The sequence below is a fragment of the Curtobacterium sp. 1544 genome, assembly GCF_040544915.1.
In the GTDB taxonomy this organism is placed as follows: Bacteria; Actinomycetota; Actinomycetes; order Actinomycetales; family Microbacteriaceae; genus Curtobacterium; species Curtobacterium pusillum_C.
This window is the reverse complement of sequence record NZ_JBEPKX010000028.1, coordinates 1-53,114: the sequence shown is the minus strand read 5'-3', so window position 1 is coordinate 53,114 and position 53,114 is coordinate 1. Positions and strand designations below refer to the sequence as shown.

The window sequence follows — 53,114 nt, the reverse complement described above, 5'->3', positions numbered from 1 at the left end:
TTCCTCCCGGGTTAGGGGGGTGGCGCCCCCACCCCTGAACCGCGCGGGGGCCCCCCCCCCCGTGGGGGGGGGGCCCCCGTTTCCCCCCCCGGCGGGGGGGGGGGGGGCCCCGGGGCCCCCCCGCCTCCAGTCGATCCGCCGTCACGTCTCGAGCACGTGGGCCGGCCTGCTCAGTCCTGACGGTTGATCTGGCCGAGCCAGCGTCCGAAGGACGGCTTGCGGTCGTCGTGCAGGACCGAGACGGTGCTCGTCGGCAGGCAGGTGCGCTCGTCGTCGAGGCCGGTGCTCTTGTGGAGGTCGTGGGCCATGGTGTACTCCTTCGCGTTCGGTGATGAGTTCGACACCGGCGGGCCGCCGGGCATTCCCAGGGGTCAGGGCGTGACCATGCCGCCGTTGACGTTGAGCGTCTCGCCGACGACGTAGCTCGACTCCTGCGACGCGAGGAACACGTAGGCGGGGGCGAGTTCGGCGGGCTGCGCCGCGCGTCCCATCGGCGACTCGCTCGACCCGAAGTCCGGCAGGGACTCGGGGTCGACGCCGCCGCTCGGCTGCAGAACGGTCCAGGTCGGCCCCGGTGCCACGACGTTCACCCGGATGCCGCGTTCGACGAGAGCCTGCGAGAGCCCCTTCGACAGGTTGTTGATCGCACCCTTGGACGCGGCGTAGTCGAGCCGGTCGGGTGCGGGCTGGTACGCCTCCATCGACGCGGTCGTCGTGATCGTCGACCCGGGGTGCAGGTGGGGGAGCGCGGCGCGCACGAGCCGGAAGAGCCCGAAGACGTTGACGTCGAAGGTCGCCTCGAACTGCTCGTCGGTGAGGTCCTCGACGTTCGGCTGCCAGCGCTGCTTCCCGGCGACGCTGACGAGGGTGTCGAGGCCGCCGAGCCCCTCAACGGCCTGGTCGACGAGGGTCTTCGCGTACGCACGGTCGCGGAGGTCGCCCGGGATCGGCACCGCGGTGCGACCAGCGGCCCGGATCTGCTCGATCACGTGGTCGGCGTCGGACTGCTCCTCGGGCAGGTAGGCGAGCACGACGTCCGCGCCCTCGCGTGCGAAGGCGATCGCGACGGCGGCGCCGATGCCGGAGTCCGCGCCGGTGATCAGGGCCTTCCGGCCGGCCAGCCGACCGGTTCCGCGGTAGGTCTCCTCGCCGAGGTCGGGGATCGGTCGCATCTCGGACTGGAGGCCCGGCTCGGCCTGCGTCTGCGGCTCCGGTCGGACGTCGGGGTAGCGGGTGCGCGGGTTGGTGGCTTCGTACTGGTCGCGGGGTGCGCTCATCGGGTGCTCCTGTGGTGCGTTCGTGGTCCCTCCCACCGAACAGGGTGCGGTCTGGGATCACCTGCAGGAGTGCGGAGTTCGGTCAGTGGCATGAGCGACGACGAACAGCAGACCCGCGAGGACTTCGACGACGCGGTGAACATGACCGCCTCGGAGCTCCGCGCCTGGCTCGACACGGACGAGTCGAAGCAGGTGGGACAGAAGCCGTCGGGCGGCGGCGAGTCGACCGGGCACGAGAGCGGACGCCACATCATCCGGATCCTCGACAAGAAGCAGGCCGACTACACCGACGACGACTACGCCCACATGCGCAAGGTCGTGGGGTACGTCGCCCGGCACGCGAAGCAGCGGCCGGGCGGCGACGTGCACGACACCCCGTGGCGGTGGTCCCTCATGAACTGGGGCAACGACCCCGAGAAGCGCTGACGGCGCCGCGCGTACCCTGCGGGCCATGCCGAACCAACTCAAGAAGCCGGACATGTACGACGAACTCCGCAAGGAGGGCAACTCGAAGGAGAAGGCCGCCCGCATCAGCAACGCCGCCGCGGCCCGTGGCAAGGAGGCCGTGGGCCGGAAGGGCGGCGAGTCCGGGTCGTACGACGACTGGACCGTCGCGGACCTCCGGAAGCGCGCGAAGGAGCTCGGTCTGACCGGCTACTCGTCGAAGCGGAAGTCCGAGCTCATCGAAGCGCTCCGGGACCACTGACCGCATCGGGCAGAATGGTGTCCGTGAACGAGACGGGCATGCCGCGCTTCCGACGGATCTGGTCGACGGTGCAGGTCGGTGTGCTCGCCGTGGCCGTCGTGTTCTGCATCGTGATGCTCGTGATCGGCCAGGGCAAGCTCGACCGGGTCTACGCCGTCGCGGCGGTCTTCTTCGGGCTCGCGCTCGTCGGGCACAGCACGTACCTGTGGCTCGTCGCCCGGAACGCCCGCGGCCGCCCCTGACGACCAGGCCGCCCCGGACGCCCCGTGTCAGCCGAACCGCACGGCGATCGGGACGAGCAGCCCCGCCACCCACACGAGCACCAAGAGCAGCGCGCCGACCGCGATGAAGCGTCTGCGTCGGCGGAGCTTCGGACTCCGCTCCTCGCCCCACATCTGTGCGTGGACGAGCACGCGGTTCGCCTGCTCGACGACCTTCCGGACCTCGGGATCCTCGAGTTCCAGCACGCCGTCGCGGGCGTGCTGGGCGATCACGGTCGCCTCGTCGACGGTGAGGTCGTCCTTGCGCATGTCCCCATCGTGACACCCGGCGGGCGTCGGCGCACCCCGCGGCGCGGGACCCGGACCCCGGGGTACGCCCGCCTGTGCCGGCCACGAGCACCGACCGCGTAGCAACGAGGACATGGCACATCGGTTCCGCGGGAAGATCGTCGTCGTCACCGGAGCATCGAGCGGCATCGGGAGGGCCGCTGCGCACGAGTTCGCTCGACAGGGCGCGACCCTGGTGCTCGCCGCGCGCAGCCACGACAGTCTCGAGGCCGCCGCGGCGGAGTGCCGGAAGCTCGGCGCCGAGGCGATCGCGATCCCCACCGACGTCGCCGACGAGCACCAGGTCGCGGACCTGATCGGGACGGTGACGAGCCGCTTCGGCCGCATCGACGTGTTCGTCGGCAACGCAGCCCTCTTCGTCTACGGCCTGTTCGAGCAGACGCCGACGGAGGCGTTCAAGCGCGTCGTCGACACGAACCTCTACGGGCACCTCAACGCCGTCACGCACCTGCTCCCGCACTGGAAGCAGCGCGGGAGGGGCACCTACGTGCTCGTCGGGTCGATCCAGTCCCTGCTCTCGGCGCCGTACCAGTCGGCGTACGTGACGAGCAAGCACGCGGCACTCGGGCTGGTCGACGTGCTCGGCGACGAGTTCGCCCACACCGGGATCCGGTTCACGACGCTGCTGCCGTCGACGATCGACACCCCGATCTACCAGAACGGCGCCAACTACACCGGGAAGAAGTCCCACCCGCTGCCGCCGACGGTGTCGGTCGGACGGGCCGGGCGTGCCGTGGTCCGAGCGGCGCTGCACCCGAAGCGCTACCGCTACGTCGGCCGTGTCCAGGCGTCCCTCGTGCCGTTGCAGTACGTGTTCCCCGGGCTGTTCCACAAGCTCACGAAGCCGATGGTGGAGACGTTCGCGCTCCGCGGCACCGGCGCTCCGACCGACGGCAACCTCTACAGTCCCGCCGACGCGGGCAACGCCACCGACGGCGGCTGGGTCGCGAAGCGACGGCGCGTCACGCGCCCGCTCCTGGTCATCGGGGCGGTCGCCGCGGTGGCGGGCGTCGCCCTGGGCCGACGCCGCTGACGGACTGGAGGCGCGTGGCGGCCGGGCACCGTGCCTCCAGTCCGCAGTGTGCGGGGTTCCGCACTCCGCGAGAATGGGTCCGCCATGCCACGACCCACCACACGCATCCCGCTCAACACCCTCGCAGTGCCGTTCGGCCTCGCCGGGTTCGCCGAGACCTGGTCGTACTCGGCCCCCGTGCTGCACCTGCCGGCGTTCCTGCCGCAGGTCTTCTGGGTGATCGCCGCCGTCGCCTGGCTCTGGATGCTCGGCGCACACGTCGTCCGAGGCATCCGGGTGCGCGCGCACGAACGGCTCGTCGACCAGCTCCGGCACCCGGCGCAGGGTCCGCTCGCGGCACTCGTCCCGGCGACGGCGATGCTGCTCGGTGTCGACCTCGCGCACGTCTGGCCCGTCGGTGGGCAGGTCCTCGTGCTCCTCGCCGTGGCGGTGGCGGCCGGGTTCGCCGCGTGGCTGCTGAGCACGTGGTTCGAGGGGCGGCTCGCGCTCGAGTCGGTGCACGGCGGCTACCTGTTGCCGACGGTGGCCGCGGCGCTGGTCGGCTCGGTGGCGACGCACGAGGTCGGCGCGACCTGGCTGTCCTGGGCCTGCTTCGGCGTCGGCGTGTTCTTCTGGGGCGTGATGACCGGTCTGCTGCTGCTCCGGCTGTGCTTCCGGCCCGAGCTGCCCGGTCCGCTGGTGCCGACGATGGCGATCCTCGTCGCACCGCCGGCCGTGGCCACGGTGTCGGTGTTCGCGTTGACGGACGACGTGGTGACGCTGCCGGTGCAGGCGATCGCGGGGCTCGGTGCCCTGCTGTTCCTCGTGCAGCTCGCGCTGCTGCCGCGGTACGTGCGCCTGTCGTTCTCGCTCGGGTTCTGGTCGTTCGTGTTCCCGGCCGCGGCGGTCGCGACGGCCGCGATCGAGTGGCTGCGGGTGCTCGACCCGTCGTGGGCGTGGATCCCGGTCGTCGCGGTGCTCGCGCTGCTGTGCGCGCTCGTCGCGGTCGTCGGGGCGCGGTCGATCGGGTTGGCGGCGCACCACCTGCTCCGACAGGCCGAGGACGTCCTGCAGGCCGCCGACGACCAGGACGCGGAGCCCGGCCCCGTGACGGGGGCGACGCGGGTGGTCTGAACGCGACGACGGACGGGAGGCACGGTGCGCGTCGGACGCGCACCGTGCCTCCCGTCCGTTGGTCGCCTGCAGGGCCCCACTCAGGGCGCCGTGCAGGGCGCGGTGGTCAGGCCGAGACGGCCTGCTCGGCCGTCAGCACCGGCGCGATCGTGCCGGTGCGTGCACCCTCGTAGGCCGCCAGGATCATGCCGAGCACCGCGATGCCCTCGCGCTCGGTGTGGATGGGCCGCGTGCCGTCCCGGAGGCAGACGCCGAAGGCCTCGATCTCGGCGGCGAAGGTGTCGACCTCGTCGAAGGTGACCGTCTCGCTCGTGCCGTCGCGCAGGTCCCACCGCAGGGTCGTGCCGTCGCTCGTGAGGGCGCCGAGCTCTCCCACCGCACTGAAGCGCTCGGTGCCGGCGGCCGGCTCGTAGGCCCAGCTGGTGACGAGCTGCCCGACCGCACCGTTGTCGAAGCGGAACAGCGCCTGCGCGGAGTCCTCGCCCTCCATGAACTTCAGGCGGTGGGTGGAGAGCAATGCCGTGGCCTGCGTCGGCACACCGCCGGCGAGGTGCATGAGCAGGTAGCTCGGGTGGTAGCCGGTGTCGATGAGCTCGCCGCCACCGCTCTGCGACGCGTGGGCGCGCCAACCCATGTTCGACGGGTCGAACTCGTTGCGGAACGAGTCCGTGGTGCGGACCTCGTACACGGTGCCGAGCGCGCCCTCGTCGAGGAGCTGCTTGGCCTTCGCGACCGCCGGCATGAACAGCTGGTTGTGGGCGCACATGAGGGTGACGCCGGCCTCGGACACGGCGGCCTGCACGTCACGGGCCTCGTCCGGGCTCAGGCAGAGCGGCTTCTCGCAGAGGACGTGCTTGCCGGCGCGTGCCGCGGCCACGATCGCGTCGCGGTGCAGGTGGTGCGGCAGGCAGATGTCGACGGCGTCGACGTCGGCGCGTTCGAGCATCTCGACGTAGTCCGTGAAGAACGGCACACCGAGCTCGGCGCCGCGACCCTCGGCGGTCGCGGGGACGGCGTCGGCCACCGCGGCGATGCGGATGAGGTCCGGGTGCTGGGCGTAGCCGGCGATGTGGGCGGAGGCGATGCCGCCGCCGCCGATGAGGCCGACGCGGATGGGGGCAGTGGGCATGGTTGGTACTCCTGGCTCTGGTCGTGCTGGTGTTCGTGGTGCTGCTGGTGTCCGTGGTCCCGCCGGTCAGGCGGGGACCGGCACCCGGGCGGCATGGCGGGCGGCCTGGTTGGCGGCCACGACGAGTCGGGTGAGTTCGACGGCGCGGGCGAGGTTGTCGTCCGCGCGCGTCCCGGTGGTGATGTGGTCCACCCACTGGCCGAACGCGTCCTGGGCGTCCTCCGGGACCGGGAGGCTGACCGGCCTGTCGCCGTAGGCCGCGCCACCGGCGGTGAGGACCCCCTGCTGGTCGGAGTAGGCGAGCCAGCCGGCGGTCCCGGCGACGTCGATGGTGAACGGGGTGCCGGCGACGAAGCCGGCCTCGATCACGCCGATGGCCTGCGAGGGGTAGCCGACGGTGACGACGGCGTGGTCCTCCACGGCGCGGCCGGTGACCGAGCGGTAGACGGCGTCCACGGTGTCCGGGCGGGCGCCGAGGAACAGCTGCGTCAGGTACACGGGGTGGCAGCCGAGGTCGGTGAGTGCCCCGCCGATCGCGGTCTGCGGGTCGAAGAAGCGCTCGGGTAGCCACGGTGCGATCGCGCCGTCGTGGGACAACCGGACGCGGGCGTAGTCGACGTCGCCGAGGCGCCCCTCGTCGATCTCGCGGCGGATCGCGGCCGTGTAGCCGTGGTACAGCCGGGGGAGCGAGACGATGAGCTTGACGCCGGCGGCGTCGCACGCGGCGATGATCTCCTCGCACTCCTCGACGGTGGGGGCGAGGAGCTTCTCGGTGAAGACGTGCTTGCCGGCGCGCGCTGCACGCGTGATGACGTCGCGGTGCACGTCGGTGGAGGTGGTGATCGTGACCGCGTCGACGTCGTCGCGGGCGAGGAGCGCGTCGAGGTCGTCGGTGAACTCGACGCCGAAGCGCTCGGCGCCCTCGCGGCCGCGTTCGACGTCGTCGTCCCAGACGGCGACGAGCTCGGTGCCGGGGTGCTCCACGGCCTGGCGGGCGTAGTCACCGGCGTGGACGTGCCAGAAGCCGAGGACGGCAACGCGGATGGGGGTGGCGGGCACGGTGGTGGTCCTTTCGTCGTGGCCCGGATCAGATCCGGACCTTGTCGTAGTCCTTGGGGAGCTTGAACGGGGAGTAGGTCTGCATCATCGGGTCGACACGGTTCTGCGCCCGTTCGACGGCCTCCTGCGGGCTCGCCGTGCCGAGCAGCACGCTCGACCGGGCGTCTGCGAGGGAGTCCCACCACGCGCCGCCGACGGGCAGCGGGGGACGGCAGGTGGATGCGCCGATCGACTCGACGAAGAACCGGATCGACTTCGCGGAGCCCTTCGGGTCCTCGAGTGCGGAGAGGTTCGTGGGCACGCTCGTGGCGGGCACCATGTAGGTCTCCTGGCCACGCTTGCTCGTGAAGTACTTCATGAGCTCCCACACGGCCTTGTTCTTCTTCGACCCCTTCGGCAGGCAGAGCGCGAACCCGCCGGACCACGTGTACTTGTCGTCGCCGGCCTGCTGCGTCGGTAGGTAGGCGGTGCCCCAGTCGAGGTCCTTCGGGCCGTAGTTGTCGAACGTCTGGATCGTCGACGGCACGCTCACCATGAACGCCATCCGGTCGGCCATGAACGCGGTCTGCCCCGGCGGGTGCCCCGTCGGCTCGTACGTGGCGATGAAGGTGTCGGCGTCCTTGTAGCCGTACCGCTTCGCCCAGTCCTCGTAGAAGTCGAAGATCCCGCGGACGCTCTTCGAGTCCATCGTCATCCGGGAGTCCTGCTGGTCGAAGTACGACGCCCCGAGACCCAGCCCCCAGGTGAACGGCCACCCCTCGCCGTACCAGGGGAGGAGCCCCATGTGGGTGTAGTTCCCACCGGACTTCTTCGTGATGCGCTCGCTGACCTCCCACACCCGGTCGAACGTCGCCGGGCCGTTGTGCTCCCAGTCGAACTCGTCCGGGTCGACCCCGGCGCCCTTGAGCATCTTCCGGTTCACGAACATCCCGCGGCAGTCGGTGTCGTGCGGGAGCCCGTACGTCTTGCCCTCGTACGTCACCTCGCCGACGGCGAACCCGAGCCACTGCGCCAGGAACTCGTCCTTCGGCTGGTCCTCGAACTCCTCGATGAGGTCGTCGATCGGCTCGATCAACCCGATCGCCGCGTACTGCGCCGCACTGAACCGGTCGAGCAGCCACAGGTCAGGGGCCGTCCCGCCGCGCACTGCCGTGATGATGCTCGTCGCGTCACCGGTGCCCTGCGACGGCACCACGTTCACCTTGACGTCGATGTCCGGGTGGAGCGCCTTGAACTGGTTGATGACCTTCGTCTGGAACGGTACGAACGTGCCCGTGACGCCCCAGATCGTGACCTGGTTCGGGTTGCTCCGGGCGCTGGACCCCGTGGCGCACGAGGCCGCGAGGAGTGCGAGCGCACCCGCGCCACCGGTCGCGGCGGCACCGCGCAGGAACGTCCGTCGGTCGAATGCGCTGCTCATTTGAAGCTCCCGATCTGGACGCCCTTGATGAACGTCCGCTGGAACACGAAGAACAGGACCACGAGCGGCAGGATGATGAGCACCGAAGCCGCCATCAGCTGGTTGAACTGGAAGTCCTGCGAGTTGTTCAGGCGGAACACCTGCAGACCGATCGACAGGGTCTGCACGTTCTGGTCCTGCAGGTAGATGAGCGGGCCGAGGAAGTCGTTCCAGGCCCCGACCGCCGCGAAGATCCCGACCGTGACGAGCGCCGCCCGCGCCTGCGGGAACACGATCCGCCACAGGATGCCCCACTCCGACGCACCGTCCATCCGCGCCGCGTTCAGCAGGTCCTTCGGGATCTGCAGCAGGAACTGCCGCAGCAGGAAGACGTAGAACGCCGACCCGAACAGACTCGGCACGATCAGCGGCAGGAACGTGTTGATCCACCCGAGCCGTGCGTACAGGTCGAACATCGGGATCAGGGTCACCGGGAACGGGATGAACAGCGTCGCCAGGACGACGTAGAACAGGCGGTCTCGTCCGCGCCACTCCAGGCACGCGAACCCGTACGCGATCACGAGGTTCGACACCATCGAGAACACCGTCACGCAGACCGTGATGATGAGCGTGTTCCGGAAGAACGTGAAGAACGGCATCGCGTTCACGGCGTCGGCGAAGTTCGACCAGTCCAGCCACTGCGGGAACCAGGTGGGCGGGAAGGCGCCGAGCTCGGAGTTGCCCTTCAGCGCGGAGATGACCATCCAGTAGATGGGCACCAGGAACAGCAGGCTCATCACGATGAGCACCACGCGGGCGAGGACCGACGACCACGGCGAACGGATCGAGCCGTCGGCGTTGCGGGAGCGCTCGCCGCGGCGGCCCTTCGGGTTGACCGTCTCGACGCTCGCGGTGACGGTGGGCGAGGACTTGGTGTGCAGGCTCATCGGGTCACTCTCCGGTCACGTCGTAGTTCACGAACCGCTTCGACAGCCAGTACACGAGCCCCGAGAGGAGCATGCCGGCCAGGAACAGCAGGACGGCCATCGCGCTCGCGAACCCGAGCTGCGCGTAGCTGAACGCGTTCTTGTAGAGGTAGAGCATGTAGAACAACGTCCCGTTGTCCGGACTGCCGAGGCCGCCCGTGCCGGACGAGATCACGTACGCCTCGGTGAAGACCTGCAGGCCGTTGCTGATGCCCGTGATCAGGTTGAACAGGATGACCGGGGACAGCAGCGGAAGAGTCAGGGCGAAGAACTGCCGCACCGGGCCGGCACCGTCGACGCGGGCAGCCTCGTACAGGGTCTTCGGGATCCCGCGGAGTCCGGCGAGGAAGATCAGCGCCGCGTTGCCGGCACCCATCTGCGCCAGCGCGACGATGACGAGCTTCGCGGTCGTCGGGTCGCCGAGCAGGTTCGTCGCCGGGATGCCGACGAGCTTCATGACCTGGTTCACGATGCCGGTCTGCGGGTTGACGAGCACCACGAAGATGAACGCCAGCGCGAACGTCGGGATGAGCGACGGGATGTACAGCGCCGTGCGGTACCAGCCGATCTCGCGGACGTCCTGGTTCATCGCCATCGCGATCACGATGGCGACGACGATCCCGACCGGGACCGCGATCACCGCGAAGAACAGGGTGTTGCCGACCGCGGTGTGGACCAGGGGGTCGATGAACGCCGCGACGTAGTTGCCGAACCCGACCCACGTCGCACCGTTCATGCCCGAGTACCGCGTCAGGCTGATCGCGAACGAGTACACCAGCGGGTAGCCGATGAACACGAGGACGCCGATGATCCACGGGGAGATGAACGCGAGACCGACCCGGAGCCGACGCTTCTCGGCGACCGTCCACGGGTGTTTCTCACGGGGGCGTCGACGGGGTCTCGGGACCGCGGCGTCGCGTTCCCGGACGGGCGGTGGAGCTGCGGTACCGGATCGTGTCGTCGTCGTCACGAGCGTCCCTTCGTCGTGGTCACACCGGTGTGGCCGTACGATTCAATCAAATTGATTGATGAAACCGAGGTGATGCGATGCTAGGGACCATGGACGATCCGCGTCAACCACCAGCGCACCCCGTGTTGCACCGCGGAACGAACAGCGCGCGAGTCGGCACCCTCAACCGGGCCCTCGTCCTCGACGTCGTCCGCAGGCAGGGCCCGGCCACCCGGACCGCGATCGCCGCGACCACCGGACTCACCGCGCAGACCGTGTCGAACATCGCCGCCCGGCTCCTCCGCGAAGGACTCCTCCGCCATGAAGCCCCCACCGCACCCGAGGGACCCCGCGCGCTCGGCATCGCCCCCGACGCCCGGTACGCCATCGGCCTCCACCTCGACCCCGCTCGCGTCACCGCGGTCCTGGTCGACCTCGCCGGCACCGTCCTCGCCACCGAACACCGTGACACCGGCCGCGTGGACGACCCCACGGCGACCCTCGACTCCATGGCCGCGATGACGGAACGCCTGCTCGCCGGACGGACCCGGCAGCACCGCACCACCCGGGAACGCCTCGTCGGCATCGGCGTCGCGGCACCCGGGCCGCTCGACCCGGCACGGGCGGCGCTCGCCGCACCGGTCCAGCTCCCCGGTTGGGCCGGCGTGCCCGTCGCCGAGGAGCTCGGCCGTCGCACCGGCCTGCCCGTCCTGCTCGAGAAGGACGGCGTCGCGGGCGGGCTCGGCGAGGCCTGGACCACCACGAGCACCGCGGGCCTCGTCACGGTCACGCTCGGGCACGGGATCAGTGCGGCTGTGGTCGCCGGGGGCGAGGTCGTCCGCGGGGCGACCGGCAACGCCGGCGAGTTCGGCGGAATGCCCGTGCACGCCCACGGCCGGTGGACCGCCGTCTGGGAGGCCTGCCAGCCGCTCCAGCAGGTCCGGCGCGCGATCGACGCCGGACTCCTGCCCGCCGACACCGGCACCGACTGCCCCGCCGCGGTCCGCGCCGCCTACGAGTCCCTCTGCGCCGATCCCGATGGTGCACCCCTGGTCGCGGCCGGCGGAGCGGCCCTCGGCTCAGCGCTGGCCCACGTCGTCGAACTCCTCGACGTCACCGACGTCGTGATCGGCGGCAGTGCGGCCATCGCGGGCGGCGAGGTGTTCCTCGACGCGGTCCGCACGAGCCTGGCGGGCCGCCTGCCGGACGCGCCGCGGATCGCCGTCGAGCCGACCACGCACGGCGAACAGGCCGTCGCCCGCGGTGCGGCGTGCGCGGTCCTCGCGACGGCGCTCGACGCGCGCGCGCCGGAGGAGACCGCCTCGCGTGTCGCGACGGCCCGCGGGCCGCGGGCCCGCAGCATCGCGCACCCCTGGTGAGCCGGCGCGGTCCGGTGGGTGCGGCCCTGGTCCGGCACCGGTCGGGAGGCGCGGTGCGCGTCCCGACCTGCACCGCACCTCCCGGCCTGGTCGCCGTCACCGCCCCGTCCACGTTCGCGGACCGCGTGACGTCCCGAGACGGCGACCGTCGCGACGCGACCCGCGGAGGACGTAGCGTCGTCCCATGACCACGACGACGCCGACCGCACCCGACTTCCAGGCCGCGTGGAGCGCCTGGCACGAGGCTCACGAGCGTTCCCGTGCGAGCGAGCACGGGTTCCTGGCGATCACGAGCATCCGTTGGCTGACCAGCACGCCGGAGCGGTTCGATGACGCTCCCGGGACGTGGTCCACTTCGGACGACGGGCCCGTGGTGGTGCTCGCCGAGGGGGAGTCGATCGAGGTCGACGGCGTCCGGGTCACCGGGACGCACCGCTTCGGACCACTGCCGGAACGGTCGAGCACGTCCGTCGTGTGGCAGGACGGGGACGAGACCGTGGTCGTCGAGGTCGCCCGCCGCGGTGGCAGTGACGTCATCCGGCCGCGCCACCCCTCGAACGCGACGCGGGTGTCGTACCCGGGAACGCCGTCGTACGAGCCGGACACCGCCTTCGTCGTCGACGCGCGCTTCGAGCCGTTCGAGACGCCGCGCTCGGTGACGGTGGGGTCCGTCGTTGACGGGCTGCAGCACGTGTACGAGGCGCCGGGCGTGCTGACGTTCGACCTCGACGGGCCGCGGTCGCTCCTGGCGTTCAACGGGCACGGGGACGGGTTGCACGTGCTGTTCACCGACCGGACGAGCGGGGTGACGACCTACGCGGCCAACCGGAGCCTGGACATCGCGGCGCCGGACGCCTCCGGTGCGACGACGATCGACTTCAACCGGGCGACGAACCTGCCGTGCGCGTACACCGAGCACGCGACGTGCCCGCTGCCGCCGGCGGAGAACCGGCTCGACGTGGCCGTGGAGGCGGGGGAGCGGCTGCCGGTGTGAGGCGGGCGGGCGCCGGGTGCGGGTGACGGGCCCGGGCGGTGCGGACTCGAAACGACACTGTCGATGTCGTACGACGTCGGCGGTGTCGTTGCTTGCGTGCGCGGGCTGTTGCGCGCGCTCGGTTGCGACGAGTCCGATGTCGTACGACGTCGGAGTCGTCGTACGGCAGCGGCGCCCTCCCGCCCGCCCGGCAGCCCGCGCGAGCGCTCAGGGCACCCGGACGCGGGACCACCCGCTCGCCGCCCGCCACGCCTGCGGGTCGAACGTGAACACGCTGCCCATGCCCGGCTGGTCGAGCGCGCGGGAGATCGGCACGCCGCGCAGGTCGGCGAGCAGCAGCGCCCCGACGGCACCGTGCGAGACGATCGTGACGTCGCCGTCGGTGGTCAGCGCCCGGACCGCCCTGACGATGCGCGCCTGGGCGTCGACCGCCCGCTCCCACCCGCGCACCGAGCCTTCCGGTGCGGCGAAGAAGGCGTCGACGACCACGTCGAACTCGTCGAGCGGCAGGTAGCCCGTCGCACTGCGGTCGATCTCACCGAGTGCGGCGTCCGTCGAGGGGACGAGCCCGACCGCCTCCGCGACGACCGCAGCGGTGTCGATCGCCTTCCGCTCGGTGCTCGACACGATGCGCCGGACCCCGGGGCACCAGGCGACGGCAGCGGCCCCCGCGGCGCGGGCACGGCCGTCGGTGGAGAGCCCCCACGACTCGATCGGCCGCGCGGGGTCCACGACGACCTCGGCGTGGGTCAGGAAGAACGAGGGCACGGCGTCACTCCAGGTCGTCGGCGGCCGACGGGTCCACGATCCGCACGCCGTCGACCTCGCCGATCCGGGCGATGAGCAGGGACCCCTCGGCCCGGCCGGCGACGTCGATCCGGACCGCGGTGGCGTCGGCCCGGTCGGTGTCCTGCTGCACGAGTCGGGCGACCCGCCACCCGCCGGCCGTGACGAGGGCGAGCACGGCCGGGAGCACCCCGCGCCCGGCGTCGTAGACCACGTCGAGCGTCATCGACTGCTCGGCGGAGCGGGACAGCGCCCGGACGATCGCGGTGTAGCCGAACACCACGACGAAGTGCAGGGCGGTGACGACCAGTGCGAGCAGCCAGAGTCCGGCTCCCGCGGCCATGCCGATCGCCGCCGTCTCCCACACCGCGGCCGCCGTGGTCAGCCCGCGGACCGCTCCGCGTCGGGTGAGGATGAGCCCGGCGCCGAGGAACCCGACCCCGGAGACGATCTGCGCGGCGACACGGGACGGGTCGAGCACGACGTGGTCCGGCACGAGGACGTCGCTGAACCCGTACTTGCTCACGAGCAGCATGAGGGCGGACGCGGTCCCGACGATCGCCTGCGTGCGGATGCCGGCGCTCTTCGACCGGAGCTGGCGCTCGAGGCCGATGAGCGACGCGAGGGCGAACGCGAGCAGGACCTCGCCGATCTGCACCCACCCCTGTCCGGCGAGCGGTTCGGTGAGGTGTTCGATCGTCACGCCGACCGACGGTACTCCCACCGCCACGCGGGGTAACACGCCGTCGTCGTTCGCAACAGACGATCGGGGCCGGTGCAGTGCTGCCTAGGGTCGCACCAGACGGACTCCGGGAGGAACGATGACCACAGCCCCGTTCGCGATCGCGATCGAACTCGACGGCGACGGCGCACACCCCGCAGCGTGGCGGGCGGTCGACCACGCGCCGACCGACCTGCTCAGCGGGAGGCGCATCGCCGCCACCGTGCGGGCTGCCGAGCGAGCGGGGTTCACCGTCGTGACGTTCGAGGACGCCGCGGTCCCGCCGGGCACGTCGACCGGCAGTGGTGTCGCCGGCCGGATCGACGCGGTCCAGCGTGCGGCCTTCGCGGCCCCGCTGACGTCGGCGATCGGTCTCGTCCCGGTCGCCCCCGCGGTGTACACCGAGCCCTTCCACGTCTCGACGCAGCTCGCCACCGCCGACCTGGCCTCCGACGGCCGTGTCGGGTGGATCGCGGACACCGACCCCGACCCGCGCTCCGCAGCGGTGTACGGACGCGCACCGGTCGACGCCGCCGAGGCCGTCGCGACCGCCACCGACGCGATCGAGGTCGTCCGTCAGCTCTGGGACAGCTGGGAGGACGACGCCGTCATCCGGGACACCACGACCTGGCGGTACGTCGACCGGGACCGCCTGCACCGGGTGACCGCCGAGTCGCCCCGGTTCTCCGTCGCCGGACCGAGCATCATCCCGCGGCCGCCGCAGGGGCAGCTGCCCGTGTTCGCCCCGTTGGCCGGCGGACTGCCCGCCGGCACCGACGTCGCCCTCGTCACCTCGAGTGCGCAGGCCACCCGTCTGGTCGCGACCGAGGCCGGCGCCGCGCAGGTGTGGCTCGAGCTCGAGGTCGCCCTCGACCGTGCCGGTGTCCCCGCCGCCCGCCGGGTCGCCGACCTCGACGCGCACGAGCCGTGGGCACCAGGAACCGTCGGGCGGTACGTCGGCGACGCCGCCGGCCTCGTCGACCTGCTCACCGACCTCGCCGGCCAGGTCGACGGCGTGCGGCTCCACCCCGCGGTCCTGGACGACGACCTCGACGAGATCGGTCGCGCCGTGCTGCCCGCCCTCCGCGAGGCCGGGCTCTTCCGGTCGCCCCGTCCCGGTGACCGGCTGCGGGACGTCCTCGGGCTCCCGGCCGCGGTCAACCGCCACACCGCCGCCCGCACCGCCGCCCTCGAGGAGGTCACCGCATGAGCACCACGACCCCGCGCAACCAGATCCAGTTCGGCGTCTTCTTCCAGGGCGTCAACTCGACGACGATCTGGACCGAGCCGGAGTCCGGCTCGCAGACGGCGTTCGAGTCCTTCCGCCGCATCGCGCAGACCGCCGAGCGTGGACTCTTCTCGGCGTTCTTCCTCGGCGAGGGGCTGCGTCTCCGCGAACACCTCGGGCAGGTGCACGACCTCGACGTCGTCGGCCGTCCGGACGCCCAGACGCAGCTCGCCGCCCTCGCCGCGATCACCGACAGGATCGGCCTCGTCGCCACCCAGAACACCACCTACAACGACCCGGTCGACCTCGCGCACCGGCTGCAGAGCCTCGACCTGCTGTCCGGCGGGCGGGCGGCCTGGAACGTGGTCACGACCGACAACGCCTGGACCGGCGCGAACTTCCGCCGTGGCGGCTACCTCGACCACGCCGACCGGTACACCCACGCCGAGCGGGTCGTCGAGACGGTCCGCGCCGTCTGGGACTCGTGGGACGACGACGTCGTCGCCTCCGGCCGTGACGCGGCGAACTGGGCGGACCGTTCGGGCGTCCACGTCGTCGAGCGCGACCTCGGGCACTACGCCGTCCGCGCCGAGGGACGGCTCCCGCGCAGCGCCCAGGGACACCCGGTGCTCTTCCAGGCGGGCGACTCCGACGAGGGGCGCGACTTCGCCACCAGGGCCGCCGACGTCATCTTCAGCGCGCACCCCGAGTTCGAGGACGCCAAGGCCTTCGCCGCGGACATCCGCCGTCGCACCCTCGCGGCAGGCCGCCCCGAGGACGACGTGAAGATCTTCCCCGGTCAGCAGTTCGTCCTCGCGGACACCGACGCCGAGGCCGAGGAGAAAGCGCGCTGGGTCGCCGAGCACCAGATAACACCGGCCACGGCGATCGCCTACCTCGAGAACATCTGGGGCACGTCGCTGCAGACCTACGACCCGGACGGCCCGCTGCCGGACATCGACCCCGTCGTCGAGGTCACCGGTTCGACGCGCGGCTCCGGCTTCCAGTTCCAGAAGTCGCAGGAGCTCGCGACGCAGTGGCGGGCACTGTCCGAGGCCGAGGGGCTCTCGATCCGCCAGCTCGTCACCCGCGTCGGCGTCCGTCGCGGCGGCATCGTCGGCGGCTACTCGAGCGTCGCGGACCGGCTCGCCGAGTACGCCGACGCCGGGGCCGTGCACGGGTTCAACGTCTCGCCGTGGCTCGTCCCGTCCGGCCTCGACGACATCGTCGACCGCCTCGTGCCACTCCTGCAGGACCGTGGCGTCTACCCGACGGAGTACCGCGGCGACACGCTGCGCGAGCACCTCGGCCTGCGCGGTCCGCTGACGCGACGCGCGGTCGCCTGACGCGGGCCGGTCCCGGAGAGCGGCGCACGGCCGTCGCGGCGACCGACCGCCGGCCTGGAGGCGCGGTGCGGGCCCGCCCCGTGCCTCCCGACCGTCAGGGGTTCGCCGTAGGGTGAGCGCGTGGAGTTCCCGGGGGAGGCGGCCGGCGCGCGTGACGCGTCGACCTCTCCGGGGTCACCCCGGGGCACGCAGGACCAGCAGGACGACACGCCCCGAGCGGGACGGCGCGCTCCGCGCGCGACGCCGCACGGAGGCACCGACGGGTCCCCCGGGAACCCCACGCCCCTGTCCGTCGTCGCCGGCGCCCTCGCGGACGCGTTCCTGACCGCGGAGCACTGGGGACCGGACGACCTGACCGCTGCCGGCTGGGCGGTGGTGGGCGTCGAGCGTGCCTACGTCGGGCTCGCGGTCGCGGCGGCCCTCGCCGCGTACCCACGGCCACCCGTGGACGCACCGCGACAGCTCGCGGCGGTGCTCGCAGCGGCACCGCGGCTCGCCGAACTGCACCGGGCACGCGAGGCCCGCCGGCCGGTCCGGATCACCGCGCGCCGGGCGACCGCGGTCCGGGCACGACCGGAGACCGCGTCCCGACTGCTCGTCGACACGCTGCCGGAACTCGCGCGCGAACTCGACCTGACCGTCGGCCGGCTGCTCTGGCTCGCAGACACCCGTGCGTGGAACCGACGACCGGGTCCGTCCAGCCCGCTCCACCACTACCGCGCGGAGTGGATCCGTCGGCCCGGGCGGACGCCGCGGTTGCTCGAGAAGCCGATGGACCTGCTCCGCCGGACGCAGCGGACCATCCTCGACGAGCTCCTCACCGCGCTGCCGGTGCACGACGCGGCGCACGGCTTCGTCGGTGGTCGGAGCGTCGTGACCGGAGCCGCAGTGCACACCGGGCAGCAGGTCGTCGTCACGGCCGACCTGACGTCGTTCTTCGCGAGCGTCACCGCGCCCACCGTGTACGGGGTCTTCCGTTCGGCGGGCTTCGCGGAGCCGCTCGCGCACGTCCTCACCGGCGTCTGCACGCACCGGGTGCCGGTGCACGTCCTCAGCGCGATGCCGGACGGCGGCAGCCCGGAGGAACGGCAGACCCTGCGCGGGATGCTCCGGGAAGCACACCTGCCGCAGGGCGCACCGACCTCACCGGCGCTCGCGAACACCGCGCTCCGGCACCTCGACGCGCGGCTCGCGGGGTGGGCGGCCTCGGTCGGCGCGGTCTACACCCGGTACGCCGACGACCTGACGTTCAGCGGCGACGACCGGCTCGCGGCACGACCGGACGCGTTCCTCCGCGGGGTCGACCGGATCGTGACGGAACAGGGACTCCGGCTGAACCCGTCGAAGAGCCGGGTGCGGCGGCGGGGCTCGCGGCAGTCGGTCACCGGGGTCGTCGTCAACGACCGGACAGCACCCGGTCGGCGCGAGGTCGACCGGCTGCACGCGATCCTGCACAACGCCGCCGTGCACGGCCCGGCCTCGCAGAACCGTGCGGGTCACCCCGACTTCCGCGCGCACCTGCTCGGACGGATCGGGTGGGTTGAGCAGGTCCACCCCGGACGCGCACGGCGGTTGCGCGACGAGTTCGCCCGCATCGTCTGGTGATGGCGGTCCGTCCGCGCGCGGGTGTGACGCCGGATTGCGGTGGGCACGAGCCGGACGCCTGCCCGCCGGTAGCGTGCCGCCATGTGCCCGAGTGAGATCCCGGCCGACGCCCGCTACGAGGAACTGATCGCGCCGCTCCGACCGGTGATCGACCGGATCGCCGTCGACGCCCGGCAGCGGGAACGCGAGGAACGGCTCGCCACCGACCAGCTCGGGTGGCTCGTCGACGCCGGGTTCGCCCGCTGGCGCACCCCGGTCGAGTGGGGCGGGGTCGGTGCCCGCCTGTCGGACGTCTTCCGCGCGATCGCCGAGATCGCCGAGGTCGACCCGAACCTCGCGCACGTGTGGCGGAACCACTTCTCGTTCATCGAGGACCGGGTGCACGCCGAGGGGAGCCCGTTCGACCAGGAGATCGTCGCGCGACTCGGGGGCGGCGAGTTCGTCGGCGGCGGGTGGAGCGAGACCCCGAACACCGCAGGCGTCGACATCACCACCCGGATCACCCGCGACTCGGACGGCGGCTGGCGCGTGACCGGCCGGAAGTTCTACTCGACCGGCAGCGTCTACGCGCGGTGGATCACGGTGCTGGCGCTCGACGACACCGGAGCGCGGTTCATCGCACTCGTGGACGCCCGGGACCCGGGCGTGCAGATCGGCGACGACTGGGACGGCTTCGGGCAACGGATCACCGGCAGCGGGAGCGTGGCGTACACCGACGTGCGGGTCCCCGACGAGCGGGTGCTGCCGTACGCGACGCGCTACCCGTACCAGGAGCAGTACTACCAGACGGTGATGCACGCGATCCTCGTCGGCATCGGGCGGGCGTCGCTCCGTGAGGGGATCGCGGCGCTGCGCTCCCGAGCCCGCGGGCACCACAACGGCACCGCCGAGGACCCGACGCAGGACCCCGAGCTGCTCGGCACGATCGGCACCGTCGCTGCCCGGGTGTACGCCGCCGACGCCGCGTTCACCGCGAGCCTCGGGCCGGTGGACGCCGCCGTCGACCGGCACACGGAACTCCGGGCGACCGGGGCGGACCCGTCGACGGACCCCGTCCTGCGCGCCGCCCTCGAGCGGAGCTGGATCGCGGTCGCCCAGGCGCAGACGGTCGTCACCGACGCCGTGCTCGACGCGACCACGCTCGTGTTCGACGCCCTCGGGTCGAGCGGCACCTTCCGCTCCCTGGGCCTCGACCGGCACTGGCGGAACGCCCGGACCCTGGCGTCCCACAACCCGCGCGTGCACAAGCGGCGCATCGTCGGCGACCTGCTCGTGAACGGCGCCAGTCCGCTCGACCGGGCGTAACCCGCCGTCACGAGGCGCAACCCGACGACACCTGCACCCGGCGAGCCCGCTCCGCCCCGTACGGTCGTCGGCAACGGCCCGCCACGGACGCAGGGGAGGCGGGGTGGCGGGCCGCTCTGCACGCAACGAGCGCGCGTACCGAACGCTCGCACCGGGAGGGGCCCACCGTGACCGAGACACCCGCACCGACGATCGTCACCGTGCCGGACGCCGACCTCGCAGCGGCCGCTGCCCGACCCGGCGGGATCGCCCGGCTCGCCGACCGGATCCGGGCCTCCGGTGCCGTGGCCGTCGCGATCGGCACCGACCGCTTCGACCTCGAACGCGGTCGTGGTCACCGACTCGACCCGACGACGGCGGCGCTCGCCCTCGGCCGTGCGCTGCCCACGCACGGGCTGCTCGTCGCGGCGGCACCCACCCGGGAGCACCCCTACAACGTCGCCCGCCGGGTGCTGTCCCTCGACCACGTCCTGGACGCCCGGGTCGGACTCGTCGTCGGCGCGCGGGACCACAGGCTTCCGGTGACGGCTGAGCAGCACGACGTGGCCGAGTTCGCCGAGGTCGTGCGCGGCCTCTGGCGGACGTGGCCCCTCGACAGCATCGTCGGCGACCGCGAGGCGGGCCGGTTCGCCGACACCACGCGGATCCGCCCGCTCGACCACGACGGCGGACCGGGCGGCTACCGGGTCCGCGGGCCGCTGACGACGCCGTCGAGCCGGCAGGGCGAACCCGTCCTCGCGGTCTGGCACGACGTCGCGTACGAGGGCGCCGACCTGGTGCTCGGTGCCCACCGCGACGACACCGGCGTCGCGCACCCGCTCATCCCGTTGCCGGCCGCGGCCGACGTGTCGGAGTCGAGCCGCGCCTCCAGTCCGACGACCGACACGGCGACCGACCGACGGACGCTCCGCGACCTGCTCGGCCTGCCCGTCCCCGCGACGGTCGGCGCATGAGCGCCGACGCCGGGCTCGTCCTCGGGGTCAACCTGCAGGGCTTCGGCCAGCGGCCGGCGGCCTGGCGGACCCAGGACGTCGAGCCGACCGACCTGCTCACCGCCGAGTTCTGGGGCGAGCTGGGCAGGATCGCGGAACGCGGGCTGCTCGACATGGTGTTCTTCGCCGACCACCCCGCGCTCGGCGACCCGAACGTGCGCGCGTACGGGCTGCTCGAACCGTTCGTGGCGCTCGGGGCGATCGCCGACGCGACGACCCACCTCGGGCTCGTCGGGACGGCTTCGACCACCTACAACGACCCGGTGGACCTCGCCGAGCGGCTGCTGTCGCTCGACACGGTCTCCGGCGGCCGCGTGGCCTGGAACGCGGTGACGACCTACGACCGGTCGGTGTCCGCGAACTTCGGCGTCGCGACGAACCCGGAGCGCCCGGAGCGGTACGCCCGCGCCGGGGAGGTCGTCGACCTCGTCCAGGCGCTCTGGCGGTCCGCCGCCACCGGGGTCCCCGTCGACCACCACGGCGAGTTCACCGAGTTCGCGGGGGCGATCAGCGTCCCGCCCTCGGCGCAGGGGCACCCGGTGGTTTTCCAGGCCGGGGGCTCGCCGCACGGGCGGGACCTCGCTGCCCGGGTCGCCGAGGGCGTGTTCGCCGTCGAGCTGACGCCCGAGCCCGCGCGGGAGCACTACCGTGCCGTGAAGCAGGCGGCCGAGACCTACGGTCGGCGCGCGGCAGACGTGGCGATCGTCCCCGGTCTGTCGCTCGTGCTCGGGAGCACCGAGGCCGAGGCGCAGCGGCGGTTCGACGAGCTCGAAGCCCTCGCCCCGGACGGGTACTCGCTCCGGGCGCTCGGGACGCACCTCGACGCCGACCTCACCGACCTCGACCCCGAGGCGCCGATCCCCGCGGCGATCCTGGACCGCGAGGTCGACCCCGTGACGTACGGCCCCTCGCTCGGGTACCACGAGACCGTCGTCCGCTGGGTCCGCTCCCACAACACCTCCCTGCGAGAGGTCCTGCGCGGCTTCGGCGGGTACGGCGCCCGGATCGTCGTCGGCACGCCGGAGCAGGCAGCCGACACGATCGAGGAGTGGTACCGGACCGGGGCCGCCGACGGGTTCAACCTGATGATCGACGAGTTCCCGCGCGGCCTCGAGACCGTGGTCGACGAGCTCGTACCGATCCTGCAGCGTCGCGGAGTGTTCCACCGCGAGTACGAGGACGTCACGTTGCGCGGGCGGCTCGGCGCGCGGGCGCGCGGGCTGTAGGCGCCCGCGGCGGGCGGGCCGGCGTCCGCAGTGTGCGAGGTTCCGCCCACGGTGGGAGTCCCGGCGCCTCGCACCACGCGCGGAACCTCGCACCGCACGTCGCCCTCGCACCGTGCGAGGGCGCAGCCCCGCGCGCGCGTGACGTCGTGTGACGCCGCGGCGACGGCACCGCGTCACACGACGCAACGCCCGGTCACGCTCCGCAACACCCGTCGTCCCCGGGCCCGGTCGGTCATAGCGTCGCCACCATGACCGACTACCTCGACCGCGAGCACGACAAGACCTTCACGAAGGTCTACAAGCAGCAGACCCCGGACATCCTCAAGGCCTTCGTCCAGTTCGACGAGTCGGTGTTCCAGCCCGAGGGCCGCGAGATCCCGCTGAAGTACCGGGAGCTCATCGCGCTGGCGGTCGGCATCACCACGCAGTGCGTCTACTGCATCGACGGCCACAGCCAGCGCGCGGTGAAGGCCGGCGCGAACGAGGCCGAACTCGCCGAGGCCGCCTGGGTCGCCACGGCCATCCGCGCCGGCGGTGGGTTCGCCCACGGCCGCCTCGGCTTCAAGTTCGGCGCCGACGCCGCGACTCCCGCCCCGCACGAGCACTGACCACCGACCACACCCGACGGAAGCGCACCCCATGCCCGACCGCATCACCCTCGTCACCGCCCTGCAGGGCGCCGGCTGGCACCCCGCCGCCTGGCGCACCGCCGGCCCCGCGGCGCAGCGCCTCACCAGCCTCCGGCACTGGCGCGACGTCGTCGTGGAGCAGGACCGACTCGGCGTCGACGCCGTCACGATCGAGGACTCCTTCACCGCCGGTCCGGTGGACGCGGCGGGTGACCTCGACACGGGCACGGTCGTCGGTCGCCTCGACGCGCTCCTCGTCGCGAACGCGGTCGCGCCCGCGACCCGCGCGATCGGTCTGGTGCCGACCGTCTCGGTGACGCACACCGAGCCCTTCCACGTCGCCACGGGCCTCCAGACCCTCGACCACGTCTCGCGGGGGCGAGCCGGGTGGCGGGTCCAGGTCAGCCCGACGCCCCGTGAAGCCGCGCTCTTCGGGCGCCGCCCCGGCGGCGACACCGCCGGCGACCTGTTCGACGAGGCGCGCGAGGTCGCCGAGGTCGTCTCGCGACTCTGGGACAGCTGGGACGACGACGCGATCATCCGCGACGTGACCACCGGCCGGTTCATCGACCGCGACCGCATCCACAACGCGGAGTTCGAGGGCTCCTTCGTCTCGGTCCACGGCGCGTCGATCGTGCCGCGGTCGCCGCAGGGTCGACCGCCGGTCCTCTCGCTGGCGCACCGCGCCGACGCGGCCGCGTTCGCCGTCGACGCTGCGGACGTCGTGCTGGTCACGCCCGGGTACGGCGGCCTGGAGGCACGGGACGCGCTGGCACTCGTCCGTGACGCTGAGCAGGCGGCCGGTTCTGACGTCCGTCGTCCGGTCCTCGCCGACCTCGCGGTGCTCATCGGGTCGTCGGCGGCCGAGGCCGCCGATCAGCTCGCAGCGCTCGACGCCGCCGCGGGTGTGCCGTACGCGGTCGGGTCCGGGTCCGACACGTCCGTGCTGGCCACGACCGTGCCCGAGCTCGTGACGCTGATCGGTGACCTGCGGGACCTCGAGTTCGCCGGCGTCAGGCTCCGCCCGCTGCGCATCCCGCTCGATTCCACGGCGATCGCCCGCGAGCTCGTCCCCGCGCTCGTCACGGCCGGCCTCCGCGCCGACGTGGCCTCGCGTCCCACCGCCGACCTGCGCACGCGGCTCGGCATCGCCCCGGCGGTCAGCCGGTACGCGTCCGTCTCCGGTTCCGCACCCGTGGAGGTCTCAGCATGAGCGCCAAGCGTCAGGTCCACCTCGCCGCCCACTTCCCTGGAGTCAACAACACCACGATCTGGAGCGACGACCGGGCCGAGAGCCAGATCGCGTTCTCGTCGTTCGAGCACTTCGCCCGGAACGCTGAGCGCGGGCTGTTCGACTACCTGTTCCTCGCCGAGGGCCTGCGGCTCCGCGAGCAGAAGGGCCGCATCCACGACCTCGACGTCGTCGGGCGCCCGAACACGCTCGCGATCCTCGCCGCCCTCGCCGGGGTCACCGATCACATCGGGCTCGTCGGCACGCTGCAGACCACGTTCAACGAGCCGCTCGAACTCGCGAAGCAGCTCGCGACGCTCGACCACCTCACCGACGGACGCGCCGGCTGGAACGTCGTGACCAGCTCGGACGCGTTCCACGGCGCGAACTTCCGTCGAGGCGGATTCCTCGACCACGCCGACCGGTACACGCGGGCGGCGGAGTTCATCGAGCTGTCCCGTGAGCTCTGGGACTCGTGGGAGTCCGACGCAGTGGTGGCGGACCCGGCCGCCGCCGGGCTCGCGCGTGGCCCCTTCGCCGACCGCTCCCGCATCAGCGACGTCGACCACCACGGCCCCCAGTTCGACGTCACCGGGACGTTCCCGGTGCCGCGGAGCCCGCAGGGGCACCCGGTGGTCGTGCAGGCCGGCGACTCCGACGAGGGGCGTGACCTCGCCGCGGCGCACGCCGAGGTGATCTTCTCGCTGCACACCGAGTTCGACGACGCGAAGTCCTACTACGACGACATCACGGCGCGACTCGAGCGCGTCGGCCGCTCGAAGGACGAGCTGCACATCCTGCCGGCGTCGACCTTCGTCCTCGGTGACACGCCGGCGGACGCCGCCGAGCGGGCCCGGGCGATCCAGCGCGCCCAGGTCAGCCCGGCCACGGCGATCGCGTTCCTCGAACAGGTGTGGAACCGCGACCTGTCCGGGTACGACGTGAACGGCCCGCTGCCCGACGTCGAGCCGGACCTCGACGGCGTCGCGATCACCCGCGGCCGCGCCCGGCACACCCGCGACGTCCCCGCGCTCGTGCAGTCCTGGCGTGACCTCGCTGCTGCGGAGAAGCTGTCGATCCGTGACCTGGTCATCCGCGTGTCGACGCGCGGCGGGTTCGTCGGGACGCCGTCGCACATCGCCGCCGAGATCGACCGGTACGTCCAGGAGCGCGCGACCGACGGCTTCGTCGTCGTCCCGCACACCAACCCGTACGGCCTCGACGAGTTCGTCGACACGGTCGTCCCGCTGTTGCAGGAGCGCGGCGTGTACCGGGAGTCCTACACCGAGGGCGCGACGCTCCGCGAGACGCTCGGCCTGCCGGGGAACATCCGAGACCGCCGGGGGGTCCTCGCGTGACGGCGCTCGGCTGGACGCCCGCACGGACGGCGGTGGCGGCGTGACCCGGTACGTGCTCTCGCGCATCGGGCAGGCGGTGCTCGTGCTCTGGGCGGCGTGGACGATCTCGTTCTTCGTCCTGTACGTCCTGCCGAGCGACCCCGCCCGGATCATGCTCGGTCCGGACGCCACCGACGTGACGCAGGCGCAGCTCGACGCCCTCCGACACCAGTACGGACTCGACCAGCCCGTGCTCGTGCAGTACTTCCAGCACCTCGGTTCACTGCTGACCGGCGACCTCGGTCGCTCGATCGGCGTCGGACGACCCGTCACCGAGGTCATCGGCGAAGCCGTCGGGCCGACCGCGCAGATCGCCGTCGTCGGCCTGCTGCTCGCGATCGTGTTCGGCGGTGGCGTCGCCGTGCTGGCGACGTGGACCCGGAACCGCGCCCTCGGCCAGTTCCTGCTCCAGCTGCCCCCGATCGGCGTCGCCGTGCCCGGCTTCTGGTTCGCCCTGCTGCTCGTGCAGTGGTTCTCGTTCGGCCTGCACGTGTTCCCGGCGTTCGGCGGCGAGGGACCGTCGTCGGTCGTCCTGCCGGCGATCACCCTGGCGCTGCCCACCGGTGCGACGATCGCCCAGCTGCTGTCGAAGTCCCTGGTCGCGACGCTCCGTGAGCCGTACGTCGACACCGCGTACGCCAAGGGCGCCGGACGGTGGCGGGTGCAGCTCCGGCACGCGCTGAAGAACGCCGCGCTGCCGGCACTCACCGTGACCGGCCTCATCGTCGGACAGCTGTTCTCCGGCACCGTCGTCACCGAGACGGTGTTCTCCCGCCCGGGCCTCGGCCGGGTCACCGCGACCGCCGTGCAGGGGCAGGACATCCCCGTCGTGCAGGGCATCGTGCTCGTCGCCGCGGCGATCTTCGTCGTCGCGAACCTCGTCGTCGACCTCGTGTACCCGCTCCTCGACCCGCGGGTCGTCCTGGCGGGGAGCCGCCGGAAGCTGCGGGAGCAGGACTGCGCGACGCCGGGTGCCACCCCGTCCGACGCCACCGAACCGAAGGCGGTCCCCGCATGACCGAGACCACGCAGCTCGCGATCGGCCGTCCCGCGTCGCTCGTCACCGACCGCGTCCCCGGCGGCGCGACCGCACTCCGGGGCCTCGTCGCCCGGCCGACGCTCACCGTGGCGGTCCTCTGGCTCGCGCTCGTCGTCCTCGCCGCGCTGCTCCCCGGAGCCCTGAGCCACCACGACCCGCTCGCCGCGGACCCGGCCGTGAAGCTCACCGCGCCGGACGCCGCGCACTGGTTCGGCACCGACCAGCTCGGCCGCGACCTGTACGCCAGGGTCGTGCACGGCACCGCGCTCACCCTGCAGGCGGCGATCCTCGCGACCCTCATCGGGCTCGTCGGCGGCTCGGTGTTCGGGCTCCTCGCCGGGTTCGTCGGCGGGGTGGTCGACACGGTGCTCATGCGCGTCGCGGACGTCCTGCTCGCCATCCCGAGCCTGCTGCTGTCGTTGACGATCGTCACCGTCCTGGGGTTCGGCACCGTGAACGTCGCGGTGGCGGTCGGCGTCGCGAGCATCGCCACCATCGCCCGGATCATGCGCTCCGAGGTCGTCCGCGTCCGCACCGCCCAGTACGTCGAGGCGGCCACCGCGAACGGGAACCGCTGGTGGCGGGTGCTCCTGGTGCACGTGCTGCCGAACGCGGCCGGCCCCGTGCTCGTCCTCGCCGCGCTCGAGTTCGGCACCGCGATCCTCGCCGTCTCGAGCCTGAGCTTCCTCGGCTACGGTGCCCAGCCGCCGGCACCGGAGTGGGGCTCGCTCGTCTCGACCGGCCGCGACTACATCGCCACCTCGTGGTGGCTGACGACCATCCCGGGTCTCGTCATCGCGGTCACGGTGCTCGCCGGCAACCGCGTCGCCCGGGCCCTCGACACCGAACGGCGGGCCGTCCGATGAGCCTCCTCAGCATCCGCGACCTCACGGTCGCGTACGGCCACGGCCGGCACGCGCGCACCGCACTGCACGGCGTCTCCCTCGACGTCGGCCGCGGCGAACGCGTCGCGATCGTCGGCGAGTCCGGTTCGGGCAAGTCGACGACGGCGCACGCGGTCCTCCGGCTCCTGCCCGCAGCGGCCGACCTGACTGGAGGCACGGTGCGGCTCTCCGGGACCGCCGCCGGTTCAGCGGACCTCGACCTGGTCACCGCTTCCGACGCCGAGGTGCGTCGTGTCCGCGGCGTCCGGATCGGCTTCGTCCCGCAGGACCCCACCGTCTCCCTCAACCCCGTCACGCGGATCGGCCGGCAGGTCGCCGAGGTGCTCGAGATCCACGGCATCGCAACGGGGGCAGATGCACACGAGCGCGCCGTGGAGGAGCTCCGCCGCGCCGGGATCGACCGCCCGGAGCTGCGCGCGAAGCAGTACCCGCACGAGCTCTCCGGCGGCATGCGGCAGCGCGTGCTCCTCGCCATCGCGCTGATCGGCGACCCGGAACTCCTCGTCGCCGACGAGCCCACGAGCGCCCTCGACGTCACCGTGCAGCGGACGATCCTCGACCACCTCGACCGGCTCGTCGCCGAGCGGGGGACCAGCGTCCTCTTCATCACCCACGACCTCGGGGTCGCCGCAGACCGGGCCGACCGGATCGTCGTGATGTCCGAGGGCCGGATCGTCGAGCAGGGCACCCCCGCCGAGGTGCTCGGCGCACCCCGCGAGGCCTACACCCGCGCGCTCATCGCAGCGGCGCCCAGTCTCGACGACGTGACCGTGTCCGTGGGAGCCGCCCCGCGCCTCCAGGCCGACCCTGCGGACCCGCTCGTCGTCGCGACCGGCCTGCGGAAGTCCTTCGCCCGCGTGGCCGCCGTCGACGGCGTCGACGTGACCGTCCCGCGCGGCCGCACCCTCGCGCTGGTGGGGGAGTCCGGGTCCGGGAAGTCGACGACGGCACGGCTCGTGCTCGGTCTCGAGCGCGCCGACGCGGGCACCGTCCGGTTCGACGGCGACGACGTGACCGCGGCCCGCGGTGCGGCGCTGCGGGCGTACCGGCGCCGCGCGCAGATCGTGCAGCAGAACCCGTACGCGGCCCTGCACCCGCGGCTGTCGGTCGGGTCGATCATCGCCGATCCGCTGGCGGCGTTCGGCATCGGCACCAGGCGGTCCCGTGCGGCCCGCGCCGCGGAGTTGCTCGACCTCGTGGCCCTGCCCGCCTCGGCGGCGGCACGTCGACCGTCGGAGCTGTCGGGCGGTCAGCGGCAGCGCGTCGCGATCGCCCGGGCCCTCGCGCTCGACCCGTCGTTCGTCGTCCTCGACGAACCGGTCTCGGCGCTCGACGTGTCCGTGCAGGCGCAGATCCTCGACCTGCTCGCGTCACTGCAGGAGACACTCGGCGTCTCGTACCTGTTCATCTCCCACGACCTCGCCGTCGTCCGCCGCATCGCCCACGAGGTGTCCGTCCTCCGGGGCGGGCGCGTGGTCGAGCACGGCGGTGTCGCCGACGTCCTCCACCACCCGCAGCACGAGTACACCTGTGCCCTGCTCGACGCGATCCCCGGACGATCCCGGCGGGTCGCACCCGACCCCGCAGGCGTCGTCGTCGACGGCGCTGCCGCACCCGAAGGAGTCTCATGACCATCCACCGCACCCCGATCCGTCTGGTGGCCGCGATCGCGGCCGGCACCGCGGCGGCCCTGGTGATGGCCGGCTGCTCGTCGGGCAGCACCGCGTCGTCGTCCTCGTCGTCGAAGCCGGTCGACGGCGGGTCGCTCACCTACGCGATCGCGAACGACCCGATCACGCTCAACCCGACGGGCACCGGCGCCGGCAACGACACGCTCGCCATCACCCGGCAGCTCGTCGACTCGCTGCTCTGGCAGGACCCGTCCGACGGCTCGCTCAAGCCCTGGCTCGCGACGAAGTACTCGGCGAACGCCGACGCCACCGCGTTCACGTTCGACCTGCGCTCCGGTGTGACCTTCTCCGACGGGTCGGCGTTCGACGCGACCGCGGTCAAGGACACGTTCGACGACATCGCGAAGGCCGGTGCGTCGAGCACCGCCGCCGCGTACTTCTCCGGCTACCGGGAGACGAAGGTCATCGACGACGACACCGTCGAGGTCGACTTCACGACGCCGAACGCCGCGTTCCCGAACGCCACCGCGTCGGTCGCGCTCGGCATCATCGCGCCGAAGACGACCGAGACGCCGTTCGACGACCGGGCCGACGGCAAGGCCGTCATCGGGACCGGGCCGTTCACCCTGTCGTCGTACACGAAGAACACCTCCACCGTCCTCACGAAGCGCAAGGACTACGACTGGGGCCCCGCCGCGCGGTCGAACGCCGGCGCGGCGCACCTGTCCAAGGTGACGTTCCAGGTCGTCCCGGAAGCGAGCGTCCGCACCGGCAGCCTGCAGTCCGGTCAGCTCGACGCCATCAGCAGCGTGCAGCCGAGCGACGTCGACACGCTGCAGTCGCAGTACGAACTCGTCACCCGCGCGAACCCCGGGCAGGTGTTCGGTCTCACGTTCAACCAGAAGCGCCCGCTCGTGTCCGACCTCGTCGTCCGCAAGGCGATCGCGCAGGCCGTCGACCCGAAGACCGTGCGGGACACGTCCCTGAACGACCTGTTCAAGGTCGCGACCTCGGTGCTCGGCTCGACCACCCCGGGCTACACCGACACCTCGTCGGCGATCTCGTACGACCCCTCCGCGGCGAAGAAGGCGCTCGAAGCAGCCGGGTGGGAGAAGGGATCGGACGGCATCCGCGCGAAGGACGGCCAGAAGCTGCAGCTCAAGCTCATCTGGATCACGAACTTCGGGCCGAACCAGACCTCGCTCGAACTCATCCAGCAGGAGCTGAAGAAGGTCGGCGTCGGCCTCACCCTGGAGAGCGGCACGGTCCCGCAGTACCTCGCCAACACGACGAGCGGTGACTGGGACATCGCGTGGGACAACAACTCGCGCGCCGACGGCGACGTCCTCCGCTCGAAGTTCTCGAGCGACGGTGCCCAGTCGATCGGTGCCGGCGACGGCACGCTCGACGCCCTGTTCACGAAGGAGCTCTCGCAGTCGTCAGGCACCGACCGCACCGCCACGTTCGCGGCGATCCAGGAGCGGATCGCCTCGCAGGTGGACTTCGTCCCGGTGCACGAGCTCACGAGCATCATCGCCACCGCCAAGGACGTGCACGGCATCGCGTTCGGCGCGGACACCCGCCTCGACCAGCTCACCGGTGCCTGGAAGGACGCAGCATGACCGCCGTTCCCCTGTCGATCCTCGACCTCGTCCCGGTCAGCGCCGGGTCCACCGCCGCGCAGGCGCTGCACCGGACGGTGGACCTCGCGCAGCACGCCGAGCGTGCCGGGTACGCCCGGTACTGGCTCGCCGAGCACCACCTCAACCCCGGCGTCGCGGGCAGTGCGCCGAACATCGTGATCGGCGCCGTGGCCGCCGCGACCTCGACGATCCGGGTCGGCAGCGCGGCGACCCTGGTCGGCAACGTCCGCGGGCTGCAGACCGCCGAGACGTTCGGCACGCTCGCGGCGCTGTACGGGCCGCGGATCGACCTCGGTCTCGGCCGGTCCGGTGCCCCCGCGCCCGGTACCCCGAAGCCGCCGTCCCTCGCGCCGCGCGAGGACGAGGTGGTCGACGGGCTGCTCATCCCGGCACCGTTCGACTTCCGGATCGCCCCGCGCAGCCGGTTCGCGCTGCAGGGCGAGCTGCTCGGTCGGGTGCCGGGCGACGTCGACCGGTTCGAGGGCGAACTCGACCTGATCCGGGCGCTGTTCGCCGGCACGTGGTCGCACGACGGCAAGGTCGTCGAGGCGCCGCCCGCCGCCGACGCCCCGGTCGAACTCTGGATCCACGGCTCCACCGGGGGAGCGAGTGCACGGGCCGCCGGGAGTCTCGGCCTGCCCTACGGCGCGAACTACCACACGTCGCCGGGCACCGTCCTGGCGTCGGTGCAGGCCTACCGCGATGCGTTCCGGCCGGGTGTGCTCGACGCCCCGCACGTCATCGTGTCGGCGGACGTCGTCGTCGGCCGGGACACCGCCGAGGCGTCCGAACTCGCGCTCGGCTACGGCCAGTGGGTGCACTCGATCCGCTCCGGCGTCGGGGCGATCGAGTACCCGACGCCCGACTGGGCGCGGGAGCACCCGTTGGACGACGCCGCGGCGGCATCGGTCGCGGACCGCATCGCCACGCGGTTCGTCGGCGACGCCGGTACGGTCGCGGACCAGCTCGAGACGCTGCGCCGAGCGACCGGGGCGGACGAACTCCTCGTCACCACGATCACGCACGACCACGACGCGCGGGTGCGCTCCTACGAGCTGCTCGCGGCGGAGTGGGCGCGACGGGCCGACGCCGGTGCGCCGGACCGCTCTCGGTCAGCGTCAGCGTCCGCGTCCGCGACCGAGTCCGTGCCGGCCGGGGCGGTTCGCTGATGCGGTTCCAGCTGCTCGACATCGTCCCGTACCAGGAGGACCCGGTCACCGGGCACATCGTCCCGCCGTCCGAGCGCCTGGCGTCCGTCGTCGAGACCGCCCGGTTCGTCGAGGAGCTCGGGTTCGACTCCTTCGCCGTGGGGGAGCGGCACGCCGGACCGTTCCTGTCCGCCGCACCGACCGTGCTGCTCGGGGCGATCGCGGCCTCGACCTCGCGCATCCGCCTGCAGACCGGCGTCACCGTGCTGTCGATCCTCGACCCCGTCCGGGTCGCCGAGGACTACGCGACCGTCGACCAGCTCTCCGGCGGCCGGCTGGAGCTGACGGTCGGCAAGGGCAACGAGGTGCTGCAGTACCCGATCTTCGGACTCGACCTCGCCGACCAGTGGGACCTGCTGGCCGAGAAGTACGCGGCGCTGCGGGCGTTCTGGGGCCCGGCGCCCGCTGACTGGGCGGGCGGGCCCGCCACCCACCCGCAGCAGGGCATCACCACGCTGCCACGCCCCTTCCGCCCGGGAGGCCCGCGCGTCTGGCACGGCTCGGCATCGTCCACGGTGTCGGTCGAACTCGCCGCACGGTGGGGCGACCCGCTGTTCAGCGCCAACGCGATCCAACCCCTCGAGGCCTACGGCGTGCTCGTCGACCGGTACCGGCAGGCGTTCGCCGAGGCCGGGCACACCGACCGGACGCCGTACGTCGGTGCCGGGGCCGGTGCCGGCGGGATCTTCGTCGCGTCGACCTCGCAGGAGGCCAAGGCGCTCTACGGCCCGGTCTACGAGGGCCTCGTCGCGCGCCGGGACGTCCCCGGGAACAACACGCCGTTCCGCGACATCGACCACGCCGTGGCCGATGGACCGGCGCTCGTCGGAATCCCGCAGCAGGTCGTCGACAAGATCGGGCGCTTCCACGAGCGACTCGGGACGGACCTGCAGTCGGTGTCGTTGCCGACGACGCTGCCGCTGGCGGACCAGTTCGCGACGCTGGAGCGGTTCGCCGCCGACGTCGTGCCGGTGGTGCGCGCGGCGTACCCGACGACCCTCTGGACGGCTGCCGACGCGCACGGCTCGACCGTGCCTGCGGAGGCCGTCGCGGCCTGAGACGCGACGCTGCAGCGGACGGGAGGCGCGGTGCCAGCCGGCACCGCGCCTCCCGTCCGTCGTGAGCGCGCGTCCGGCGCGTGCCTGTCGGGCTGCCGACTCGATGCGACGGATCCGATGTCGTACGACGTCGGCGTTGTCGCTGTCCCGCGGTCGCGAATGCCCGCGCGTGCAACGGGTGACGGATCCGCGGTCGTACGACGTCGGTGTTGTCGCACTGAGTCCGGCGTCCGGCGAGCACGCCGCCGGCGACGGCACGCGAGTCGATCGACGCGTGCGGTGTCGGTGCGACGGTGCCGTGGGCTCGGCCGATCGGGAGTGCGGACTCGATGCGACAGATCCGATGTCGTACGACGTCGGCGTTGTCGCTGTCCCGCGGTCGCGAATGCCCGCGCGTGCAACGGGCGACCGATCCGCTGTCGTACGACGTCGGCGTTGTCGCACCGAGTCGGTCCGCCGACCCCACGCGCGACGACACCCCCGCGGCCAGGACGGCCACGGGGGTGTCGGACAGCGCGTGCGGCGTCAGCTCGCGTCGAGCGGCAGGCCCTCCGGGTTGAGCTCGGACTGCTGCACGGCCTCGTTCGACAGGTTGTACGCCTTGAGCCACTTGGCGTAGGTGCCGTCGTCGATGAGTTCGTTGATGGCCTGCTGCACCGGCGCGGCCAGCCCGTTGCCCTTCTTGGTGGTCGCCGCGATGAGCCCCTGCAGGTCGGCGCCCGCACCCGAGTACGTGCCGGCGGTCGTCGTCGCCTTGGCCGTCCCCGCGTTCTGCTTGTTCTGGTACGCGATCGTCGGGTTCGGGCCGAGGTAGCCATCGACCTTGCCGGACTGCACGGCCAGGAGCTTCGAGTTCGCGTCCGGGTAGTACTTCACGGTGATGGTCTTGCCCTGCTTCTCGAGGTCGGCCTTCCACCCGAGCAGGATCTTCTCCTGGTTCGTCCCGGAGTCGGTGGCGATCGTCTTGCCAGCGAGCACGGACGGGTCGCCGTCGAACGTCAGGCTGCTGCCCTTCTTCACCTGCAGTGCGAGGTTGTCCTGGCGGTACGAGGCGAAGTCGTACTTCTCCTTGCGCTGCTCGGTCACGGTGACGTTGGACAGGCCGACGTCGATCGAGCCGCCGTCGATGCCGACGAACAGGTTGTCCCAGGTCGCGTTCTTGACCTGCGGTTCGAGGCCGAGCTTCGCGGCGACGAGGCGACCGATGTCGGGCTCCGAACCGGTGAGGGTCTTCTGGTCGTCCCCGGTGAACGCGAGGGGCGGGTACCCGGACGGCAGGGCGCCGATGCCGATGACGAGCTTGCCGGACTCCTTGACGTCGGCCGGGAGCTCGTCGTGGAGCTTCGAGTCCTCCTGCACGGACACCTTCGTCTCGGTGGCGGCGCCGTTCGACGCTGCTCCGATCGTGACGGTGCCGTCGTCCGAGCCGGTGCCGGCGCTGGCGTTCGCAGCGCAGCCGGCCAGGGCGACGACGACTCCGGCAGCGAGGACGAGTGCGCCGGCGCGGTTCCGCCAGCGGGAGGGGGTGATCGGGGACATGGTTCTCCAGGGTGCGTGGTACGTCGGAACGGGTGGGGAGTTCAGCGGACGCGGGACAGGAAGTCGCGCGTGCGGGGGTGCTGCGGGTCGTCGATGAGCTGCGCGGGTGGCCCCTGCTCGACGATGCGGCCGTGGTCGAGGAAGACGACGTGGTCGGCGACCTCGCGGGCGAAGGCGACCTCGTGCGTCACGATGACGAGCGTCGTGCCGGACTCGGCGAGGTCCTTGATGACGCCGAGGACCTCGCCGACCAGCTCGGGGTCGAGCGCCGAGGTCGGTTCGTCGAGCAGCACCACCGAGGGCACGAGTGCCAGGGCCCGGGCGATGGCCACGCGCTGCTGCTGCCCGCCGGAGAGCTGGCGCGGCCGGGTGGCTCCGCGGTCGCCGAGGCCCACGCGTTCGAGCAGCGTCTGCGCCCGGGCCTTCGCCGTGGCGGCGGGAACGCCGGAGGCGATCGGACCCTCGGCCACGTTCTCCAGCGCGGTGAGGTGCGGGAAGAGGTTGAAGTGCTGGAACACGAAGCCGATCCGGGAGCGCTGCCGCAGGATCAGCCGCTCGGGCAGCTCCTTGTAGCGGGGGACCCCGTCACGACCGGTCCGCACCCGGACGCCGATGGTCTCGCCGCCGACGGTCACGACACCACGGTCGAGGGGTTCGAGGTGGTTGATCGCCCGCAGCAGCGTGGACTTGCCGGATCCGGACGGCCCGAGGATGACGGTGACGCTCCCGGACGGCAGCGACAGGTCGACGCCGTCGATCACCGTCTGCGAGCCGAACGCCTTCACTGCGCCGTGGATGCCGATGGTCGCGCTCATCAGATGGCCCTGTCGTTCGTGGTGGAGGTGCCGGAGGTGACCGCCCGCTCGGCCGCGGCGGCCTCGGCACGGCGATCCGCGCCTCCAGGCCGGCGACCCGCGCCGTGCCGGACCGCAGCCCGCAGTCGCTGGAACGGTGTCGGCGGCAGCGCGCGGACCGAGCCGCGGGCCGTCCAGCGCTCGACGTAGTACTGCACGACCGACACCGCGCTCGTGAGCGCCAGGTACCAGAGCGTCGCGACGACGAGCAGCGGGACGATGTCCGTCGGGTAGGTGCTCGACAGGTTCTGGACGACACCGAACAGGTCGAGCAGCGACACGTAGAACAGCAGCGACGACGCCTTGAGCAGTCCGACGATCTGGTTCACGAACGCCGGCACGATCGAGCGGAGCGCCTGCGGCAGGATCACCCGCACGAACTGGCGGCGACGGGGGAGCCCCAGGGCCTGCGCGGCCTCGTGCTGCCCGTGGTCGACGGCGAGCACGCCGGCGCGGACGATCTCCGAGGCGTAGGCGATCTCGCTGAGGCTCAGCCCGATGACACCGATCGCCAGGTCACCGAGGACGTTCGCGGTCGGGACCTCGAGCTGGGGTCCGAACGGAACGCCGATGCCGATCGTCGGGTACAGCGACCCGAGGTTGTACAGGAAGACGAGCACCAGGATGAGCGGCACCGAGCGGAACAGCCACACGTAGCCCCAGGCGAGCCCGGACAGCACCGGGTTGCGCGAGAGCCGGGCGATCGCCACGACGACGCCGCCGGCGAAGCTGATCACGGCGCTCAGCGCCGTCGCGACGAGGGTGAGCTGCAGGCCGGTCAGGATCGCCGGGCTGAACAGCCACTTGCCGACCGCCGGCCAGCCCCACTGCTCGTTCGTGAAGAGCGTCTCGACGAAGTTCAGGAGCACCACGAGGACGATCGCGGCCGCGATCCAGCGCAGCGGGTGACGGAGCGGGACGACCGGCCGGTCGAGCGCGGCGCGTCCGGCGGCGTCGATGGTCGCGTCGGTCGGGCTTCCGGCCTGACTTCCGTTCGGACTGGAGGCGCGGTGCGCGTCCGTCACGCTCCTCGCGCCGTCGGGGCAGGTCACGGCGTCCCGCTCCGTGTCGGTGGTCTGGGTCATGTCGCGACCGTAGGAGGTGCGGCGGGATGCGACAACGCGGGGTGCAACACATCGGCACGGGACGGAACGCGGCGTCACACACCGGTTGTGGATGACGCTCTGTGACGTGCCGCGACGGCTATCGTGACCGGCATGACCGCACACCGTGTGACCGCACCCGAGCCCCCGGCCGACGGCGCCGTGCCGAAGGGGCCGGCGTCGTACTTCCCGAGCATCGAGAAGACGTACGGCCGCCCGGTCCAGGACTGGCTCGACATCGTCGCGGACCGCCTGGACGACCACAAGCACATGGAGGTCGTCGCCTGGCTCAAGGACGAGCACGGTCTGGGCCACGGGCACGCGAACGCGGTGGTCGCCTACGTGCGGAACGCGCTCGCGGGCTGAGCTGTCGCCGAGATGGTTGACATGGTTGTCGTTCGTGCGACAGGATTGGTTGACACGGTTGACGCTGTGCACCCGATCAGCAGGAGGCTCACGATGGCGACGACAGCACGAGCACACGCTGCAACCGGGCGGCCGACCGACCGGGTCGAAGCGCTCCTGACGGCGCTCCGGAGCCGACTGGTGCTCGACCGGGTCGACGGGGCGCTCGACTCCGGCGCCGACATCGAGGTGCTCGCCGACCGGATGGTGGCGGCGCTGCCGTCCGGCAAGCACGAGGCCGATGCACTGCTCGGCCCGTTCTACGACACCCCGACCCTGGCCGCCTGGCGCGGGGTGACGCGGCAGGCGCTCAGCAAGGCGACGGCGAAGCGGGACCTCATCGGCCTGAAGATCGGCGACGGCAGTCTGGTGTTCCCCTCGTTCCAGTTCGGCGTGACCGGGACGCCGCTGCCGAACCTGCGGCAGGTGCTCGCGCTCATCGACCCGGACCGGATCGACCCGTGGGGCAGCGCACTCTGGCTGAACACCCCGGCCGACGCGTTCGGCGGCACCACTGCTGCCGAGGCGCTCCGCGACGGTCGTGACGAGCAGGTGCTCGCCGCGGCCCGCCGAGCTGCGCACGCCTGGGCTGCGGACGCGTGACGCCCCGCCGGAACGAGGTCGCCCAGCGCCCGCCGCGCGACGACCTCGACCTCGCCGCGTTCCCGAGCGAGGAGTCCCGGGGCACGACCTTCTACCGGGCGAAACGGCACGACCGCGGTGCGTGGTGGTTCGCGAGCACCGAGCCCGACGCCGACGGGATCGACGGCGGCCGGTTCGACCTCGCCCCGCCGCGGGGCACCTGCTACTGGGCGGACTCCGTCGAGGTCGCCGTGCGGGAGCGTCTGGCGCACCACGTCCTGGACACGAACACCGTCTTCGCCGCCCGTGCGCGGGAGATGGTCGTGGTGGCCGCCCGAGCGTCGCGCGGCCGGGCGTTCGCCGACGTGACCCACCCCGGTGCCGTCCGGTTCGGCGTCGGTGCCGAGCTGCAGACGATGGGCGACTACCGCGTGCCACAGGCCTGGGCGAGGGCGTTCGACGCCGCCGGGTTCGCCGGGGTCCGGTACAGCACCCGGTTCACCAGTGCGGCGCCGGCGAACGCGTGGGCGGTGTTCGGCACGGCCGGCGTCCCGAAGCGGCCACGACCCGAGCGTGTGCACCGCGACGGTGTGACCGCCTGCCGCGAAGCGGGCATCCGGGTGCTCGACGACGGGTCGGATGCCGGTCCCGAACGGTTCACCTTCGCGGAACCACCCGGGTCCTGACGCGCTTGTCGGTGGTCGTGCCTAGCGTGACGACGTGGCCGAACCCGTCGACGCGTGGTGGCGCCGCCGACAGTGGTCGCGCGGTGTCCCGGTGCCGTACGCCGTGGGGGAGTTCCGCGCCGAGTGGGCCTCGTACCCGGTGCTCGTCCGGCAGTACCACCCGGACTGGAACCACGGCCTCGTCCTGAGCCAGGTGCCGCCCGCGGCCGAGGTCCTGCTGACGTGGGAGTGCGACGTCGGGCACGTGTTCGTCGCGACGCCGGCCGAGCAGCGCTCCCGCCCGGGTCGTGAACGTCGGCGGTCGGTCTGGTGCCCCGAGTGCGCCGTCCAGGCCCAGCCGCAGCGGTGGCCGGTCCTGCCGTCGGACTGGCCGGCCGCGGTGCCCGTGCCGCAGCGGGTCGTGCGGGTGACCGGTCGACAGACCCTGCCCGCCGCACCGGTACGGGGGACCCCGGCGGGTGCGGTCGCCTCCGCACGGTCCCGTCCGCACCGCCCCGAGCCCGGTGCGCCCCCTCGACCCCGACCCGCAGCGGTCCCGCGGTCGATCTGCCCGAAGACCCCGCGGCTGCCCTCCGGGGAGTCGTTCACGAGCATGTGCGCCCCGGCGACGGCCTCCGCGGTCGAGGCCGAGCTCCGTGCCGCGCTCGCGGAACGGTTCGCCTTCACGTTCGACCACTCGGCGATCCGGCTCGACCGGCCGTTCTTCGACCACGTCGAGGTCTGGCCGGACATCATCCTGCCGGAGCTCCGGGTGGCGATCGAGTACGACTCGACCGGGCGCCACGGCCTCGAGCACGTCGGCCCCCGGCAGGAGACGGATCGCCGGAAGGACCGTGCGGTGCGGGGCGTCGGGTGGGAGGTCGTGCGCATCCGCACCGGTCGGCTGCAGGCCCTGGGCCCCCACGACCTCGAGGTCTCCGGCATCTCCGGCCGTACCGTCGCCCGCCTGGCGGACACGCTGCGGGAGATCCGCGGCGCGCTGTTCGTCGACGCCTACGCCCGGTGACCTCGCGTCCGCCGGTCCGAGTCTCGGGCTCAGCGACAGTCCTCGCGGTCCGGGGCGCGAGGACTGTCGCCCAGTGCGAGACTCGCCGCCGCGCCGGCCCGCCCGCCCGATCAGCCGCGGAGCGCCAGCGCCTCGCTCGTCCACCGGGCGTGCAGCTCCCACGGGTCGCTGACCCCGGCGGCCACGGTCCCGACGTGCTCCAGCAGCTCCGGCGTCACCCGGAACCACTCCGTGCCCGGGTACCGCGTCGCGGCGAACTGCGCGTGCCGCCGGCGCTCGAGGGTCCGGTCGCCTCGCTCGAACCCGAGCAGGTCCTGGTGCGGGATCGCCGCAAGCCGCTGCCGCGGGTTCGTCGTCGTCCCGATCTTGATCCGGTCGCCGAAGTCGTCGCGCATCCGCAGGTAGTAGACGACGTCGACGCGTGGGGGAGCGAGGTCCCCGTCGGGCACGTCGCCCCACCGCCACTCGCACGTCGCGCACACGGTGCCGGACGGGAAGCGCACCCCGATCCGTGAGCCGCACACCGGGCACGGTCCGGGCAGGGCGTCCTCGACGCCGGGGTGCTCGGTGGCGGCGTCGACGACGAGCGCGATGTGCCCCGCGCACAGCGGCACCGCGAACCCGCGGACCGCACCGGCGTCGCAACCGGGCGCGCAGCACGAGAGGGCGACCATGCCGGGAACGCTAGCCCGACCCACCGACGCGCGCCGCGCCTCCAGGCTGGAGCGCTACTCGGTGAAGATGACCCCGATCGGTTCGCGCTTCTCCTCCTGGAACCGGTCTTCGGCGCGGCCGAGCGCCCAGTAGGCGGACAGGGACATCTCGGACTTCTCGAGCCCCCAGTCGTCCTGCAGCAGCCGACGGATCGCCTTCATCGCGGTCCGCTCGCCGTGCGCGAAGACCTGCACCGGCCGGGAGGCACGCTCCAGCGAGCGGGCGGCGTCCAGCAGGAGCGTGCCCGGCTCGGCGCCGGTGGCGTCGCGGTGCAGCCACCGCAGGTCGACACCGGCCGGGTGCGCGATGGCCTGCTCGTCGGCGGGACCCGCCACCTCGACCAGGGCGACGCCCGTGGCGGACTCGGGCATGGACTCGAGCGCGGCGGAGATCGCGGGCAGGGCGCTGTCGTCGCCGAGCAGGACGTGGGTGACCGCCGGGTCGCTGGACGGCGCGTAGCCGCCACCGGGGCCGGAGAGGGCGAGCAGGTCGCCGGGCTGCGCGGCAGCGGCCCACGGACCGGCGAGTCCGTCGTCGCCGTGCACCACGAAGTCGACGGCGATGGTCTTCGCGTCGTGGTCGACGGCGCGGACCGTGTAGGTGCGTCGGGCGGGGCGGTCCTGCTTCGGCAGGGTCTCGCGGAGTTCCTCGAGGTCGTACGGCGGCGTCAGGCCGAGCGACGGCTTCGCGAGCAGCAGCTTGACGTACTTGTCCGTGGCGTCGAGGCGCTCGGGGTCGGCGGCGGCGACGAAGTCGTCGAAGGCCGGGCCGCCGAGGTGCACCCGGACCATGTGCGGTGAGAGTCGTTCGGTGTGGTCGACGACGAAGACGTGCTGGGGGCGCTTGGGCTTGGAACTCACGGGTCCAGGTTCCTCTTTCCGGCTTGGCGTTGGGTTCTTGCGAGGCGTTCGTGCTTGACGTTCTTGTAACTAAGGTTAGCCTTACCTCATGGACACGACCGTCATCCCGTTCTCCGAGCTGCTGCGCAAGCGCACGCGTCGCTCGCACGGATCCTCGGCCGGGAACGGCTTCATGCACGACCTGCTCGGCGGCGGGTGCGACGTCGCCGACTACGCCGCGTTGCTCGGACAGTACTCGTTCGTGTACGACGCCCTGGAGCGCGCTGCCGACCGGATGGCCGACCACCCCGTCGCCGCCCCGTTCGTGACCTCGCAGCTCACCCGGATGCCGGCGATCCGCGCCGACCTCGAGTACCTCGTCGGCCCGGACTGGTCGGAGCTCGTGTGCCCGCTCCCGGCGACGACGGCGTACGTCCGACGCCTCAACGAGGTCGCGGCCGCCTGGCCCGGCGGCTTCGTCGCGCACCACTACACGCGGTACCTCGGCGACCTGTCCGGTGGGCAGATGATCGGCCGGATGCTCGCCGAGCAGTTCGGCTTCGAGACGAACGGGATCCTGTTCTACATCTTCGACCAGGTGGCCGACCCGAGCGCGTTCAAGGACACCTACCGGGCGCAGCTCGACGCAGCGCCGTGGTCGCCCGAGGAGCAGGAGCGCGTGATCGCCGAGGTCGAACTCGCGTACTCGCTGAACAACGGCCTGCTCGAGGGGCTCGACGCCACCCGTCGGCCGGGCGACTCGGCCACCGGGAACGTGACGGTGATCGCGTGACCGACCCCCTCGACGACGATGCCCGCCGAGCGATCCTGCGGCACATGAACGGCGACCACGGGACGGACAACCTCGTCATCGTGCGGGCGAACGGTGCGGCCACGGCGGTCGCGGCGACCATGACCGAGATCGACGCGATCGCCGGAGTGTGGATCGCAACGCTCGACGACGGCGCCGAGGAGCAGGTCATCGTGCCGTGGAGCACCCCGCTCACCGATCGGCGGTCGGCCCGCGTGCAGATCGTCGAGCTGCACTCCGCTGCCCAGGCCCGGCTGACCGAGCCGAGCTGACCCCAGACCCGCCGGGATCGCGGAGCGCGTCGCAACAGCAGGGGTGCTCCCGCCACGCATCGCGATCCCGGCGTTCCCGCGCGCTGCGCGCGCCGCGTCGCGCTTCGCAGTGTGCGAGGTTCCGCGCACCGTGGCACCGCAGGCGCCTCGCACAGTGCCCGGAACCTCGCACACTGCGTACCCCGCGGGGCGCCACCGGCCTGGAGGCACGGGTCGGCGCCGCCACGCGCCTCCAGGCCGGGGGTGGTCCTGACCACGGCGCTTCGTGCGCAGAAGCGGTCGTATGCCGTCCGCCCGGCTCCTTGGGTCCGCGGCGTGGCCCGCAGCCCGCGCCCCGCGCCGCGCTCAGTGCCGCATGCGGCGCGCCAACTTCTGGATCGGGCCGGTCTTCGGGGCGCGCTCCGCGGGGTCGACGACCTCCTGCTGGTAGAACTCCGCGAGGTCCGTCATCAGTGCCCGCCGCTCGGCCCGGACGTACGCCCGACGCTCCCGGGTGAACGCGACCACCGTCGACCAGCACATCAGGACCATCACGATGCTGAAGGGGAGCGCGGTCGTGATCGCTGCGGTCTTCAGGGCGTTCAGGCCCCCGGCGAGCAGGAGCGCCACCGCGACGAGAGCCGTGACCCCCGCGAAGAACACCCGGATCCAGTTCTTCGGCTCGATCTGCCCGCCGGTCGCGATCATGCCCATCACGAGGGCGCCGGAGTCAGCAGAGGTCACGAAGAACACCCCGATGAGGATGATCGCCCCGATGACGAGCACCGATCCGGCCGGCATCGCGCCGAGCAGCTGGAACAGGACCTGCTCGACGGACACGCTGCCGTCCGCCCCGACGAGGTCGCCCGTGCCGTGCAGCTGGTCGTAGAGCGCCGTGCCGCCCATGATGGCGAACCAGAGGAAGGTCAGGAGCGTCGGGACGAAGAGCACGCCGAGCACGAACTGCCGGACGGTCCGACCGCGGGAGATCCGCGCGATGAAGATGCCGACGAACGGCGCCCAGGACATCCACCAGCCCCAGTAGAACGTCGTCCACGCGCCCTGCCAGTCCTGCCCGGCCTTGCCAGCGAAGGCGCTGGTGTCGAACGCGAGCCCGACGAAGCCCTGGACGTACTGCCCGATCGACTGCACGAACTCGCCGAGCAGGAACTGCGTCGGCCCGACGAACAGGACGAAGACGAGCAGGACGGCGGCGAGCCCGAGGTTGATGTTCGACAGGATCTTCATGCCCTTGCCGACCCCGCTCAGCAGCGACCCGATGGCGATGAGCGTGACGACGACGATCAGCCCGATCTGCAGCCCGCGGGTGTTGTCAGCGACCCCCGTGTACTCGAGGCCGGAGCCGATCTGCAGGACCCCGAGGCCGAGCGACGTCGCGACGCCGAACAGGGTCCCGATGAGGGCGAGCACGTCGATGAGGTTGCCCCACCCACCCACGACGCGCTTGCCGAGCAGCGGTTCGAGCGCCCAGCGGATCGACACCGGGCGCGACCGCCGGTGGATCGCGTACGCCAGGGCCAGCCCGACCACGACGTAGATCGCCCACGCGTGCAGTCCCCAGTGCAGGAACGTCTGCGTGAGCGCCTGCTGCGCGAGGGCGTCGTCGTCGCCGGTCACCCCTGGCCGCGGTGAAGCGAAGTGGCTGAGCGGTTCGGCGACGCCGTAGAACACGAGCCCGATGCCCATGCCGGCGGCGAACAGCAGCGAGAGCCACGAGAGGGTCGAGAACTCGGGCTTCTCGTCGTCCTGGCCGAGCACGATGTCGCCGAAGCGACTGAACCCGATCCAGATCGTGAAGACGACGAACGCGGCGGCGGCGATCACGTAGTACCAGCCGAAGTCCCGCACGATCCAACCCTGCACGGCGGCGAACGCGTCCTCCGTCGCGCGTGGTGCGATCAGCGCGACGGCGACGAACGCCAGGACGATCCCGGCCGCCGGCCAGAACACCCAGCGCTCCACGGGCGGCTTGACCGGGACGGGGCGCGTCTCGACGTCGTTCTGCGCGCGCCCCGTGTCGGGGTCTCGGTCGGCTGGTCCAGCTGGTTCGACTGTCTCGCTCATGCGGCCCCTCCACCCGGTCCCTCCGCGCACGGCGGCGGAGCATCACTGGCCGGATTCTACGAACGCACCCCGAATTCCGTCCGGATGCGATGCGAACCGGGGCGGGTCCGCGGCCGTCGAGTGAGCAGGAATCGTCGGGTCCGTGATCGGCAGGCGACGATTCCCGCTCACTCGACGAAGCACCCGACGAACCACCCGACGAAGCACTCGACGACTCCGGCGCACCGGTCCGTCCGGACGGTTGTCGTCAGGCGCCGCGGCGGGCCGATACGCTGCTGGGATACCGGGAGGGCACTCCCGGCAGACCCGGAAAGGACCACATGACGGCGATCGATGGATCGACGCGCCACGGGCGCGCTCGGGACGACGTCAGCGGAGCGGTCGACAGCGACCTGCGCTCGGACGTGCGGTACCTCGGCAACCTGCTCGGGCGGGTGCTGCGGGAGACCGGCGGCGAGGACCTCCTGCACGATGTGGAGAGCCTGCGTGCCGCGGTCATCGACGCGTTCGAGGGCGGCGAGGCCGAGGGTGCAGCACGTGCCGAGGCGATCGTCGCCGGCATGTCGGCCGACCGGGCCGAGGCCGTCGCGCAGGCGTTCACGACCTACTTCCACCTGACGAACCTGGCGGAGGAGCACCACCGCGTCCGCGTGCTCCGGCACCGCGGCGACGACGGCGGTCTGGCAGGGGACTCGTTCCCGGCGACCTACGCCTCGCTCGTCGAGCAGGTCGGTGACGACGAAGCCGCCGCACGACTCCGCGACCTCCGCTTCCACCCCGTCCTGACCGCGCACCCGACCGAGGCCCGCCGCCGCGCGGTCACCACGGCGGTGCGCCGGATCACCGACCTCATCGACGAGCGCGACCGGACCACGAACGCCACCGCGCTGGCCGAGAACGAGCGCCGGCTGCTCGAGGAGATCACGACGCTCCTCCGCACCTCGCCCCTCCGCACGACCCGGCCGACCCCGCTCGACGAGGTCCGCACGGCGATGAGCGTGTTCGACCAGACGCTGTTCGAGATCGTGCCGCAGGTGTACCGCCTGCTCGACGACCGGCTGCTCGGCGACGACGCCGGCCGCGCCCCCGTGACCGCTCCGGCGTTCGTCCGCTTCGGCACGTGGATCGGCGGCGACCGCGACGGCAACCCGCACGTGACCGCCGACGTCACCCGCCAGGCCGCCGAGATCGCCGCGGAGCACATCCTCCTCGGGCTGTCGCGCGCCGCGACCCGCATCGGCAGCACGCTGACGCTGGACGCGAGCGAGACCCCCGCCGATGCCGGTCTGACCGCGCTCGTCGCCGCGCAGGAGTCCCTCGACGCCGGCATCGCCGAGCGCATCGGTGTCCGTGCCCCGAACGAGACCCACCGCCGCGCACTGATGTTCGTCGCCGCCCGGATCGACGCGACCCGGACCGGTCAGGAGCACCTGGCCTACCCCGGGCCCGAGGCCCTGCTGGCGGACCTCCGCACGATCCAGACGTCGCTCGTCGCGGCCGGCGCGACCCGTCCGGCGAACGGCGAGCTGCAGAACCTGGTCTGGCAGGTGGAGACCTTCGGGTTCCACCTCGCCGAGCTCGAGGTCCGGCAGCACTCGCAGGTCCACCGGAACGCCCTCGCGGAGATCCGTGCCGGCGGCGAACTCAGCGAGATGACGCAGGAGGTCCTCGAGGTCTTCCGCACCATCGCGTCGCTGCAGTCCCGCTACGGGGTGCGCGCCGCCAGCCGCTACATCGTCTCGTTCACCCAGTCGGCGGCGGACCTCGCGAACGTGCACGAGCTCGCCGTCGCGGCGCTCGGTTCGCCCGAGGCCGCTCCGGTGCTCGACGTCATCCCCCTGTTCGAGACCTTCGCCGACCTGCACGCCAGCGTCGACATCCTCGACGAGGCCGTGCGCACCGAGACGTTCCAGCGCCGCCTCGCCGCGACGGGCCGCAAGCTCGAGGTCATGCTCGGCTACTCGGACTCGTCGAAGGACGTCGGCCCGGTGTCGGCGAACCTCGCGCTCTACGACGCCCAGGCCCGCATCGCCGACTGGGCGAAGACCAACGACGTCGAGCTGACACTGTTCCACGGCCGCGGCGGTTCGCTCGGCCGCGGTGGCGGACCCGCGAACGAGGCGGTGCTCGCGCAGCCCCGTGGCTCGATCGACGGGCGGCTCAAGCTCACCGAGCAGGGCGAGGTCATCTTCGCCCAGTACGGCGACAAGGACATCGCGGCGCGGCACCTCGAGCAGATGGCCTCGGCCACCCTGTTCGCCTCGTCGCCCTCGAACGAGGACCGCACCGCCGTCGCCGCCACCCGGTTCGCCGAGCTCGCACAGCAGCTCGACGACGTGTCGCGTCAGGCCTTCTACGACCTCGTGAGGGCAGACGGGTTCGCGCCGTGGTTCGCGCGCGTGACCCCGATGGAGGAGATCGGTCTCCTGCCGCTCGGGTCCCGTCCGGCCCGCCGCGGGCTGAGCGTCGAGTCCCTCGAGGACCTCCGGGCGATCCCGTGGGTGTTCTCCTGGACACAGGCCCGCATCAACCTCGCCGGGTGGTACGGCCTCGGTGCCGCGCTCGAGGCCGTCGGCGATGTCGGACTCCTCCGCACCGCGTACGCCGAGTGGCCGCTGTTCGGCGCGATGATCAAGAACGTCGAGATGTCGCTCGCGAAGACCGACGAGCACATCGCCCGTCGCTACCTCGAACTCGCCGACCGCGACGACCTCGCCGCCAAGGTCCTCGACGAGATGCTGCGCACCCGCGACTGGGTGCTCCGGGTCTCCGGCGGCAGCGACGTCCTCGAGGACCGCCCGGTCCTCGCCCGCGCCGTCCGCCTCCGCAGCCCGTACGTCGACGCCCTGTCGCACCTGCAGCTGCGCGCGCTCCGCGCGATCCGCTCCACGGGCAGCACCGACCCGGAGGACGGCGACCACCGTCTGCTCCTGCTGACCGTGAACGGGATCGCCGCCGGTCTGCAGAACACGGGTTGAGAAGGACTGGAGGCGCGGTGCGGGCCCGCACCGCGCCTCCAGTCGGTCTGTGACCTGACCACCGCCCCTACCGCACCCGCCCTTGTCGAATCGATTCGGGTGCGCGTAGCGTGGCCCCGTGACGACGGAGCGCATGCGGACCCGAGTGACGTCGGGCGTGCTGCCGCCGATCGTCCCGCTCGCGCTCATCGTGGGCGTCTCGCCCTTCGCGACCGACATGTACATCCCGGCGCTGCCGGCGATCGCACGCGACCTCGGGACCACGCCGGGTGCGGTCCAGCTCTCGCTGACCGCCTTCCTCGTCGCCTTCGCGGTCGGGCAGCTCCTCGCCGGGCCGGTCAGCGACGGCATCGGACGGCGACCCCTGATGCTCGTCGGGACGGCGGTGTTCGCCCTCGCGTCGGTCGGGTGCGCGCTGGCACCGGACGTCGGGACGCTCGTCGTGGCGCGGGTGTTCCAGGGCCTGGCGGGCGCCGCGGGTGCCGTGGCCGGCCGCGCGATGGTCTCCGACGTCACCGGTGGGCCGCGGATGGCGAAGGTGTTCGGCACGCTCGCGGCGATCAACGCCATCGGTCCGGTCGTCGCACCGCTGGCCGGGGGAGCGGTGCTCACGATCGGGACGTGGCGGCTGATGTTCGTCGTGCTCGCGGTGCTCGGCGCGGTGTTCTTCGTCGCCGTCGTCGTCCGGTTCCACGAGACGCTGCCGCACGAGTCCCGTGGTGGTGTCGGCTTCGGCGCGAACTGGCGGCGCATCCGCGAGCTCATGGGGATCCCGCGGTTCCGGGCGTACGTGCTCACCGGGGTGCTCTCGACGATCGGGTTCTTCGCGTACATCGCGACGAGCTCGTTCGTGTTCCAGACCGAGTTCGGGTTCTCGGAGGGGATGTACACGCTCGTCTTCGCGACGAACGCCTCGATGATGATCGTCACGACGCTGGTCTTCCGCCGTGTCGTCGGTCGGTTCTCCGAGGATGCGTTGCTGTCGTTCGGGCTCGCGGTCGGGACGGTCGGAGCTGCTGGAGTCCTGGTGAGCGCACTCCTCGGGCTCGGCGCCGTCCCGGTGTGGTGCTCGCTCGCCGTCGTCACGGCGGCGTGGGGCTTCGTCCTGCCGGCGGCGATGACGCGGACCCAGCACGTCGGCGCCGCGCACCCGGGGACGGCCGCCGCGCTGCAGGGCGGGCTGACCTTCGGGCTCGGCGGGCTCGGGACACCGCTCGCCGGCGCCCTGGGCGGCACCGCGCTCGCGATGGGCTCCGTGATGGCGACGCTCATGGCGGCCGCCGTCGTCGTGCAGCTCGTCGCCACCCGGCGGGGGCGGACCGTCTCGTGATCGTGACCCGGTAGGTTGCATGGTGCACGCCGCACCGACCTGAGGAGGCACCGACATGGACATCGTCGTACACGAGGCAGACACCGACGTCGCGGTGCTGGAGTGCAGCGGCCGGCTCAACATGGTGTCGGCCCCGACCTTCCGCGAGACGGTGGCGCAGGTCGTCACCGGAGGGCGGCCCAAGGTCGTCGTCGAACTCTCCACCGTCGAGTTCATGGACTCCTCCGGTCTCGGGGCGCTCGTCGGCTGCCTGAAGACCGCGCGTCAGGCCGGCGGGGACCTCCGCATCGCCGCACCGTCCGACCAGGTCGAGATGGTGCTCAAGCTGTCCAACATGGACAAGATCCTCCGCACGTACCCGGACGGGGACGCCGCGGTCAGCGACTGGGGATGAGCGCCACGGTGGGCGGGCACAGCCTCGACCTGGCGTGTCCGCCGGACGACGTGACGGCCGTGCACACGTTCCTCGCGTCGGTGTGGGACGCCGAGCCGACGGTGGCGTCGGAGGACCGGATGGCGCTCGAGCTGGCGCTGGTCGAACTCACCTCCAACGTCATCGAGCACGGCGCGGGCGGGAACGGCGTCTCCTGCTCCCTCCGCCTCGACGTCGGAGCGGACGCCGTCGAGGCGGACCTCACCGACGACGGGGTCCCGGTGCCGATCGACCCGTCCGACGCCCGACTGCCCGACGCCCTCGCCGAGAGTGGTCGGGGACTGGCCCTCGTCCAGATGGTCGTCGACGACCTGCGGTACGAACGGGTCGCCGACCGCAACCGCTGGACCGTACGCCGCAGCCTGACCCGGGGCTGATCCCGTTCATCCGGATCGCGCAGCGCCTGAGCCGTAACCCGCAAGGCAGCCCGTCCCGGTGCCGGACTTCCGCGCCGCCGTGTCACGATCCAGGACGATGACAGTCGAACCCGACCCCAGGATCAGCTTCGAGACGTCCGGTGACGACCTCGCGGCAGCGATCCAGATGTACGAAGACGCCTACGACGGCGCGGGGTTCCGTGCTGCGCAGACCGAGCGCCCCTTCAGCTACCGGTTCCGCGTGGTCGGCGACGACACGATGTCCTTCCGGTCGACCCGGTTCGACGCCCGGATGGAGGGGGAGCTCGAGGCGCGTGACGAGTACGTCGTGATGTGGCTCGCCGACGGGGGTGGACTCGTCGACATCGGCCGGCAGGAGGTCGCCTTCGGGCCGGGAACGCCGATGATGTTCCCGACCGGACGGCCGTTCGCGTTCGACCTGCAGGACGTCCGGCAGAGCCTCGTGCAGTTCGAGCGGACCTACCTCGAGGGCATCGCGGCCGAGGAGCACGGCACCCGACCCGCGCCCCTGGTGTTCGACCACACGCAGACCCCGCGGAAGGAGGACCTGCGCGGCTGGAACGCCCAGGTGCAGCGTGCTGCGTCGACGGTGCTCGGCAACGCGCCGGTGTCGCCGATCGTCCTCGCCGAGACCGCGCGGGACACCGCGCTCGCCCTGCTCCGCACCTTCCCGCACACCGTGCTGGCACCGGACGTCACCCTGCCCCAGGGCGCGACGGGCCGGGTCCGCGAAGCGGTGGAGTACATGCACGCCTTCGCGCACACCCCGATCTCCACCACGGACGTCGCCGAGCACGTCGGGCTGAGCGTCCGCGGGCTGCAGCAGGCCTTCCAACGGCAGGTCGGGACGGCACCGAACACGATGCTGCGGGGCATCCGGCTCGACCGGGTCCGCGACGAACTCCGGCGGGCCTCGCCCGGCGAGGTCACGGTCGCCGCGGTGGCGGTGCGCTGGGGCTTCGCGCACCTCGGGCGGTTCTCGGGCGCCTACGCGAGCCGCTTCGGGGAGTACCCGCGCGACACGCTGCACGGCTGAGCCCCGGTACGTCGTCGTTCGGCGGCACTCCTCGCTACGATCTGGACCGTGCGCAGACCTCGACCGTGGGTGATCGTCCCCGGGATCTGGAACTCCGACCCGGACCACTGGCAGTCGCGGTGGCAGGCCGAACGAGCCGCGGTCGACCCCGCCGGCGTCGTGCGTCTCGAGCCGGCGTCCTGGGGTGAGCCGGACCCGGCCGACTGGTCCGCCGCGATCACCCGTGCCGTCCGGTCGTTCGACGAACCGCCCGTGCTCGTCGCCCACAGCCTGGGTGTCCTGGCCGTCGCCGACTGGTCGGGGGAGCCGGACCGCCCGTCGGTCGCCGGCGCGTTCCTCGTGGCGCCGCCGGACCCCGCCGCGCCGGGCTTCCCGGCCGAGGCCTCGGGCTTCGCGGAGCCGCTCGCACGGTCCTCGGTCCCGACCGCGCTGGTCGTCAGCGACGACGACCCGTACTGCTCGGTCGAGCGTGCTCTCGGGTTCGCCGACACCCTCGGTGCGCGGGCGATCAGGATCGGCCCCCGCGGGCACGTGAACGTCGCGAGCGGGGTCGGTGCCTGGGCCGACGGACGGTCCCTGCTGGACGACTTCGAGCACTCGCTCTGACACCGCCGGGCGGCCCGGCCGACACGCCGTTCACGTTCGACGCGATATGGCAGGGCCTCCGGCGACACACCGCGGATGTCCACGGATTCGTGCGTCGCGATATTTATGCTGCGACCATGGAAACGCAGTCCGGTGCACGCACCCCCCTCGTCGACCCCTTCGGTCGCGAGCTCGAGGAGTGGCTCCGTGACGCCCCGGCGACGCGCGCCCCGTACCTGGCGGACCTCGTGGTCCCGCCGGTCACCGGCCCCGTGCAGCGACCGGACGCAGCGTCGGACGCCGCAGTCGAGCCCGCCGGCACCGTCCCCGCGCCGGAGGTGGACGCCGCCCAGCCGGTGCCCTCGGCCGCGACGGACGACTCCGCCTTCCGCCGGCCCCGCGACCGCGCCCGGCACGCTGCTGCCTGCGCCCCGTCGTTCCCCGAACCCCCGGAGCGCCTCGCCCTCCGCATCGAGGACCTCGCCGTCGAGGTGTCCGCGTCGAGCGGTCGCACCACGATCGAGCGCATCGTGATCCTCGAGGACGAGGTCCGTCGCCGCGACGAGGACCTCGCACGCCTCGCCGCGTGGGAGGCCACCGTCGCCGAGCAGACGGACCCCGAGGTGGAGGCTGCCCGGGCCTTCGCCCACACCGTCTTCGCCGACCTGCTCGCCGACGCGGCGCTCGAGTCCGACCGTCGCGACCGTGCCGCCACCCGCCGTGCCGCCACCGGCACGGTCCCGGTGCAGCGCGTCGTGCCGGCTGCTCCTGCGACGGCAGCGCCCGCCCTCGTCGAGGCGACCGACGTCGTCGACGCGATCGACGCCCCGGAGCCGACCACCTCGGCACGTGACGAGGTCGCTCGTCCGGTGCTGTCCCTCCCGGTCGTCTCCCCGGTGTCGGCGAACACGCGACCGACCCCGCTCATCCAGCCCGCGACCGGCCCCACGGTCATCGACCGTGCCGCGTTCGCCGCCGCGCTCACCGCGCACGTCGGCACGACCGCGAGCACCCCGGTGGTCCTGCCGGAGGCCGTGCAGCCGACGACGGCCACCGACACGGTGACGGCCGAGGCGGCGGACGCCGAGCACCGCACCGGCGAGGTCGACGAGGCGAGCCAGCCCGGCTGGTGGGCACGACTCGTCGCCCGCATCCTGCACGCGTTCGGTCGTCGCTGATCCACAGGCGGCCTCGGTCGCACGGTCCGCTCGGTAGACTGACGGGATGCCGACGCTCCGCGAACTCCAGGCCGTGATCGAAGACCTGTGGCCCGCCGCAGGAGCCGAGTCGTGGGACGCCGTCGGTCTCGTCGCCGGTGACCCCGACCAGACGATCGAACACGTGCACCTCGCCGTCGACGCCGTCCCCGCGACCGCGCACGAAGCCGTCGAGGCCGGTGCCGACCTGCTCCTGACGCACCACCCGCTCCTGCTCCGCGGCGTGACGACGATCGCTGAGTCGACCTACAAGGGCCGCGTGCTCGCGACGCTCGTCCGGGGCGGCACCGCACTCGTCGCGGCGCACACGAACGCCGACGTCGTCACCACCGGGACGTCGGCCGTGCTCGCGGACCGCCTCGGCCTGACCGACCAGCGTCCGCTCGAGCCCAGCGCCGACCCGTCGACGGGCATCGGCCGGGTCGGGACCCTCGCCGAGCCCACCACCCTCGGCACCCTGGCCCGTGCGCTCGTCGACCTGCTGCCCGGCACCGCCACGGGCGTCCGGGTCTCGGGCGACTTCGACCAGCCGATCCGCACGGTGGCACTCTGCGCCGGCGCCGGCGACGCGTACCTGCGGAACCCCGCCGTGCTCGACGCCGACGTCTACGTCACGAGCGACCTCCGGCACCACCCGGCGTCCGAGTTCCGCGAGCAGGCGTTGCTCGGTGGGGGCCCGGCCCTCATCGACACGTCGCACTGGGCCACCGAGTGGCTCTGGCTCGACATCGCCGCCGAGCAGCTGCGCGCCGCCGCCGGGGTCCGCGTCACCGTGAGCGACCTCCGTACCGACCCGTGGGACTTCGCCGTCCTGCCGGCCGCCGAACCCACCACCCACACTGAAGGAGCCTGACCATGAAGGCAGCACCCGAGGACCAGGTCATCCTCCTCGACGTCCAGCGACTCGACAACGACGTCACCCGGATCGCCCACCGGATCACGTCGCTCCAGAAGGGCGACCGACTGACCGAGCTGAGCACCACCGCGGCTGGGCTGCGTGCCTCCCTCGCCGCGGCGACCGGCGAGGTCGAGGACGCCGAGCGGGAGCTCGCCCGCCTCGAGTCCGACACGGCGACGGCGCAGGCCCGGGTCGAGCGCGACACCACCATGCTCCAGAACGTGTCGAGCGCGAAGGACGCCGCCGGGCTCCAGAGCGAGCTCGACTCGCTCCAGCGGCGGATCGGCGACCTCGAGACGGCCGAGCTCGAGGTCATGGAGACCCTCGACGGCTTCCGCGCCCGCGTCGGTGACATCGAGGCGCAGCTCGCCGACGTCGAGGCCTCGCGTGCCGGACTCGCCGCCGAGCGCGACGCTGAGATCGCACGGCTCGAGACCGACCGTGCCTCGGCCGTGCAGAGCCGTGCGGACGTCGCCGCGAAGGTGCCCGCCGAGCTCCTGGCGCTCTACGACCGGCAGCGGGCGCGCTACGGCTTCGGTGCGTCGCTGCTCCAGGGCGGGGTGTCGACCGCCTCGGGCGTGACCCTCACCAACTCGGACCTGCAGACGATCCGCCGGGCCGCGCCCGACGACGTCGTGCTCTGCCCCGACAGCGACGCGATCCTGGTGCGGACGGCGGAGTCCGGGCTCTAGACGCGACCCGCGGACGGGCGGGGGGGGGGGGGGGGGCCGGGGGCCGCCCCCCCCCCCCCCGGCCCGCGCGGGGGGGGGGGGGGGGCCCCCCCCGGGGGGGCGGGGCCGCGGGGGGGGGGGCGCGCGGGG

At 72.6% G+C, this 53,114-nt stretch carries 53 protein-coding genes; 37 read left to right on the top strand and 16 right to left on the bottom strand.

Translation table 11 applies throughout. The features are described 5' to 3' along the window. Positions 1-170 precede the first annotated feature (170 nt). On the bottom strand, positions 171-308 hold the full coding sequence (locus ABIC61_RS14785) for a hypothetical protein (protein WP_354030534.1): 138 nt from the start codon (positions 306-308) through the stop codon (positions 171-173). Positions 309-371: 63 nt separating this feature from the next. Then, complete coding sequence (locus tag ABIC61_RS14780) at positions 372-1,277, bottom strand: SDR family oxidoreductase (RefSeq protein WP_354030533.1); 906 nt, start codon at positions 1,275-1,277, stop codon at positions 372-374. Between the two features lie 90 nt (positions 1,278-1,367). Between ABIC61_RS14780 and ABIC61_RS14775 the strand changes: the two genes are divergently transcribed. The 3 genes from ABIC61_RS14775 to ABIC61_RS14765 are packed head-to-tail and all read left to right on the top strand — an operon-like array spanning position 1,368 to position 2,225. Beyond that, on the top strand, positions 1,368-1,703 hold the full coding sequence (locus tag ABIC61_RS14775; protein ID WP_354030532.1) for a DUF3140 domain-containing protein: 336 nt from the start codon (positions 1,368-1,370) through the stop codon (positions 1,701-1,703). 25 nt (positions 1,704-1,728) lie between these two features. Then, positions 1,729-1,983, top strand: coding sequence for a DUF7218 family protein (locus ABIC61_RS14770; RefSeq protein WP_097179352.1), 255 nt, complete (start codon positions 1,729-1,731; stop codon positions 1,981-1,983). Positions 1,984-2,006: 23 nt separating this feature from the next. Continuing rightward, entirely contained in the window at positions 2,007-2,225 is a 219-nt protein-coding gene (locus tag ABIC61_RS14765) for a hypothetical protein (protein ID WP_144750240.1), read from the top strand. 27 nt (positions 2,226-2,252) lie between these two features. Here the strand turns inward: ABIC61_RS14765 and ABIC61_RS14760 are convergent, their stop codons facing one another. Then, positions 2,253-2,513, bottom strand: coding sequence for a hypothetical protein (locus ABIC61_RS14760; RefSeq protein ID WP_354030531.1), 261 nt, complete (start codon positions 2,511-2,513; stop codon positions 2,253-2,255). Between the two features lie 112 nt (positions 2,514-2,625). Here ABIC61_RS14760 and ABIC61_RS14755 point away from each other — a divergent pair, with 112 nt between their 5' ends. Together ABIC61_RS14755 and ABIC61_RS14750 are read left to right on the top strand one after the other, a co-directional pair. After that, positions 2,626-3,585 carry an SDR family NAD(P)-dependent oxidoreductase gene (locus ABIC61_RS14755; protein WP_354030530.1) on the top strand — a complete coding sequence of 320 codons (960 nt, stop codon included), beginning with the start codon at positions 2,626-2,628 and terminating at the stop codon, positions 3,583-3,585. 84 nt (positions 3,586-3,669) lie between these two features. Beyond that, complete coding sequence (locus ABIC61_RS14750; protein ID WP_354030529.1) at positions 3,670-4,698, top strand: SLAC1 family transporter; 1,029 nt, start codon at positions 3,670-3,672, stop codon at positions 4,696-4,698. A 106-nt stretch (positions 4,699-4,804) separates the two neighbouring features. On the opposite strand, the gene ABIC61_RS14745 is transcribed toward ABIC61_RS14750, so the two are convergent. The 5 genes from ABIC61_RS14745 to ABIC61_RS14725 all read right to left on the bottom strand — a co-directional run bounded on the left by ABIC61_RS14745 (position 4,805) and on the right by ABIC61_RS14725 (position 10,241). After that, complete coding sequence (locus ABIC61_RS14745) at positions 4,805-5,827, bottom strand: Gfo/Idh/MocA family protein (RefSeq protein WP_354030528.1); 1,023 nt, start codon at positions 5,825-5,827, stop codon at positions 4,805-4,807. Between the two features lie 66 nt (positions 5,828-5,893). Beyond that, positions 5,894-6,886 carry a Gfo/Idh/MocA family protein gene (locus ABIC61_RS14740; RefSeq protein ID WP_354030527.1) on the bottom strand — a complete coding sequence of 331 codons (993 nt, stop codon included), beginning with the start codon at positions 6,884-6,886 and terminating at the stop codon, positions 5,894-5,896. A 28-nt stretch (positions 6,887-6,914) separates the two neighbouring features. After that, positions 6,915-8,306, bottom strand: a complete 1,392-nt coding sequence (locus tag ABIC61_RS14735) for an ABC transporter substrate-binding protein (RefSeq protein WP_354030526.1) — start codon at positions 8,304-8,306, stop codon at positions 6,915-6,917. Next, entirely contained in the window at positions 8,303-9,232 is a 930-nt protein-coding gene (locus tag ABIC61_RS14730; protein ID WP_354030525.1) for a carbohydrate ABC transporter permease, read from the bottom strand. Before ABIC61_RS14730 ends, ABIC61_RS14735 begins: the two co-directional genes overlap by 4 nt. A gap of 4 nt (positions 9,233-9,236) precedes the next feature. Next, a complete protein-coding gene (locus tag ABIC61_RS14725) occupies positions 9,237-10,241 on the bottom strand; it encodes a carbohydrate ABC transporter permease (RefSeq protein WP_354030524.1) in 1,005 nt (334 codons plus the stop codon). Between the two features lie 122 nt (positions 10,242-10,363). Here ABIC61_RS14725 and ABIC61_RS14720 point away from each other — a divergent pair, with 122 nt between their 5' ends. Both ABIC61_RS14720 and ABIC61_RS14715 read left to right on the top strand, forming a co-directional pair. After that, positions 10,364-11,599 carry an ROK family protein gene (locus ABIC61_RS14720; RefSeq protein WP_354030523.1) on the top strand — a complete coding sequence of 412 codons (1,236 nt, stop codon included), beginning with the start codon at positions 10,364-10,366 and terminating at the stop codon, positions 11,597-11,599. A gap of 184 nt (positions 11,600-11,783) precedes the next feature. Beyond that, positions 11,784-12,593: a DUF1684 domain-containing protein gene (locus ABIC61_RS14715; protein WP_354030522.1), complete on the top strand. Its 810-nt coding sequence runs from the start codon at positions 11,784-11,786 to the stop codon at positions 12,591-12,593. A gap of 207 nt (positions 12,594-12,800) precedes the next feature. On the opposite strand, the gene ABIC61_RS14710 is transcribed toward ABIC61_RS14715, so the two are convergent. Together ABIC61_RS14710 and ABIC61_RS14705 are read right to left on the bottom strand one after the other, a co-directional pair. Continuing rightward, complete coding sequence (locus tag ABIC61_RS14710; RefSeq protein ID WP_354030521.1) at positions 12,801-13,361, bottom strand: histidine phosphatase family protein; 561 nt, start codon at positions 13,359-13,361, stop codon at positions 12,801-12,803. A 4-nt stretch (positions 13,362-13,365) separates the two neighbouring features. Beyond that, positions 13,366-14,082: an MgtC/SapB family protein gene (locus ABIC61_RS14705; protein ID WP_260852534.1), complete on the bottom strand. Its 717-nt coding sequence runs from the start codon at positions 14,080-14,082 to the stop codon at positions 13,366-13,368. A gap of 118 nt (positions 14,083-14,200) precedes the next feature. On the opposite strand from ABIC61_RS14705, the gene ABIC61_RS14700 reads away from it, so the two are divergent. The 15 genes from ABIC61_RS14700 (at position 14,201) to ABIC61_RS14630 (ending at position 32,543) form a co-directional block, all read left to right on the top strand. Beyond that, on the top strand, positions 14,201-15,310 hold the full coding sequence (locus ABIC61_RS14700; RefSeq protein WP_354030520.1) for an LLM class flavin-dependent oxidoreductase: 1,110 nt from the start codon (positions 14,201-14,203) through the stop codon (positions 15,308-15,310). Beyond that, a complete protein-coding gene (locus ABIC61_RS14695) occupies positions 15,307-16,674 on the top strand; it encodes an NtaA/DmoA family FMN-dependent monooxygenase (protein WP_354030519.1) in 1,368 nt (455 codons plus the stop codon). Before ABIC61_RS14700 ends, ABIC61_RS14695 begins: the two co-directional genes overlap by 4 nt. 120 nt (positions 16,675-16,794) lie before the next feature. Next, a complete protein-coding gene (locus ABIC61_RS14690) occupies positions 16,795-18,279 on the top strand; it encodes a reverse transcriptase family protein (RefSeq protein ID WP_354030518.1) in 1,485 nt (494 codons plus the stop codon). Between the two features lie 81 nt (positions 18,280-18,360). Further along, positions 18,361-19,584: an acyl-CoA dehydrogenase family protein gene (locus ABIC61_RS14685; protein WP_354030517.1), complete on the top strand. Its 1,224-nt coding sequence runs from the start codon at positions 18,361-18,363 to the stop codon at positions 19,582-19,584. 167 nt (positions 19,585-19,751) lie between these two features. After that, a complete protein-coding gene (locus ABIC61_RS14680; protein ID WP_354030516.1) occupies positions 19,752-20,537 on the top strand; it encodes an LLM class oxidoreductase in 786 nt (261 codons plus the stop codon). Next, positions 20,534-21,802, top strand: coding sequence for an LLM class flavin-dependent oxidoreductase (locus ABIC61_RS14675; RefSeq protein ID WP_354030515.1), 1,269 nt, complete (start codon positions 20,534-20,536; stop codon positions 21,800-21,802). The genes ABIC61_RS14680 and ABIC61_RS14675 overlap by 4 nt, the downstream gene beginning before the upstream one ends. Before the next feature lie 248 nt (positions 21,803-22,050). After that, positions 22,051-22,410, top strand: a complete 360-nt coding sequence (locus ABIC61_RS14670) for a carboxymuconolactone decarboxylase family protein (RefSeq protein WP_354030514.1) — start codon at positions 22,051-22,053, stop codon at positions 22,408-22,410. A gap of 31 nt (positions 22,411-22,441) precedes the next feature. After that, complete coding sequence (locus ABIC61_RS14665; protein WP_354030513.1) at positions 22,442-23,644, top strand: LLM class flavin-dependent oxidoreductase; 1,203 nt, start codon at positions 22,442-22,444, stop codon at positions 23,642-23,644. Continuing rightward, a complete protein-coding gene (locus tag ABIC61_RS14660; RefSeq protein ID WP_354030512.1) occupies positions 23,641-25,020 on the top strand; it encodes an NtaA/DmoA family FMN-dependent monooxygenase in 1,380 nt (459 codons plus the stop codon). Before ABIC61_RS14665 ends, ABIC61_RS14660 begins: the two co-directional genes overlap by 4 nt. Positions 25,021-25,060: 40 nt before the next feature. Further along, positions 25,061-26,077 carry an ABC transporter permease gene (locus tag ABIC61_RS14655; protein ID WP_354030511.1) on the top strand — a complete coding sequence of 339 codons (1,017 nt, stop codon included), beginning with the start codon at positions 25,061-25,063 and terminating at the stop codon, positions 26,075-26,077. Next, positions 26,074-26,964, top strand: coding sequence for an ABC transporter permease (locus tag ABIC61_RS14650; protein WP_354030510.1), 891 nt, complete (start codon positions 26,074-26,076; stop codon positions 26,962-26,964). The genes ABIC61_RS14655 and ABIC61_RS14650 overlap by 4 nt, the downstream gene beginning before the upstream one ends. Beyond that, a complete protein-coding gene (locus tag ABIC61_RS14645; protein ID WP_354030509.1) occupies positions 26,961-28,634 on the top strand; it encodes a dipeptide ABC transporter ATP-binding protein in 1,674 nt (557 codons plus the stop codon). The genes ABIC61_RS14650 and ABIC61_RS14645 overlap by 4 nt, the downstream gene beginning before the upstream one ends. After that, complete coding sequence (locus ABIC61_RS14640) at positions 28,631-30,256, top strand: ABC transporter substrate-binding protein (protein WP_354030508.1); 1,626 nt, start codon at positions 28,631-28,633, stop codon at positions 30,254-30,256. The genes ABIC61_RS14645 and ABIC61_RS14640 overlap by 4 nt, the downstream gene beginning before the upstream one ends. Next, entirely contained in the window at positions 30,253-31,446 is a 1,194-nt protein-coding gene (locus ABIC61_RS14635; protein ID WP_354030507.1) for an LLM class flavin-dependent oxidoreductase, read from the top strand. Before ABIC61_RS14640 ends, ABIC61_RS14635 begins: the two co-directional genes overlap by 4 nt. Then, complete coding sequence (locus ABIC61_RS14630) at positions 31,446-32,543, top strand: LLM class flavin-dependent oxidoreductase (protein ID WP_354030506.1); 1,098 nt, start codon at positions 31,446-31,448, stop codon at positions 32,541-32,543. Before ABIC61_RS14635 ends, ABIC61_RS14630 begins: the two co-directional genes overlap by 1 nt. Before the next feature lie 525 nt (positions 32,544-33,068). Here the strand turns inward: ABIC61_RS14630 and ABIC61_RS14625 are convergent. From ABIC61_RS14625 to ABIC61_RS14615, 3 genes are read right to left on the bottom strand one after another with little or no spacing between them, the layout of a single operon-like run. Next, positions 33,069-34,082 (bottom strand): transporter substrate-binding domain-containing protein, encoded by a 1,014-nt coding sequence (locus ABIC61_RS14625; protein ID WP_354030505.1) that lies wholly within the window; start codon positions 34,080-34,082, stop codon positions 33,069-33,071. Positions 34,083-34,123: 41 nt separating this feature from the next. Next, the gene (locus ABIC61_RS14620; protein WP_354030504.1) at positions 34,124-34,897 is read right to left on the bottom strand and encodes an amino acid ABC transporter ATP-binding protein; all 774 of its coding nucleotides are present in this window, start codon (positions 34,895-34,897) and stop codon (positions 34,124-34,126) included. After that, positions 34,897-36,021 (bottom strand): amino acid ABC transporter permease, encoded by a 1,125-nt coding sequence (locus ABIC61_RS14615; RefSeq protein WP_354030503.1) that lies wholly within the window; start codon positions 36,019-36,021, stop codon positions 34,897-34,899. The genes ABIC61_RS14620 and ABIC61_RS14615 overlap by 1 nt, the downstream gene beginning before the upstream one ends. 132 nt (positions 36,022-36,153) lie before the next feature. Here ABIC61_RS14615 and ABIC61_RS14610 point away from each other — a divergent pair, with 132 nt between their 5' ends. The 4 genes from ABIC61_RS14610 (at position 36,154) to ABIC61_RS14595 (ending at position 38,718) form a co-directional block, all read left to right on the top strand. Further along, positions 36,154-36,405, top strand: a complete 252-nt coding sequence (locus ABIC61_RS14610) for a DUF4287 domain-containing protein (protein ID WP_144750181.1) — start codon at positions 36,154-36,156, stop codon at positions 36,403-36,405. Between the two features lie 93 nt (positions 36,406-36,498). Further along, the gene (locus ABIC61_RS14605) at positions 36,499-37,047 is read left to right on the top strand and encodes a hypothetical protein (protein ID WP_354030502.1); all 549 of its coding nucleotides are present in this window, start codon (positions 36,499-36,501) and stop codon (positions 37,045-37,047) included. Then, positions 37,044-37,712: an RES family NAD+ phosphorylase gene (locus ABIC61_RS14600; protein ID WP_354030501.1), complete on the top strand. Its 669-nt coding sequence runs from the start codon at positions 37,044-37,046 to the stop codon at positions 37,710-37,712. Before ABIC61_RS14605 ends, ABIC61_RS14600 begins: the two co-directional genes overlap by 4 nt. Before the next feature lie 34 nt (positions 37,713-37,746). Beyond that, the gene (locus tag ABIC61_RS14595; RefSeq protein WP_354030500.1) at positions 37,747-38,718 is read left to right on the top strand and encodes a putative endonuclease domain-containing protein; all 972 of its coding nucleotides are present in this window, start codon (positions 37,747-37,749) and stop codon (positions 38,716-38,718) included. Positions 38,719-38,828: 110 nt separating this feature from the next. Here ABIC61_RS14595 and ABIC61_RS14590 read toward each other — a convergent pair whose 3' ends face one another. Then, positions 38,829-39,392, bottom strand: coding sequence for a GIY-YIG nuclease family protein (locus tag ABIC61_RS14590; RefSeq protein WP_354030499.1), 564 nt, complete (start codon positions 39,390-39,392; stop codon positions 38,829-38,831). Positions 39,393-39,446: 54 nt separating this feature from the next. Continuing rightward, complete coding sequence (locus ABIC61_RS14585; protein ID WP_354030498.1) at positions 39,447-40,292, bottom strand: siderophore-interacting protein; 846 nt, start codon at positions 40,290-40,292, stop codon at positions 39,447-39,449. 88 nt (positions 40,293-40,380) lie between these two features. Here ABIC61_RS14585 and ABIC61_RS14580 point away from each other — a divergent pair, with 88 nt between their 5' ends. After that, the gene (locus ABIC61_RS14580) at positions 40,381-41,064 is read left to right on the top strand and encodes a biliverdin-producing heme oxygenase (protein WP_354030497.1); all 684 of its coding nucleotides are present in this window, start codon (positions 40,381-40,383) and stop codon (positions 41,062-41,064) included. Then, on the top strand, positions 41,061-41,354 hold the full coding sequence (locus ABIC61_RS14575; RefSeq protein ID WP_354030496.1) for a DUF2470 domain-containing protein: 294 nt from the start codon (positions 41,061-41,063) through the stop codon (positions 41,352-41,354). The genes ABIC61_RS14580 and ABIC61_RS14575 overlap by 4 nt, the downstream gene beginning before the upstream one ends. 345 nt (positions 41,355-41,699) lie before the next feature. On the opposite strand, the gene ABIC61_RS14570 is transcribed toward ABIC61_RS14575, so the two are convergent. Then, a complete protein-coding gene (locus tag ABIC61_RS14570; RefSeq protein WP_354030495.1) occupies positions 41,700-43,418 on the bottom strand; it encodes a BCCT family transporter in 1,719 nt (572 codons plus the stop codon). Positions 43,419-43,738: 320 nt separating this feature from the next. Here ABIC61_RS14570 and ABIC61_RS14565 point away from each other — a divergent pair, with 320 nt between their 5' ends. The 9 genes from ABIC61_RS14565 (at position 43,739) to ABIC61_RS14525 (ending at position 52,985) form a co-directional block, all read left to right on the top strand. Beyond that, entirely contained in the window at positions 43,739-46,396 is a 2,658-nt protein-coding gene (locus ABIC61_RS14565) for a phosphoenolpyruvate carboxylase (protein ID WP_354030494.1), read from the top strand. Between the two features lie 118 nt (positions 46,397-46,514). Then, on the top strand, positions 46,515-47,726 hold the full coding sequence (locus tag ABIC61_RS14560; RefSeq protein WP_354030493.1) for a multidrug effflux MFS transporter: 1,212 nt from the start codon (positions 46,515-46,517) through the stop codon (positions 47,724-47,726). Positions 47,727-47,781: 55 nt separating this feature from the next. Further along, positions 47,782-48,120, top strand: a complete 339-nt coding sequence (locus ABIC61_RS14555; protein WP_097179319.1) for an STAS domain-containing protein — start codon at positions 47,782-47,784, stop codon at positions 48,118-48,120. Beyond that, a complete protein-coding gene (locus ABIC61_RS14550) occupies positions 48,117-48,536 on the top strand; it encodes an ATP-binding protein (protein ID WP_144750163.1) in 420 nt (139 codons plus the stop codon). Before ABIC61_RS14555 ends, ABIC61_RS14550 begins: the two co-directional genes overlap by 4 nt. Before the next feature lie 97 nt (positions 48,537-48,633). Further along, positions 48,634-49,593, top strand: coding sequence for an AraC family transcriptional regulator (locus ABIC61_RS14545; protein ID WP_354030492.1), 960 nt, complete (start codon positions 48,634-48,636; stop codon positions 49,591-49,593). Positions 49,594-49,641: 48 nt separating this feature from the next. Further along, on the top strand, positions 49,642-50,199 hold the full coding sequence (locus ABIC61_RS14540) for an RBBP9/YdeN family alpha/beta hydrolase (protein ID WP_354030491.1): 558 nt from the start codon (positions 49,642-49,644) through the stop codon (positions 50,197-50,199). A gap of 116 nt (positions 50,200-50,315) precedes the next feature. Continuing rightward, positions 50,316-51,356, top strand: a complete 1,041-nt coding sequence (locus ABIC61_RS14535) for a hypothetical protein (RefSeq protein ID WP_354030490.1) — start codon at positions 50,316-50,318, stop codon at positions 51,354-51,356. Between the two features lie 46 nt (positions 51,357-51,402). After that, entirely contained in the window at positions 51,403-52,248 is an 846-nt protein-coding gene (locus ABIC61_RS14530) for a Nif3-like dinuclear metal center hexameric protein (protein ID WP_354030489.1), read from the top strand. A 2-nt stretch (positions 52,249-52,250) separates the two neighbouring features. Then, the gene (locus tag ABIC61_RS14525; protein ID WP_354030488.1) at positions 52,251-52,985 is read left to right on the top strand and encodes a zinc ribbon domain-containing protein; all 735 of its coding nucleotides are present in this window, start codon (positions 52,251-52,253) and stop codon (positions 52,983-52,985) included. The last annotated feature ends 129 nt before the right edge of the window (positions 52,986-53,114 follow it).

Bases quoted from the DNA above. Each gene is read 5' to 3' on its own strand.
- ABIC61_RS14685 (WP_354030517.1), top strand. From the start codon at position 18,361: ATGTGCCCGAGTGAGATCCCGGCCGACGCCCGCTACGAGGAACTGATC.
- ABIC61_RS14675 (WP_354030515.1), top strand. From the start codon at position 20,534: ATGAGCGCCGACGCCGGGCTCGTCCTCGGGGTCAACCTGCAGGGCTTC.
- ABIC61_RS14700 (WP_354030520.1), top strand. From the start codon at position 14,201: ATGACCACAGCCCCGTTCGCGATCGCGATCGAACTCGACGGCGACGGC.
- ABIC61_RS14635 (WP_354030507.1), top strand. From the start codon at position 30,253: ATGACCGCCGTTCCCCTGTCGATCCTCGACCTCGTCCCGGTCAGCGCC.
- ABIC61_RS14590 (WP_354030499.1), bottom strand. From the start codon at position 39,392: ATGGTCGCCCTCTCGTGCTGCGCGCCCGGTTGCGACGCCGGTGCGGTC.
- ABIC61_RS14545 (WP_354030492.1), top strand. From the start codon at position 48,634: ATGACAGTCGAACCCGACCCCAGGATCAGCTTCGAGACGTCCGGTGAC.
- ABIC61_RS14620 (WP_354030504.1), bottom strand. From the start codon at position 34,897: ATGAGCGCGACCATCGGCATCCACGGCGCAGTGAAGGCGTTCGGCTCG.
- ABIC61_RS14565 (WP_354030494.1), top strand. From the start codon at position 43,739: ATGACGGCGATCGATGGATCGACGCGCCACGGGCGCGCTCGGGACGAC.
- ABIC61_RS14745 (WP_354030528.1), bottom strand. From the start codon at position 5,827: ATGCCCACTGCCCCCATCCGCGTCGGCCTCATCGGCGGCGGCGGCATC.
- ABIC61_RS14785 (WP_354030534.1), bottom strand. From the start codon at position 308: ATGGCCCACGACCTCCACAAGAGCACCGGCCTCGACGACGAGCGCACC.
- ABIC61_RS14630 (WP_354030506.1), top strand. From the start codon at position 31,446: ATGCGGTTCCAGCTGCTCGACATCGTCCCGTACCAGGAGGACCCGGTC.
- ABIC61_RS14650 (WP_354030510.1), top strand. From the start codon at position 26,074: ATGACCGAGACCACGCAGCTCGCGATCGGCCGTCCCGCGTCGCTCGTC.
- ABIC61_RS14775 (WP_354030532.1), top strand. From the start codon at position 1,368: ATGAGCGACGACGAACAGCAGACCCGCGAGGACTTCGACGACGCGGTG.
- ABIC61_RS14610 (WP_144750181.1), top strand. From the start codon at position 36,154: ATGACCGCACACCGTGTGACCGCACCCGAGCCCCCGGCCGACGGCGCC.
- ABIC61_RS14555 (WP_097179319.1), top strand. From the start codon at position 47,782: ATGGACATCGTCGTACACGAGGCAGACACCGACGTCGCGGTGCTGGAG.
- ABIC61_RS14780 (WP_354030533.1), bottom strand. From the start codon at position 1,277: ATGAGCGCACCCCGCGACCAGTACGAAGCCACCAACCCGCGCACCCGC.
- ABIC61_RS14550 (WP_144750163.1), top strand. From the start codon at position 48,117: ATGAGCGCCACGGTGGGCGGGCACAGCCTCGACCTGGCGTGTCCGCCG.
- ABIC61_RS14525 (WP_354030488.1), top strand. From the start codon at position 52,251: ATGAAGGCAGCACCCGAGGACCAGGTCATCCTCCTCGACGTCCAGCGA.
- ABIC61_RS14770 (WP_097179352.1), top strand. From the start codon at position 1,729: ATGCCGAACCAACTCAAGAAGCCGGACATGTACGACGAACTCCGCAAG.
- ABIC61_RS14660 (WP_354030512.1), top strand. From the start codon at position 23,641: ATGAGCGCCAAGCGTCAGGTCCACCTCGCCGCCCACTTCCCTGGAGTC.
- ABIC61_RS14645 (WP_354030509.1), top strand. From the start codon at position 26,961: ATGAGCCTCCTCAGCATCCGCGACCTCACGGTCGCGTACGGCCACGGC.
- ABIC61_RS14665 (WP_354030513.1), top strand. From the start codon at position 22,442: ATGCCCGACCGCATCACCCTCGTCACCGCCCTGCAGGGCGCCGGCTGG.
- ABIC61_RS14750 (WP_354030529.1), top strand. From the start codon at position 3,670: ATGCCACGACCCACCACACGCATCCCGCTCAACACCCTCGCAGTGCCG.
- ABIC61_RS14615 (WP_354030503.1), bottom strand. From the start codon at position 36,021: ATGACCCAGACCACCGACACGGAGCGGGACGCCGTGACCTGCCCCGAC.
- ABIC61_RS14570 (WP_354030495.1), bottom strand. From the start codon at position 43,418: ATGAGCGAGACAGTCGAACCAGCTGGACCAGCCGACCGAGACCCCGAC.
- ABIC61_RS14760 (WP_354030531.1), bottom strand. From the start codon at position 2,513: ATGCGCAAGGACGACCTCACCGTCGACGAGGCGACCGTGATCGCCCAG.
- ABIC61_RS14735 (WP_354030526.1), bottom strand. From the start codon at position 8,306: ATGAGCAGCGCATTCGACCGACGGACGTTCCTGCGCGGTGCCGCCGCG.
- ABIC61_RS14640 (WP_354030508.1), top strand. From the start codon at position 28,631: ATGACCATCCACCGCACCCCGATCCGTCTGGTGGCCGCGATCGCGGCC.
- ABIC61_RS14605 (WP_354030502.1), top strand. From the start codon at position 36,499: ATGGCGACGACAGCACGAGCACACGCTGCAACCGGGCGGCCGACCGAC.
- ABIC61_RS14755 (WP_354030530.1), top strand. From the start codon at position 2,626: ATGGCACATCGGTTCCGCGGGAAGATCGTCGTCGTCACCGGAGCATCG.
- ABIC61_RS14695 (WP_354030519.1), top strand. From the start codon at position 15,307: ATGAGCACCACGACCCCGCGCAACCAGATCCAGTTCGGCGTCTTCTTC.
- ABIC61_RS14580 (WP_354030497.1), top strand. From the start codon at position 40,381: ATGGACACGACCGTCATCCCGTTCTCCGAGCTGCTGCGCAAGCGCACG.
- ABIC61_RS14530 (WP_354030489.1), top strand. From the start codon at position 51,403: ATGCCGACGCTCCGCGAACTCCAGGCCGTGATCGAAGACCTGTGGCCC.
- ABIC61_RS14625 (WP_354030505.1), bottom strand. From the start codon at position 34,082: ATGTCCCCGATCACCCCCTCCCGCTGGCGGAACCGCGCCGGCGCACTC.
- ABIC61_RS14715 (WP_354030522.1), top strand. From the start codon at position 11,784: ATGACCACGACGACGCCGACCGCACCCGACTTCCAGGCCGCGTGGAGC.
- ABIC61_RS14535 (WP_354030490.1), top strand. From the start codon at position 50,316: ATGGAAACGCAGTCCGGTGCACGCACCCCCCTCGTCGACCCCTTCGGT.
- ABIC61_RS14730 (WP_354030525.1), bottom strand. From the start codon at position 9,232: ATGAGCCTGCACACCAAGTCCTCGCCCACCGTCACCGCGAGCGTCGAG.
- ABIC61_RS14670 (WP_354030514.1), top strand. From the start codon at position 22,051: ATGACCGACTACCTCGACCGCGAGCACGACAAGACCTTCACGAAGGTC.